This is a genomic window from Streptomyces sp. NPDC058373 (assembly GCF_042723275.1).
Taxonomy (GTDB): Bacteria; Actinomycetota; Actinomycetes; order Streptomycetales; family Streptomycetaceae; genus Streptomyces.
Window position 1 is genome coordinate 1 of record NZ_JBHXJE010000038.1, and the last position, 54,298, is coordinate 54,298.

53 protein-coding genes and 2 pseudogenes (1 of these 55 cut by a window edge) are annotated in these 54,298 nt (G+C 73.5%); 26 read left to right on the plus strand and 29 right to left on the minus strand.

Annotated elements, in window-relative coordinates:
• Nucleotides 1-39 precede the first annotated feature (39 nt).
• The 3 genes from mmsB to chvE are packed head-to-tail and all read right to left on the minus strand — an operon-like array spanning nt 40 to nt 4,009.
• Nucleotides 40-1,278 (minus strand): multiple monosaccharide ABC transporter permease, encoded by a 1,239-nt coding sequence (gene mmsB / locus ACFWMZ_RS20740; protein WP_383180404.1) that lies wholly within the window; start codon nt 1,276-1,278, stop codon nt 40-42.
• On the minus strand, nt 1,275-2,900 hold the full coding sequence (gene mmsA / locus ACFWMZ_RS20745) for a multiple monosaccharide ABC transporter ATP-binding protein (protein WP_383203287.1): 1,626 nt from the start codon (nt 2,898-2,900) through the stop codon (nt 1,275-1,277). Before mmsA ends, mmsB begins: the two co-directional genes overlap by 4 nt.
• A complete protein-coding gene (gene chvE, locus ACFWMZ_RS20750) occupies nt 2,897-4,009 on the minus strand; it encodes a multiple monosaccharide ABC transporter substrate-binding protein (protein ID WP_383180398.1) in 1,113 nt (370 codons plus the stop codon). The genes mmsA and chvE overlap by 4 nt, the downstream gene beginning before the upstream one ends.
• A 260-nt stretch (nt 4,010-4,269) precedes the next feature.
• On the opposite strand from chvE, the gene ACFWMZ_RS20755 reads away from it, so the two are divergent.
• The 4 genes from ACFWMZ_RS20755 (at nt 4,270) to araD (ending at nt 9,640) form a co-directional block, all read left to right on the plus strand.
• A complete protein-coding gene (locus tag ACFWMZ_RS20755; RefSeq protein WP_383180395.1) occupies nt 4,270-5,313 on the plus strand; it encodes a LacI family DNA-binding transcriptional regulator in 1,044 nt (347 codons plus the stop codon).
• Nucleotides 5,314-5,588: 275 nt separating this feature from the next.
• Nucleotides 5,589-7,307, plus strand: coding sequence for a ribulokinase (araB, locus tag ACFWMZ_RS20760; protein WP_383180392.1), 1,719 nt, complete (start codon nt 5,589-5,591; stop codon nt 7,305-7,307).
• Nucleotides 7,308-7,367: 60 nt separating this feature from the next.
• Entirely contained in the window at nt 7,368-8,876 is a 1,509-nt protein-coding gene (gene araA, locus ACFWMZ_RS20765) for an L-arabinose isomerase (RefSeq protein ID WP_383203290.1), read from the plus strand.
• A gap of 35 nt (nt 8,877-8,911) precedes the next feature.
• Nucleotides 8,912-9,640 (plus strand): L-ribulose-5-phosphate 4-epimerase AraD, encoded by a 729-nt coding sequence (gene araD, locus ACFWMZ_RS20770; protein ID WP_383203293.1) that lies wholly within the window; start codon nt 8,912-8,914, stop codon nt 9,638-9,640.
• A gap of 62 nt (nt 9,641-9,702) precedes the next feature.
• On the opposite strand, the gene ACFWMZ_RS20775 is transcribed toward araD, so the two are convergent.
• On the minus strand, nt 9,703-11,532 hold the full coding sequence (locus ACFWMZ_RS20775) for a bifunctional metallophosphatase/5'-nucleotidase (protein ID WP_383203296.1): 1,830 nt from the start codon (nt 11,530-11,532) through the stop codon (nt 9,703-9,705).
• Between the two features lie 175 nt (nt 11,533-11,707).
• Between ACFWMZ_RS20775 and mshD the strand changes: the two genes are divergently transcribed.
• The gene (gene mshD, locus ACFWMZ_RS20780) at nt 11,708-12,631 is read left to right on the plus strand and encodes a mycothiol synthase (RefSeq protein WP_383203299.1); all 924 of its coding nucleotides are present in this window, start codon (nt 11,708-11,710) and stop codon (nt 12,629-12,631) included.
• A gap of 75 nt (nt 12,632-12,706) precedes the next feature.
• On the opposite strand, the gene ACFWMZ_RS20785 is transcribed toward mshD, so the two are convergent.
• Nucleotides 12,707-12,922, minus strand: a complete 216-nt coding sequence (locus ACFWMZ_RS20785) for a DUF397 domain-containing protein (protein ID WP_383203302.1) — start codon at nt 12,920-12,922, stop codon at nt 12,707-12,709.
• A 285-nt stretch (nt 12,923-13,207) separates the two neighbouring features.
• On the opposite strand from ACFWMZ_RS20785, the gene ACFWMZ_RS20790 reads away from it, so the two are divergent.
• The 5 genes from ACFWMZ_RS20790 to ACFWMZ_RS20810 all read left to right on the plus strand — a co-directional run bounded on the left by ACFWMZ_RS20790 (nt 13,208) and on the right by ACFWMZ_RS20810 (nt 18,859).
• Nucleotides 13,208-13,768: a DUF2243 domain-containing protein gene (locus ACFWMZ_RS20790; RefSeq protein ID WP_383203305.1), complete on the plus strand. Its 561-nt coding sequence runs from the start codon at nt 13,208-13,210 to the stop codon at nt 13,766-13,768.
• A complete protein-coding gene (locus ACFWMZ_RS20795) occupies nt 13,765-14,646 on the plus strand; it encodes a cytochrome c oxidase assembly protein (RefSeq protein WP_383203308.1) in 882 nt (293 codons plus the stop codon). The genes ACFWMZ_RS20790 and ACFWMZ_RS20795 overlap by 4 nt, the downstream gene beginning before the upstream one ends.
• Nucleotides 14,647-15,105: 459 nt before the next feature.
• The gene (locus ACFWMZ_RS20800) at nt 15,106-17,346 is read left to right on the plus strand and encodes an RNA degradosome polyphosphate kinase (protein WP_383180365.1); all 2,241 of its coding nucleotides are present in this window, start codon (nt 15,106-15,108) and stop codon (nt 17,344-17,346) included.
• On the plus strand, nt 17,330-18,370 hold the full coding sequence (locus ACFWMZ_RS20805) for a CHAD domain-containing protein (RefSeq protein WP_383203311.1): 1,041 nt from the start codon (nt 17,330-17,332) through the stop codon (nt 18,368-18,370). The genes ACFWMZ_RS20800 and ACFWMZ_RS20805 overlap by 17 nt, the downstream gene beginning before the upstream one ends.
• Nucleotides 18,371-18,430: 60 nt before the next feature.
• On the plus strand, nt 18,431-18,859 hold the full coding sequence (locus ACFWMZ_RS20810; RefSeq protein WP_383203314.1) for a DUF1992 domain-containing protein: 429 nt from the start codon (nt 18,431-18,433) through the stop codon (nt 18,857-18,859).
• Between the two features lie 90 nt (nt 18,860-18,949).
• Here the strand turns inward: ACFWMZ_RS20810 and ACFWMZ_RS20815 are convergent, their stop codons facing one another.
• The 4 genes from ACFWMZ_RS20815 to ACFWMZ_RS20830 all read right to left on the minus strand — a co-directional run bounded on the left by ACFWMZ_RS20815 (nt 18,950) and on the right by ACFWMZ_RS20830 (nt 22,079).
• Nucleotides 18,950-19,648, minus strand: a complete 699-nt coding sequence (locus ACFWMZ_RS20815; RefSeq protein WP_383180356.1) for a type 1 glutamine amidotransferase domain-containing protein — start codon at nt 19,646-19,648, stop codon at nt 18,950-18,952.
• Nucleotides 19,649-20,185: 537 nt separating this feature from the next.
• A complete protein-coding gene (locus ACFWMZ_RS20820; protein WP_383180351.1) occupies nt 20,186-20,554 on the minus strand; it encodes a hypothetical protein in 369 nt (122 codons plus the stop codon).
• An 87-nt stretch (nt 20,555-20,641) separates the two neighbouring features.
• The gene (locus ACFWMZ_RS20825; protein ID WP_383203317.1) at nt 20,642-21,484 is read right to left on the minus strand and encodes an alpha/beta fold hydrolase; all 843 of its coding nucleotides are present in this window, start codon (nt 21,482-21,484) and stop codon (nt 20,642-20,644) included.
• Nucleotides 21,485-21,599: 115 nt separating this feature from the next.
• Nucleotides 21,600-22,079 carry a nuclear transport factor 2 family protein gene (locus tag ACFWMZ_RS20830; RefSeq protein ID WP_383203320.1) on the minus strand — a complete coding sequence of 160 codons (480 nt, stop codon included), beginning with the start codon at nt 22,077-22,079 and terminating at the stop codon, nt 21,600-21,602.
• 99 nt (nt 22,080-22,178) lie between these two features.
• On the opposite strand from ACFWMZ_RS20830, the gene ACFWMZ_RS20835 reads away from it, so the two are divergent.
• Nucleotides 22,179-22,646 carry a pyridoxamine 5'-phosphate oxidase family protein gene (locus ACFWMZ_RS20835; protein ID WP_383203323.1) on the plus strand — a complete coding sequence of 156 codons (468 nt, stop codon included), beginning with the start codon at nt 22,179-22,181 and terminating at the stop codon, nt 22,644-22,646.
• Here the strand turns inward: ACFWMZ_RS20835 and ACFWMZ_RS20840 are convergent.
• Both ACFWMZ_RS20840 and ACFWMZ_RS20845 read right to left on the minus strand, forming a co-directional pair.
• Complete coding sequence (locus ACFWMZ_RS20840; protein WP_383203364.1) at nt 22,636-23,610, minus strand: phosphotransferase family protein; 975 nt, start codon at nt 23,608-23,610, stop codon at nt 22,636-22,638. The genes ACFWMZ_RS20835 and ACFWMZ_RS20840 overlap by 11 nt on opposite strands.
• 114 nt (nt 23,611-23,724) lie before the next feature.
• Nucleotides 23,725-24,338, minus strand: a pseudogene (locus ACFWMZ_RS20845) (pyridoxal-phosphate dependent enzyme); the annotation flags it as partial.
• A gap of 132 nt (nt 24,339-24,470) precedes the next feature.
• Between ACFWMZ_RS20845 and ACFWMZ_RS20850 the strand changes: the two are divergent.
• The 4 genes from ACFWMZ_RS20850 to ACFWMZ_RS20865 all read left to right on the plus strand — a co-directional run bounded on the left by ACFWMZ_RS20850 (nt 24,471) and on the right by ACFWMZ_RS20865 (nt 26,823).
• Nucleotides 24,471-24,890 carry a RidA family protein gene (locus ACFWMZ_RS20850; protein WP_383180339.1) on the plus strand — a complete coding sequence of 140 codons (420 nt, stop codon included), beginning with the start codon at nt 24,471-24,473 and terminating at the stop codon, nt 24,888-24,890.
• A gap of 70 nt (nt 24,891-24,960) precedes the next feature.
• The gene (locus ACFWMZ_RS20855) at nt 24,961-25,515 is read left to right on the plus strand and encodes a GNAT family N-acetyltransferase (protein ID WP_383180336.1); all 555 of its coding nucleotides are present in this window, start codon (nt 24,961-24,963) and stop codon (nt 25,513-25,515) included.
• A gap of 285 nt (nt 25,516-25,800) precedes the next feature.
• The gene (locus ACFWMZ_RS20860) at nt 25,801-26,028 is read left to right on the plus strand and encodes a hypothetical protein (protein WP_383180333.1); all 228 of its coding nucleotides are present in this window, start codon (nt 25,801-25,803) and stop codon (nt 26,026-26,028) included.
• Nucleotides 26,029-26,280: 252 nt separating this feature from the next.
• Complete coding sequence (locus ACFWMZ_RS20865; RefSeq protein ID WP_383180330.1) at nt 26,281-26,823, plus strand: AAA family ATPase; 543 nt, start codon at nt 26,281-26,283, stop codon at nt 26,821-26,823.
• Here the strand turns inward: ACFWMZ_RS20865 and ACFWMZ_RS20870 are convergent, their stop codons facing one another.
• The 3 genes from ACFWMZ_RS20870 to ACFWMZ_RS20880 form a co-directional block, all read right to left on the minus strand.
• Nucleotides 26,824-27,633, minus strand: coding sequence for a hypothetical protein (locus ACFWMZ_RS20870; protein ID WP_383180327.1), 810 nt, complete (start codon nt 27,631-27,633; stop codon nt 26,824-26,826). It abuts the gene before it with no gap.
• Nucleotides 27,634-27,740: 107 nt separating this feature from the next.
• The gene (locus tag ACFWMZ_RS20875; protein WP_383203326.1) at nt 27,741-27,947 is read right to left on the minus strand and encodes a DUF397 domain-containing protein; all 207 of its coding nucleotides are present in this window, start codon (nt 27,945-27,947) and stop codon (nt 27,741-27,743) included.
• Complete coding sequence (locus ACFWMZ_RS20880; protein ID WP_383203329.1) at nt 27,944-28,771, minus strand: helix-turn-helix domain-containing protein; 828 nt, start codon at nt 28,769-28,771, stop codon at nt 27,944-27,946. Before ACFWMZ_RS20880 ends, ACFWMZ_RS20875 begins: the two co-directional genes overlap by 4 nt.
• Nucleotides 28,772-28,893: 122 nt before the next feature.
• Between ACFWMZ_RS20880 and ACFWMZ_RS20885 the strand changes: the two genes are divergently transcribed.
• The 4 genes from ACFWMZ_RS20885 to ACFWMZ_RS20900 all read left to right on the plus strand — a co-directional run bounded on the left by ACFWMZ_RS20885 (nt 28,894) and on the right by ACFWMZ_RS20900 (nt 33,975).
• Complete coding sequence (locus tag ACFWMZ_RS20885; protein ID WP_383203331.1) at nt 28,894-29,493, plus strand: hypothetical protein; 600 nt, start codon at nt 28,894-28,896, stop codon at nt 29,491-29,493.
• A 459-nt stretch (nt 29,494-29,952) separates the two neighbouring features.
• Nucleotides 29,953-31,053, plus strand: a complete 1,101-nt coding sequence (locus tag ACFWMZ_RS20890; protein ID WP_383203334.1) for a zinc-binding dehydrogenase — start codon at nt 29,953-29,955, stop codon at nt 31,051-31,053.
• 174 nt (nt 31,054-31,227) lie between these two features.
• Nucleotides 31,228-33,024 carry a prolyl oligopeptidase family serine peptidase gene (locus ACFWMZ_RS20895; protein WP_383203367.1) on the plus strand — a complete coding sequence of 599 codons (1,797 nt, stop codon included), beginning with the start codon at nt 31,228-31,230 and terminating at the stop codon, nt 33,022-33,024.
• 72 nt (nt 33,025-33,096) lie between these two features.
• Nucleotides 33,097-33,975, plus strand: a complete 879-nt coding sequence (locus ACFWMZ_RS20900) for an SURF1 family protein (RefSeq protein WP_383203337.1) — start codon at nt 33,097-33,099, stop codon at nt 33,973-33,975.
• 88 nt (nt 33,976-34,063) lie between these two features.
• Here ACFWMZ_RS20900 and ACFWMZ_RS20905 read toward each other — a convergent pair whose 3' ends face one another.
• From ACFWMZ_RS20905 to ACFWMZ_RS20935, 7 genes are all read right to left on the minus strand, one after another.
• The gene (locus tag ACFWMZ_RS20905; RefSeq protein WP_383203341.1) at nt 34,064-35,449 is read right to left on the minus strand and encodes a hypothetical protein; all 1,386 of its coding nucleotides are present in this window, start codon (nt 35,447-35,449) and stop codon (nt 34,064-34,066) included.
• Between the two features lie 119 nt (nt 35,450-35,568).
• Nucleotides 35,569-36,162, minus strand: coding sequence for a SigE family RNA polymerase sigma factor (locus tag ACFWMZ_RS20910; RefSeq protein ID WP_383180418.1), 594 nt, complete (start codon nt 36,160-36,162; stop codon nt 35,569-35,571).
• 627 nt (nt 36,163-36,789) lie between these two features.
• Complete coding sequence (locus ACFWMZ_RS20915) at nt 36,790-37,881, minus strand: aspartate-semialdehyde dehydrogenase (RefSeq protein ID WP_383180310.1); 1,092 nt, start codon at nt 37,879-37,881, stop codon at nt 36,790-36,792.
• Nucleotides 37,878-39,149: an aspartate kinase gene (locus tag ACFWMZ_RS20920; protein WP_383180307.1), complete on the minus strand. Its 1,272-nt coding sequence runs from the start codon at nt 39,147-39,149 to the stop codon at nt 37,878-37,880. The genes ACFWMZ_RS20915 and ACFWMZ_RS20920 overlap by 4 nt, the downstream gene beginning before the upstream one ends.
• Before the next feature lie 458 nt (nt 39,150-39,607).
• A complete protein-coding gene (locus ACFWMZ_RS20925; protein WP_383203344.1) occupies nt 39,608-40,267 on the minus strand; it encodes a DUF5063 domain-containing protein in 660 nt (219 codons plus the stop codon).
• Nucleotides 40,260-40,859, minus strand: coding sequence for a recombination mediator RecR (recR, locus tag ACFWMZ_RS20930; RefSeq protein WP_383180301.1), 600 nt, complete (start codon nt 40,857-40,859; stop codon nt 40,260-40,262). Before recR ends, ACFWMZ_RS20925 begins: the two co-directional genes overlap by 8 nt.
• A 245-nt stretch (nt 40,860-41,104) precedes the next feature.
• Nucleotides 41,105-41,440, minus strand: a complete 336-nt coding sequence (locus tag ACFWMZ_RS20935; protein WP_383180298.1) for a YbaB/EbfC family nucleoid-associated protein — start codon at nt 41,438-41,440, stop codon at nt 41,105-41,107.
• 423 nt (nt 41,441-41,863) lie between these two features.
• On the opposite strand from ACFWMZ_RS20935, the gene ACFWMZ_RS20940 reads away from it, so the two are divergent.
• The gene (locus ACFWMZ_RS20940; protein ID WP_383180295.1) at nt 41,864-42,610 is read left to right on the plus strand and encodes an SLATT domain-containing protein; all 747 of its coding nucleotides are present in this window, start codon (nt 41,864-41,866) and stop codon (nt 42,608-42,610) included.
• A 76-nt stretch (nt 42,611-42,686) separates the two neighbouring features.
• Here the strand turns inward: ACFWMZ_RS20940 and ACFWMZ_RS20945 are convergent, their stop codons facing one another.
• The 4 genes from ACFWMZ_RS20945 to ACFWMZ_RS20960 all read right to left on the minus strand — a co-directional run bounded on the left by ACFWMZ_RS20945 (nt 42,687) and on the right by ACFWMZ_RS20960 (nt 46,325).
• On the minus strand, nt 42,687-43,337 hold the full coding sequence (locus ACFWMZ_RS20945) for a hypothetical protein (protein WP_383180292.1): 651 nt from the start codon (nt 43,335-43,337) through the stop codon (nt 42,687-42,689).
• Nucleotides 43,338-43,608: 271 nt separating this feature from the next.
• Nucleotides 43,609-44,304 (minus strand): GntR family transcriptional regulator, encoded by a 696-nt coding sequence (locus ACFWMZ_RS20950; RefSeq protein ID WP_383180289.1) that lies wholly within the window; start codon nt 44,302-44,304, stop codon nt 43,609-43,611.
• A 319-nt stretch (nt 44,305-44,623) separates the two neighbouring features.
• Nucleotides 44,624-46,018: an aspartate aminotransferase family protein gene (locus ACFWMZ_RS20955; protein WP_383180286.1), complete on the minus strand. Its 1,395-nt coding sequence runs from the start codon at nt 46,016-46,018 to the stop codon at nt 44,624-44,626.
• 148 nt (nt 46,019-46,166) lie between these two features.
• Complete coding sequence (locus ACFWMZ_RS20960) at nt 46,167-46,325, minus strand: hypothetical protein (protein WP_383180283.1); 159 nt, start codon at nt 46,323-46,325, stop codon at nt 46,167-46,169.
• Between the two features lie 194 nt (nt 46,326-46,519).
• Here ACFWMZ_RS20960 and ACFWMZ_RS20965 point away from each other — a divergent pair, with 194 nt between their 5' ends.
• Complete coding sequence (locus ACFWMZ_RS20965) at nt 46,520-48,532, plus strand: serine/threonine-protein kinase (protein WP_383203346.1); 2,013 nt, start codon at nt 46,520-46,522, stop codon at nt 48,530-48,532.
• On the opposite strand, the gene ACFWMZ_RS20970 is transcribed toward ACFWMZ_RS20965, so the two are convergent.
• From ACFWMZ_RS20970 to ACFWMZ_RS20980, 3 genes are read right to left on the minus strand one after another with little or no spacing between them, the layout of a single operon-like run.
• On the minus strand, nt 48,533-48,871 hold the full coding sequence (locus ACFWMZ_RS20970; protein ID WP_383180275.1) for a hypothetical protein: 339 nt from the start codon (nt 48,869-48,871) through the stop codon (nt 48,533-48,535).
• Between the two features lie 45 nt (nt 48,872-48,916).
• A complete protein-coding gene (locus ACFWMZ_RS20975) occupies nt 48,917-49,867 on the minus strand; it encodes an MvdC/MvdD family ATP grasp protein (protein WP_383203349.1) in 951 nt (316 codons plus the stop codon).
• A 3-nt stretch (nt 49,868-49,870) separates the two neighbouring features.
• Complete coding sequence (locus ACFWMZ_RS20980) at nt 49,871-50,059, minus strand: hypothetical protein (RefSeq protein WP_383180416.1); 189 nt, start codon at nt 50,057-50,059, stop codon at nt 49,871-49,873.
• Nucleotides 50,060-50,252: 193 nt separating this feature from the next.
• On the opposite strand from ACFWMZ_RS20980, the gene ACFWMZ_RS20985 reads away from it, so the two are divergent.
• The 3 genes from ACFWMZ_RS20985 to ACFWMZ_RS20995 all read left to right on the plus strand — a co-directional run bounded on the left by ACFWMZ_RS20985 (nt 50,253) and on the right by ACFWMZ_RS20995 (nt 52,081).
• Entirely contained in the window at nt 50,253-51,194 is a 942-nt protein-coding gene (locus ACFWMZ_RS20985; RefSeq protein WP_383180269.1) for a helix-turn-helix domain-containing protein, read from the plus strand.
• Entirely contained in the window at nt 51,169-51,273 is a 105-nt protein-coding gene (locus ACFWMZ_RS20990) for a DUF397 domain-containing protein (RefSeq protein ID WP_383180413.1), read from the plus strand. Before ACFWMZ_RS20985 ends, ACFWMZ_RS20990 begins: the two co-directional genes overlap by 26 nt.
• Nucleotides 51,274-51,391: 118 nt before the next feature.
• Nucleotides 51,392-52,081 (plus strand): hypothetical protein, encoded by a 690-nt coding sequence (locus ACFWMZ_RS20995; protein WP_383180267.1) that lies wholly within the window; start codon nt 51,392-51,394, stop codon nt 52,079-52,081.
• Between the two features lie 164 nt (nt 52,082-52,245).
• Here ACFWMZ_RS20995 and ACFWMZ_RS21000 read toward each other — a convergent pair whose 3' ends face one another.
• Complete coding sequence (locus ACFWMZ_RS21000) at nt 52,246-52,848, minus strand: DUF6328 family protein (RefSeq protein WP_383203370.1); 603 nt, start codon at nt 52,846-52,848, stop codon at nt 52,246-52,248.
• A 204-nt stretch (nt 52,849-53,052) separates the two neighbouring features.
• On the opposite strand from ACFWMZ_RS21000, the gene ACFWMZ_RS21005 reads away from it, so the two are divergent.
• Together ACFWMZ_RS21005 and ACFWMZ_RS21010 are read left to right on the plus strand one after the other, a co-directional pair.
• Nucleotides 53,053-53,964 (plus strand): oxidoreductase, encoded by a 912-nt coding sequence (locus ACFWMZ_RS21005; RefSeq protein WP_383203352.1) that lies wholly within the window; start codon nt 53,053-53,055, stop codon nt 53,962-53,964.
• Nucleotides 53,948-54,298, plus strand: a pseudogene (locus tag ACFWMZ_RS21010) (helix-turn-helix domain-containing protein) (its annotated part continues 171 nt past the right edge of the window); the annotation flags it as partial. The gene ACFWMZ_RS21005 and the pseudogene ACFWMZ_RS21010, both read left to right, overlap by 17 nt.

Consider the following 54,298-nt stretch of genomic DNA (forward strand, 5'->3'; position numbering starts at 1 on the left):
CGGCGGGACCGCGCGCCGGAGCCACGGTAAGCGGGCCGGTCAGCCGCCCGCCCGGCGCTTGTTCCAGACGTCGAAGCCGACGGCGGCCAGCAGCACCAGGCCCTTGATGACCTGCTGCCAGTCGGTGCCGACGCCGACGAGGTTCATGCCGTTGTTGAGGACGCCGAGGACCAGGCCGCCGATGATGGCGCCGAGGACGGTGCCGACGCCGCCGCTCATCGAGGCGCCGCCGATAAACGCGGCGGCGATCGCCTCCAGTTCGAAGTTGATGCCCGCCTTCGGGGAGGCGGCGTTGAACCGGGCGGCGAAGACGAGGCCCGCGAGGGCGGCGAGGACGCCCATGTTGAGGAAGACGGCGAAGGTGACCCGCTTGTCCTTGACGCCGGAGAGCTTGGCGGCGCCGAGGTTGCCGCCGATCGCGTAGACGTGGCGGCCCGCCACCGCGTTGCGCATCACGTAGCCGAAGCCGACGAGGAGGGCGGCGAGGATCAGCAGGACCACGGGGGCGCCCTTGTAGCTGGCGAGCAGCAGGGTGGCGACGAGGATGACCGCGACCAGGGCGGCCAGTTTGAGGGCGAAGAGGGTCGGCGGGACCTCCTGGAGGGAGAACTCCCGCTGGCGGCGCCGGTCGCGGACCTCCTGGACCACGACGAAGGCGATCAGCACGAGGCCGAGCAGGAGCGTCAGGTTGTGGTAGTTGGTGGCCGGGCCGACCTCGGGCAGGAAGCCGTTGGCCGCCTTCTGGAGCCCGGACGGGAACGGGCCCATGGTCTGCCCGTCGAGGAAGATCTCCGTCAGCCCCCGGAAGAGCAGCATCCCGGCCAGCGTCACGATGAACGACGGAATGCCGATGTACGCGATGAAGAAGCCCTGCAGGGCTCCCGCGGCCGCGCCCATCAGCAGCGTGATCGCGACCGCGACCGGCCACGGGATCTGCTGCTGCACCATGAGGACCGCCGCGACGGCGCCGACCAGCGCCGTCAGCGAGCCGACCGAGAGGTCGATGTGGCCCGCGATGATGACGATCATCATGCCGATGGCGAGGATCAGGATGTAGCTGTTCTGGAGGACCAGGTTGGAGACGTTGCGCGGCAGCAGGAGGTCGCCGCCGGTCCAGATCTGGAAGAGGACGACGATCAGCCCGAGCGCGAACAGCATGCCGTACTGGCGGGAGTTCTGCCGGACGGCGTCCAGGAGCATCCGGCCCAGGCCCCGGCCCGCTCCGCGCCCCGGGGCACCCGCCGGCGCCTCGGGCTTGGTGGTCACTTCGCTGCTCATCGGTGGTGCCCTTCACTGGGATCGGTGCCGGAGGCGGCGGCGGGGGCGGACGGGTCGCGCGTCATGTGGCGCATGAGGACTTCCTGGGAGGCGTCGGCGCGGTCCACCTCGCCGGTGAGCCGGCCGGCGGCCATGGTGTAGACCCGGTCGCACATGCCGAGGAGTTCGGGCAGCTCGGAGGAGATCATCAGGATCGCCTTGCCCTCGGCCGCGAGCCGGTCGATCACCCCGTAGATCTCGAACTTGGCGCCGACGTCGACGCCGCGGGTGGGCTCGTCGAGGATCAGCACGTCGGGTCCGGCGAGGATCCACTTGCTCAGCACGATCTTCTGCTGGTTGCCGCCGGAGAGGCGGCCCACCTGTTCGAGGACGTCCGGGGTCTTGATGTTCATGACCCGCCGGTACTCCTCGGCGACCTGGCGTTCGCGGTGCGCGTCCACGACGCCGCCCCGGGCGAGCCGCCGCAGCGAACTGAGCGAGATGTTGCGGGCGACGGTGTCGCCGAGGTCGAGGCCGTACCGCTTGCGGTCCTCGGTGACGTAGGCGAGGCCGCGGCCGACCGCCTCCGGCACCGTCCGGGTGCGGATCTCGCGGCCGTCCTTCAGGACGGCGCCGCGCTCGTACCGGCCGTAACTGCGGCCGAAGACGCTCATCGCCAGTTCGGTGCGGCCCGCGCCCATCAGACCGGCGAGACCGACGATCTCGCCGCGGCGGACCGAGAGGGAGACGCCGTCGACGACCCGTCGGTGGTGGTCGACGGGATGGCGGACGGTCCAGTCGCGGATCTCCAGCGCCGGTTCGCCGTCGCGCGGCCCCTCGTACGGGGTGCGTTCGGGGAAGCGGCTGCCGAGGTCGCGGCCGACCATGCCGCGGATGACGCGTTCCTCGGTGGTCTCCGGGGCGTGCACGTCGAGGGTCTCCACGGAGCGGCCGTCGCGCAGGACCGTCACCGAGTCGGCGACCTCGGATATCTCGTTGAGCTTGTGCGAGATGATGATCGAGGTGATGCCCTGCTCCTGCAACTCCTCCATCAGCCGCAGTAGTTGAGCGCTGTCCTCGTCGTTGAGCGCCGCCGTCGGCTCGTCCAGGATCAGCAGCCGGACATCCTTCGCCAGCGCCTTGGCGATCTCCACCAGCTGCTGCTTGCCGACGCCGATGTCGCTCACCCTGGTCCGCGGGTGCTCGTCCAGGCCGACCCGCCGCAGCAGGCGGGCGGCCCCGCTGAGCGCCTTGTCCCAGTCGACCACCCCGCGCCGGGAGGGCTCGTTGCCGAGGAAGATGTTCTCGGCGATCGACAGGTGCGGGACGAGGGCCAGCTCCTGGTGGATGATGACGATCCCGCGCCGCTCGCTGGCCCGGATGTCCTTGAACCGGCACTCCTCGCCCTCGAAGAGCACCTCGCCCTCGTAGCTCCCGTACGGGTGCACGCCGGAGAGGACCTTCATCAGGGTGGACTTGCCCGCGCCGTTCTCCCCGCACAGGGCGTGGATCTCGCCGCGCCGGACGGAGAGCGTGACGTCGGCGAGGGCGGTGACGCCGGTGAAGCGCTTCACGATGGAACGCATCTCCAGGAGCGTCCCGGGACCGGCCCCTGTGCCGGGCCCCGCCGGGTCGGCGGTCATCGCAGGTCCTTGGCTTCGAGGTAGCCCGAGTCGACCAGGACCTCCTGGTAGTTGGACTTGTCGACGCTGACCGGCTCCAGGAGGTGGGCCGGGACGACCTTCTCGCCGTTGTCGTACGTCTTGTCGTCGTTGATCTCCGGCTTGCCGCCGTCGAGCAGGGCGCCGACCATCTCGGCCGCCACCTTGGCCAGTTCGCGGGTGTCCTTGTACACGGTCTGGGTCTGCTCACCGGCGATGATCGACTTCACCGAGGAGACCTCCGCGTCCTGCCCGGTGACGACGGGCAGCGGCTTCGCCTTGGACCCGTAGTCGTCCGACTTCAGCGCGGAGAGGATGCCGATGGAGATGCCGTCGTACGGCGAGAGCACCGCGTCCACCCGCTCCTTGGAGTAGGCCGAGGTCAGCAGGTCGTCCATCCGCTTCTGGGCGGTGCCGCCGTCCCAGCGCAACGTGGTGATCTGGTTGAGCCTGGTCTGCTTGGAGCGGACGACCAGCTGCTTCTTGTCGAAGTACGGCTTGAGGACCTCCATCGCGCCGTTGAAGAAGTAGCGGGTGTTGTTGTCGTCGTTGGACCCGGCGAACAGCTCGATGTTGTACGGGCCCTTCTCCCCGCCCTTCTCGTCCAGCCCCAGCTTCTCCACCAGGTACTCGCCCTGGAGGCGGCCGACCTTCTCGTTGTCGAAGGAGGCGTAGTAGTCGACGTGCGGGGAGCCGAGGATGAGGCGGTCGTAGGAGATGACGGGGATGTCGGCGTCGGCCGCCTGCTGGAGGACGTTGGAGAGCGCCTCGCCGTTGATGGCGGCGACGACCAGGGCGTCCACGCCCTGCGTGATCATGTTCTCGATCTGGGCGACCTGCTGGTCGGGGTCGTCCTCGCCGTACTGGAGGGTGGTGCGGTAGCCCGCCTTCTCCAGGATCTTGGTCATGTTCCGGCCGTCGGCGATCCAGCGCTCGGACGACTTGGTGGGCATGGCCACCCCGATGGTCTGCTCGTTCTTCCCCTTCCCCTCCTTGCTGCCGCCCGTACTGTCCTGGCCGCACGCGGTCAGGAGGAGGGCGCAGCAGGCGGTCGCCGCTGCGGCGGTGGTGGCGGCTCGGGCCTTCGTCATGGTTCTCCCTGGCAATCCCGTGATCGGGTCGGTGGGCGGGGATGCGGGCGCGGGCACGCCGGGACCGCCGCGCACGCCGGGTCTGCACCGGGACGTCGTCATTCCCGGCAGGGCACGATTGTTAGCGCTCACACAGTGGTGATACAAGATGGGGGATAGGCTTTTTCGGCATTGGCACAGAGTCGCGGTCCGGCGGGTTCCCGCGCGATCCGGCGCGAATTCGACAGGATCCGAGAGATCCGACGAGAGGGGAGGCCCGCGTGGCCCGGTCCGCGGAAGTCTCCCGTCCCCCGACCATGGCCGACGTGGCCCGCGAGGCGGGGGTCTCGCACCAGACGGTCTCCCGGGTCCTCAGCGGCCACCCGCACGTACGCCCCGCCACCCGCGCACAGGTCACCGCGGTTGTGGACCGCCTCGGCTACCGCCGCAACCCGGCCGCCCGCGCCCTGGTCACCCGCCGCACCCGCACCCTGGGCGTGATCGCGGTCAACACCACGCTCTACGGGCCCGCCAGCACCATGGCCGGGCTCCACGAGGCCGCCCGCGACGAGGGCTACCTCGTCTCCACGGTGACCCTGCGCGGCGACGGCGGGCAGGGCCTCAAGGACGCCGTCGACCACCTCTCCTCCTGGGGCGTGGAGGGCGTCGTCGCCCTCACCCCGCAGCGGACCACGGGCCGGGCGCTGGCCCGCCTGGACGCGCCGTTCCCCGTGGTCAGCGTCGAGGGCGGCGACCAGCTCGGCCTGCCGGCCGTCTCGCTCGACCAGGAGCGGGGCGCCCGCATGGTCACCGAACACCTGCTGGCCGCCGGGCACTCCACCGTCTGGCACGTGGCGGGACCCGACGGCTGGTCGGAGAGCGAGGCCCGCACCGCCGGGTGGCGCGCGGTGCTGCGCGAACGCGGCATCGAGCCGCCGCCCGCGCTCCAGGGCGACTGGAGCCCGCTCTCCGGCTACCGGGCCGGGCAGGAGTTGGCCGGGCACGTCCTCTCCGGCCAGGGGCCGGGGGTCACCGCGGTCTTCGTCGCCAACGACCAGATGGCGCTCGGGGTGCTGCGGGCGCTGCGGGAGGCCGGGGTGCGGACGCCGGAGCGGGTCGCCGTCGCCGGGTTCGACGACATTCCCGAGGCGGAGTTCTTCCCGCCGCCGCTGACCACTGTGCGGCAGGACTTCGCCTCCATCGGGAGGCGGAGCATCCGGCTGCTGATCGACCACATCGAGGGGCGCGGGGCGGGGGCCGAGCATCTGCTCGTCGCCCCGCAGCTCATCGTGCGGGCCAGCAGCAGGGGGGGCGGCGAGGTCTGACCTCGGGGCCGGTCGGGCTGGGGGTGTCCTTGGGCGCCGGACGGGCTGGGCTTGTCCTTGGGTGCCGGCACGCGTCGGCTGGGGTGTCCTCAAGCGCCGGACGGGCTGGGGATGCCTTTGAGTGCCGGCACGCCACAGCTGGGGTGCCCTCAAACGCCGGACGGGCTGGAGGGCGAAAGGTTGCCGCACCCCCTTGCCGCCTCGACATGTGAGCGCTAACAATCGTGCCGGTACGAACGCCGTTGCCCTCGCGACATTCCCAGGAGGCCGTCACCGTGAGCACACCCGTGCCTGTCGACGCGTCCGGTCAGCACCCTCCCGACGCCTGTACGGTCGGCGTCGACTTCGGGACCCTCTCCGGGCGGGCCGTGGTCGTCCGGGTGCGGGACGGGGCGGAGCTGGGGACGGCCGTGCACGAGTACCGGCACGGGGTGATCGACCGGCGGCTGCCCGCGGGCGGGGCCGAGCTCCCGCCGGACTGGGCGCTGCAGCACCCCGAGGACTGGCGGGACGTCCTGCGTACCGCCGTGCCCGAAGCCGTCGCCGCGGCCGGGGTCGACCCGGGCCACGTCATCGGCGTGGGAACGGACTTCACGGCCTGCACGGTGCTGCCGGCCACCGGCGACGGCACCCCGCTCGCCCTGCTGCCCGCGTGGGCGGGACGGCCGCACGCGTGGCCCAAGCTCTGGAAGCACCACGCCGCCCAGGACCAGGCGGACCGGCTCAACGCACTCGCCCATGAGCGGGGCGAGCCGTGGATCGCGCGGTACGGGGGGCGGATCTCGGCCGAGTGGCAGTACGCGAAGGCGCTCCAGGTGCTGGAGGAGGACCCGGAGGTCTACGCGGCCTGCGCGCGGTGGATCGAGGCGGCCGACTGGATCGTCTGGCAGCTGACCGGCGCCGAGTCGCGCAACGCCTGCACCGCCGGGTACAAGGGCATCCACCAGGACGGCAGCTACCCCGCCGCCGACTTCCTCGCCGGGCTGCACCCGGACTTCGCCGACTTCCCCGCCACCCGGCTCGCCCACCCGCTCTCCGCGCTGGGCGGCCACGCGGGCGGCCTGACCGCCGAGGCCGCCGCCTGGACGGGGCTGCCCGAGGGCACCGCGGTCGCCGTCGGGAACGTCGACGCCCATGTCACCGCCCCCGCCGCCGGTGCCGTGGAGAACGGCCGCCTGCTCGCCATCATGGGCACCTCGACCTGCCATGTCCTCAGCGGCCCGGCACTGGCGGAGGTGCCGGGGATCTGCGGCGTGGTCGACGGCGGCATCGTCGCGGGCGCGTACGGCTACGAGGCCGGGCAGAGCGCCGTCGGCGACATCTTCGCCTGGTGGCTGCGGCAGGGGCTGCCGGACGAGTACCGGGCGGAGGCCGAGGCGGCCGGGGAGGACGCGCACGCGTACCTGACCCGTCTGGCGGCCGGCCAGCCGGTCGGCGCCCACGGGCTGGTGGCCCTGGACTGGATGAACGGCAACCGCTCCACCCTGGTCGACCACCACCTCTCCGGCGTCCTCGCGGGCCTGACCCTGGACACCCGCCCCGAGGACGTCTACCGGGCGCTGCTGGAGGCGACCGCGTACGGCACCCGGGTCATCGTGGAGGCGTTCGAGAAGGGCGGTGTCCCGGTCGAGGAGTTCATCGTGGCGGGCGGGCTGAAGAAGAACCCCCTGCTCATGCAGGTCCACGCCGACGTGCTGCGCCGCCCCGTCTCGCTCGCCGGATCCGACCAGGGCCCGGCGCTGGGCTCCGCCATCCACGCCGCCGTCGCCGCCGGGGCCCACCCGGACGTCCGCGCGGCCGCCGCCGCCATGGGCAGCGTCCAGCGGGACGCCTACCTGCCCGACCCGGGCCGGGCCGACGCCTACGACGCGCTCTTCGCCGAGTACCGCGCCCTCCACGACCACTTCGGGACCGGTCCGGACCTCCTCCTGCACCGTCTGCGCCGCGTCCGCAACGCCGCGCGCACCGCCCCCCGCCCCGGCTCCACCGCCTGAGCCACCGGCACGCGCCCGCCCCGCCACCGTCCCGCCCGCCCGCCCGAGGAGCACACCGTCATGACGCCCGCACCGCCCGCGCCCGAGATCTGGTTCCTCACCGGCAGCCAGGCCCTCTACGGCGAGGAGACCCTCGCCCAGGTCACCGCGCAGTCCCGCGAGATCTGCTCGACCCTCGCCGAGCGCACCTCGCTCCCCGCCCGCCTGGTCTGGAAGCCGGTCCTCGCCGACGCCGCCGCCATCCGCCGGATCTGCCTGGACGCGGAGGCCGACGACCGGTGCGCGGGGCTGATCGCCTGGATGCACACCTTCTCCCCGGCCAAGATGTGGATCTCCGGCCTCGACGCCCTGCGCAAGCCCCTGCTCCACCTGCACACCCAGGCCAACCAGACGCTCCCCTGGGCCACCATCGACATGGACTTCATGAACCTCAACCAGGCCGCCCACGGCGACCGGGAGTTCGGGCACGTGCAGACCCGGCTCGGGGTCGCCCGGAAGACCGTCGCCGGGCACGTCCTGGACCCGGTCGTAGGCGCCCGCGTCGAGTCCTGGGCCCGCGCGGCGGCCGGCCGCGCCGAACTGGCGACGCTGCGGCTGGCCCGGTTCGGCGACAACATGCGGGACGTCGCGGTGACCGAGGGCGACAAGGTCGAGGCGCAGCGCCGGTTCGGCGTCTCGGTCAACACCTACGCCGTCAACGACCTGGCCGCCGCCGTCGACGGAGCCGACGAGGCCGCCGTCGACCTGCTCACCGAGGAGTACGGCGACCTCTACACCCTCGCCGACGACCTGCGCCCGGGCGCGCCCCGCCACGACGCCCTGCGGTACGCGGCCCGGATCGAGGCGGGGCTGCGCGCCTTCCTCACCGAGGGCGGCTTCCGCGCCTTCACCACCAACTTCGAGGACCTGGGCGGACTGCGCCAGCTCCCGGGCCTCGCCGTGCAGCGGCTGATGGCCGACGGCTACGGCTTCGGCGGCGAGGGCGACTGGAAGACCTCGGTGCTGCTGCGCACCCTGAAGGTGATGGGCGAGGGGCTGCCGGGCGGCACCTCCTTCATGGAGGACTACACCTACGACCTGACGCCGGGCCGCGAACTCATCCTCGGCGCGCACATGCTGGAGGTCTGCCCCTCGCTCACCGCCGCCCGGCCGTCCTGCGAGATCCATCCGCTGAGCATCGGCGGCCGGGAGGACCCGGTCCGGCTGGTCTTCGACGCGGACCCCGGCGCCGCCCTCGTCGTCGGCCTCGCCGACCTGGGCGACCGCTTCCGCCTGGTCGCCAACGAGATCGAGGTGGTCGCCCCGCCCGAGCCGCTGCCCGCGCTCCCGGTGGCCCGCGCCGTCTGGCGCCCCGCCCCGGATCTGCGGACCTCCACCGAGGCGTGGCTGACGGCGGGCGCCCCGCACCACACCGTGCTCACCACCGCGCTCGGCGCCGAGGCCGTCGAGGACCTGGCCGAGATGGTGCGGACGGAGTTGGCGGTCATCGACGCCGGCACCCGTATCCGCACGTTCGTCCGCGAACTGCGCTGGAACCAGGCGTACCACCGCCTGGCGCTCCCGCTGTGACGGCCACTGCCCCGCCTCCCGGACGGAGTCCCCGTATGAGCACGCCCCGCCGGTCCGTCTCCGCCGCGCTCCGCCGCGAGGTGCACCGGGCCAACCTGCGCATCCCCGCCACCGGCCTGGCCACCCTCACCTGGGGCAACGTCAGCGGCGTCGACCGTGAGGCGGGCGTCTTCGTGATCAAGCCGTCGGGGGTGCCGTACGAGCGGCTGACCGAGGACGACCTGGTCGTGGTGGCGCTGGAGGACGGCCGGGTCGTGGAGGGTGAGCTGCGCCCGTCCACCGACACCGAGACGCATCGCTGCCTCTACCGGGCCTTCCCGTCGGTCGGCGGCGTCACCCACACCCACTCGACGCACGCGGTGGCCTTCGCCCAGGCCAGGCGCCCGGTACCGGTGCTCGGCACCACCCACGCCGACACCTTCGACGGGCCGGTCCCGGTGACGGAGGTGCTGACGCCGGAGCAGTGCGCCCGCGACTACGAGTTCCACACCGGGCAGGTGGTGGTGGACCTGCTCGGCGGGGACGACGCCCGCGCCCAGGAGGTGCCGGGCGCCCTCGTCGCCCACCACGGGCCGTTCACCTGGGGCGCCACCGCCACGGCCTCGCTGGAGCACGCCGTGGTCCTGGAGGCGGTCGCCGAGATGGCGCTGCACACCCTGGCGCTGGGCCGCGCCGAGCCCCCGCAGCACCTCCTCGACCGGCACTACACGCGCAAGCACGGGCCGGGCGCGTACTACGGGAACCCGGGGCCGGGCGCGGCCTGAGCGGACATGGACGAGGGGCGCCCCCGGCCCTGCCGGGGGCGCCCCTCACTCGCTCACGGGCCTTACTCCACGACCGTGATCCGGTCCGCCTTCGGCGGGTCCAGGGGGTTGTCGGCCGAGGTGGTGGCCGTCAGATAGTCGTTGAAGGCGGCCAGGTCGTCGCTGCCGACGAGGGGGTCGGTGCCCTCGCCGAGGGCCGCGAAGCCGTCGCCGCCGCCCGCGAGGAAGGAGTTCATCGCGACGCGGTAGGAGGCGGCCGGGTCGATCGGCTCGCCGTTCAGGCGGATGGTGTCCGCGACGACGCGGTCGGCGCCCGCCTTGGTGAGGTCGAGGGTGTAGGTCAGCCCCTCCGACACCTGGAGGATCTTCGGGGAGGCCTCGTTGCCGCCGCTGACCTGCTGCTGCAGCGCGGTGACGAGCTGTTCGCCGGTGAGCGTGACGAGGTTGACGGTGTTGCTGAACGGCTGGACGGTGAACGCCTCGCCGTAGGTCACCACCCCGTCGCCCTCGTCGCCGGAGGCCGCGTACACCAGGTCGGAGCGGACGCCTCCGGGGTTCATCAGCGCGAGGACCGCCGTGTCGTCCAGGGACTGGGCGTGGGCCAGCTGGGCGTCGGCGATGACGTCGCCGAGCGGCGACTCGGGGGTGGTGGCGCCCCGGCCGGGGAGGTCGCCGGAGATGTGGCCGACGGGCTGGGCGGCGATGGGCGCGGCCAGCTCGTTCCAGTCGGAGATCAGCCGGGTGATGTCCTTCGCCTTCGGCTGGGTCCGGGTGACGACGTGGTTGGCCGAGGAGACGCTGGTGCGGACGATGTCCCTGGTCTTCCGGTCGTACGTCAGCGTGGTGTCGGTGTAGAGCTTGCCGAAGGACGAGGCCGAGGTGACCGTGCGCGGCTTGCCCGCCGGGTCCGGGATGGTGCAGGCGTACGCCTCGTGGGTGTGGCCGGTGACCAGGGCGTCGACCTTCGGGGTGATGCCCTTGGCGATGTCGACGATCGGGCCGGAGACGCCGTCGCCCGCGCCCGGCGAGTCGCAGTCGTAGTTGTACGAGGTGGAGGCGGGGGCGCCGCCCTCGTGGATCAGCGCGACGATCGACTTGACGCCCTTGCGGTCGAGTTCGCGGGCGTACTTGTTGACGGTCTCGATCTCGTCGTGGAACCTCAGCCCCTTGACGCCCTCGGCCGAGACGATGTCCGGCGTGCCCTCCAGGGTGACGCCGATGAAGCCGATCTCGACGCCGTTCTTCTTCCACACCGTGTACGGCTTGAGGATCGGCTTGCCGGTCTTCTCGTCCGTGACGTTGGCGGCGAGGTAGGGGAAGTCGGCGCCCTCGAACTTGCGGCCGTCGGTGTAGCAGCCGTCCTCGGGGTGGCAGCCGCCCTTCTGGAGGCGGTCCAGCTCGGCGCGGCCCTCGTCGAACTCGTGGTTGCCGACGCCCGTGACGTCGAGCTTCATCTTGTTGAGCGCCTCGACGGTGGGCTCGTCGTGGAAGAGCCCCGAGAGCAGCGGGCTGGCGCCGACCATGTCACCGGCGGCGGCGGTGACGCTGTACGGGTTGCCCTTGCGCGCGGTGCGCAGCGAGGTGGCCAGGTACTCGGCGCCGCCCGCGTCGATCGCCTTGGTCGAGCCGTCCGGCTGGGTCTCGGTGACCTGGCCGGAGGAGCCGGCCGGGGGTTCGAGGTTGCCGTGCAGGTCGTTGAAGGAGAGGAGCTGTACGTCGACGGTGCGGCCGTGGCCGTGGCCCGGCTCGCCGTGGTCGTGGCCGCCGCCGTGGCCGGGCTTCCCGTGGGCCCCGGCCGGCATCGCGGCGACCAGCGCGCCGACAGCGGCCAGCGAGACGGTACCGGTCACCAGGCGCCAGGTGCGGCGTCTCGTGCGGGGTGTGGCTGACATGCGTCCCCCTGAGGGAGTGGACTCGGATACGAGGCGCAGCCTAGGGTCAACGCGCGTAGCGCGACAGGGGGTTGCGGTTACGGCCAGGTTGCCGTCGGGCGGCGCGCCACCCCGGGCGCCCGTTACGCCCCCGATTGCAGCGGCCCCGGGCCCTGCCCGCCGTACCCTCGTGACCATGACCAGCGACGCTCCGGCCTCCGTGCCGTCCCGCCAGATCCACACCGCCGCCGAGCTCACCGAGGACCAGGCCGCCTCGGTGCGGGCCCTGCTGGCCGACGCGGCCGCCGAGGACGGGCAGCAGGCCGTCTCCGAGCAGGGCCGCCTCCAGCTGCGCGGCGGCCGCCGCGAGGGCGTACGCCACCTGCTGCTGACCGCCGACGGGCAGCTCGCCGGGTACGCCCAGCTGGAGGGCGCCGATCCGGTGGAGCCGCCCGCCGGTGAGCTGGTCGTGCACCCCGCGCACCGGAACCGGGGCCACGGCCGGGCGCTCGGCACCGCCCTGCTGGAGGCGGCCGGCGGCCCGCTGCGGATCTGGGCGCACGGCGGGCACCCCGCCGCCCGGCACCTGGCGATCGTGCTGGGGCTGAGCCTCTTCCGCGAGCTGCGCCAGATGCGCCGCCCGCTCTCGGTGCCGCCGCTGCACGAGTCGGCGTACCCGGAGGGCGTCACCGTCCGCACCTTCGTCCCGGGCGAGGACGACGCGGCCTGGCTCGCCGTCAACTCGGCCGCCTTCGCCCACCACCCGGAGCAGGGCTCCCTCACCCAGCGCGACCTGGACGACCGGCTGGCCGAGCCGTGGTTCGACCCGAAGGGCTTCTTCCTCGCGGAGCGCGACGGCGAGCTGGTCGGCTTCCACTGGACCAAGGTCCACGCCGAGGAGCAGCTGGGCGAGGTCTACGTGGTCGGTGTCGCCCCCGGCGCCCAGGGCGGCGGCCTCGGCAAGGCCCTCACCACGACGGGCCTCGCCCACCTGGCCTCCGAGGGCCTGCCGACGGCGATGCTCTACGTCGACGCGGACAACGAGGCGGCGGTGAGCGTCTATGAGCGGCTCGGGTTCACGACGTACGAGACGGACCTGATGTACCGCACGGAGAGCTGAGCCCGGGGCGCTTCCGTGTACGGGGGCCCCGCCACGCTCCGGACCGGAGACGAGGCGGGGCTTTTCCGCACCGCGTCAGCCACAGGCCTTCGCGAGCGACACCAGCCCGGCGAAACCCTCGGCGGTGAGGGTCAGGTGCGGGCCGTGCGGGGCCTTGCTGTCGCGGACCAGGACCTCGCCGGTGAGGGTGGCGGGCTGCGGGGCCCACTCGACGCATTCGGCACCCTGGCCATCGCTGTAGCTGCTCTTCACCCAGGTGAGGGAAGGCGGGGTCTTATTAGTCGCGGTCATCTCCATACTCTTCCAGGTACTTACCGAACATGGCCAGGCTCTCCCGGCTGTCGAGCGCCTTCGATCGGGCGATGTCCAAAAGCCTCGTCAGCTCCAGCACCTCAGCCGGGGTGTCCACCGCCGCCCCGGAGGCAAGCTCTCGACGTAGGCGAACGACACGCCGTCGCGAAGGGTGAGCAGGCTCGGGCGCCGGAGGAGGGAATCCGGCCGCCACCCCGTGACTAACCTCCGGTGCGCGGGAACACGTCCCCCATCGCGGCACCGACCGGAGGGGACGGCCAGACCATGGCGAGCACAGCGGCTCACGCGCGGGCGGGGTCGGAGACGGAACCGAGGAGCATCCGGCTGCCGGGCATCCTCCTCGGGGTGGGCCTCGGCGGCTTCGTCGACGGCATCCTGCTCCACCAGCTCCTCCAGTGGCACCACATGCTGACCAGCACCGACACCGCGCGGATCGGCGTGAAGTACTACCCGGCGGACACCGTCTCGGGCCTGGAGATGAACACTGTCTGGGACGGCGTCTTCCACACCGTCTGCTGGCTGGCCGTCCTCTCCGGCCTCGCCGTCCTCTACGCCCGGGTCACCCACGACCGGCGACGCGTCTGGACCTCGCGGGTGCTGTGGGGCTGGGTGCTGGTGGGCTGGGGACTCTTCAACCTGGTCGAGGGTGTCGTCGACCACCAGATCCTCGGCATCCACCATGTCCGCGGCGGCCCCCACGAGTTCTGGTGGGACATGGGCTTCCTCGCCCTCGGCGCCCTGCTGGTCGCCGTCGGCCTCCTCCTCCGGCGCGGCGGCCGCCCCCTCGACCCCGGTACGGGCGATCCCGGCCCGCAGGCGCGATGAGCGGCGACGCACACCACCCGCACCCGCCGGGCCCCGCGGCCGACCCGGGCCTCTGGGACCTCCTGGCCCCCGCCCTGGCGCCCGTCCTCGCCGCCACCCTGCTCGGCGCGGCCTACCTCCGCCTCGCCCGCCGGGCCCGCCTCCGCAATCCGGTCCTCGGCTGGTCCCGGTGGCGTACGGCGGCCTTCCTCGCCGGGCTCGCCGTCCTGGTCCTGGCGCTCGTCCCGCCCCTGGCGCCGTTCGCGCACGGCGACTTCCGGGGGCACATGGCGCAGCACCTGCTCATCGGCATGTACGCCCCGCTGGGCCTGGTCCTCGCCGCCCCCGTCACCCTGCTGCTGCGCACCCTCCCCCCGGCGCGGGCCCGCACCCTCGCCACGCTCCTGCACACCTTCCCGGCCCGGGTACTCAGCCACCCGCTGGTCGCGCTGGTCCTGTCCACCGGCACTCTGGCACTGCTGTACTTCACACCGCTGTACACCGCCCTCGCCGCCGCCCCGGGCGCCCACTGGCTCCTCCACGCCCACTTCCTGCTCTCCGGCTGCCTCTTCGCGCACGCCGTCGCGGGCCCCGACCCCGCTCCGTCCCGGCCCGGCGTCCCGGCCCGCCTCGTCGTCCTCGGCGTCGCCATCACCGCGCACGCCACCCTCTCCCAGCTCATGTACGGCGGGTTCCTCGTCCAGGTCCCCGTCCCCGCCGGGCAACTACAGGGCGGAGCGGAACTGATGTACTACGGCGGCGACCTGGCCGAACTACTCCTCGCCGCCGCCCTGGTCACCACCTGGCGCCCAGCCAAACCCCACCCCGGCCGACGCTTGAGGCCAATCGGTGACCGGCCCCGTCGAACGGCGCCAAACCCCACCCCGGCCGACGCTTGAGGCCAATCGGTGACGGGCGGCGTCGAACGGCGCCAAACCCCAGCCCGGCCGGCGTTTGAGGCCAATCGGTGACCGGCACGGAATCGCCGCGCCGCAGCAGCACTCAGCCCGGCCGGCGCTTGAGGCCATCAGTGACCGCCACGGTCGAGCGGCGCCCAGCCAAAAGAACAGCCCGGCCGGCGCTTGAGGCCATCGTGGACCGGCACGGTCGAGACGTAGCCAAGGCCCAAAGCCCCCCGGCCGAGGGCACCCCGGGTCACCCAGTCGGGTGAAGGGGGCCCGTAAGGCAACCCCCCGCTGTCCGCCAGGACACATCCCCGTAACCCCTGATTCAGCAACCCTTGCCACGCTCGCGGAATGCAGCCCGCAGCGCCCGAACCCGAGCGGAAGCCGCCCCTCGCGCTGGCTCCGGCCCTTTCCGACGCGCCCCCGACCCCGGCGACCGGGAAGAATGGGGCCATGCTGCGTACTCCAGGAGAGACCCCTGACCCGCAGGAGCTGGGCGCCCCGGCGCCCCAGCCCTCGCTCGGCTCGCTCGCCGCACACCGGCCGCACGCCGTCGCCGCCACCGTCTCCGACCTGGAACCCGACCTCGACTCCGACCCGGACGACTACGCGGGGGACGACGAGGCGGAGCTGCCCGAGGGCCGGTTCCTGGACCGGGAACGCAGCTGGCTCGCCTTCAACGAGCGGGTGCTGGAGCTGGCCGAGGACCCGTACACGCCGCTGCTGGAGCGCGCCAACTTCCTGGCGATCTTCGCCTCCAACCTGGACGAGTTCTTCATGGTCCGGGTCGCCGGGCTGAAGCGCCGCATCGCGACCGGGGTCGCCACCAAGTCCGCCTCCGGCCTCCAGCCGCGCGAGGTGCTGGAGATGATCTGGGCCCGCTCTCGCGAGCTGATGGCGCGTCATGCCGCCTGCTATCAGCAGGACATCGCGCCCGCCCTGGCCGACGAGGGCATCCACCTGGTGCGCTGGGCCGAGCTGACCGAGAAGGAGCAGGCCCGCCTCTTCACCCTCTTCCGGCAGCAGATCTTCCCCGTGCTGACCCCGCTCGCCGTCGACCCGGCCCACCCCTTCCCGTACATCTCGGGGCTCTCCCTCAACCTCGCCGTGGTCGTCCGCAACCCGGTCAGCGGCCACCGGCACTTCGCCCGGGTGAAGGTGCCGCCGCTCCTCTCCCGTTTCCTGGAGGCGTCGCCCGAGCGGTACGTGCCCATCGAGGACGTCATCGCGGCCCACCTGGAGGAGCTGTTCCCCGGCATGGAGGTGCTCGCGCACCACATGTTCCGCCTCACCCGCAACGAGGACCTGGAGGTCGAGGAGGACGAGGCGGAGAACCTCATCCAGGCGCTGGAGAAGGAACTGATGCGCCGCCGCTTCGGCCCGCCGGTGCGGCTGGAGGTCGAGGAGTCCATCGACCCGTACGTGCTCGACCTGCTGGTCCGCGAGCTGAAGATCAGCGACGCCGAGGTGTACCCGCTGCCCGGGCCGCTCGACCTCACCGGCCTCTTCGCCATCGCCGGGCTGGACCGGCCGGAGCTGAAGTACAAGAAGTTCGTGGCGCGCACCCACCGCGACCTCGCCGAGGTCGAGTCGGCCTCCGCGCCGGACATCTTCGCCGCCGTCCGCGAGCGGGACGTGCTGCTGCACCACCCGTACGACTCGTTCTCCACCTCCGTGCAGGCGTTCCTGGAGCAGGCCGCGGCCGACCCGGACGTGCTCGCCATCAAGCAGACCCTCTACCGGACGTCGGGCGACTCGCCCATAGTCGACGCCCTCATCGACGCCGCCGAGTCCGGCAAGCAGGTCCTCGTCCTGGTCGAGATCAAGGCCCGCTTCGACGAGCAGGCCAACATCAAGTGGGCCCGCAAACTGGAGGAGTCGGGCTGCCACGTCGTCTACGGACTGGTCGGCCTGAAGACCCACTGCAAGCTGTCGCTGGTCGTCCGGCAGGAGGGCGAACTCCTGCGCCGCTACTCGCACGTCGGCACCGGCAACTACCACCCGAAGACCGCCCGGCTCTACGAGGACCTCGGCCTGCTCACCGCCGACCCGCAGGTCGGCGCGGACCTCTCCGACCTCTTCAACCGGCTCTCCGGCTACTCCCGCCGCGAGACCTACCGCCGCCTGCTGGTCGCCCCGCGCTCCCTGCGCGACGGCCTGGTCGCCCGCATCCACCAGGAGATCGAGCACCACCGCGCCGGACGCGAGGCCTACGTCCGCGTCAAGGTCAACTCGATGGTGGACGAGGCGGTCATCGACGCGCTGTACCGGGCGAGCATGGCCGGCGTCCCGGTCGACGTGTGGGTACGCGGTATCTGCGCGCTGCGCCCCGGCGTACCGGGCCTCTCCGAGAACATCCGGGTCCGCTCGGTCCTCGGCCGCTTCCTGGAGCACTCCCGCGTCTTCATCTTCGCGGGCGGCGACGAGCCCGAGGTCTGGTTCGGCAGCGCCGACATGATGCACCGCAACCTCGACCGCCGCATCGAGGCGCTGGTCCGCGTCACCGACCCGGCCCACCGCGCCACCCTGGACCGCCTGCTGGAGACCGGGGTCGCCGACACCACCACCTCCTGGCACCTCGACGCCGACGGCGAGTGGACCCGCCACAGCCTCGACGCCGACGGCAAGCCGCTCCGCCACGTACAGGAACTGCTCATCGACGCGCGGAGGCGCCGACGTGCCCCCACTCCCTGAGCCGGACCGCCTGCCCGAGCAGGCCCCGGCCCCCGGCCGGCCCGCCGGCGGCCCGGACCGGACCGCAGCACCCGCCCTGGACCGCCTGCCGGGCCCCGCGGCTCCGGTCGGCGAAGCCCTCCGCGCCGAGGCCGCCGCCTTCCTGCGGGCCCTGCGCCATCACACCGAGGCCGCCCAGGACCCGCAGGAGACCAGGGAGGCGGCCCGCGCCCTGGCCCGCTCCACGCGCCGCCTCGGCGCCACCCTGCACACCTTCCGCCCCCTGCTGGACCGGGAGTGGGCCGACCGGCTGCGGCCCGAGCTGACCTGGCTGACCGGCGTCCTCGCCGACGAGCACCTGGTGGCGGCCCGGCTGACCCGGCTGCTCGCTTCGCTGCACCGCCTCTCCGGCCCGGCCGCGCCCCGCCGGGGCGGCCCCGGCATCGGCGCCGCCAAGGCGGGCGCGCTGCTGGAGCGCCGCCTCACCCTGGCCCGGACCCGCGCCCACTCGGCGTGTCTGACGGCCTTCGCCTCGGCCCGGCTGCACGCCCTGGTCGACGAGGTCGCCCTGCTCTCCGGCGAGGTCCCGCTCGGCCCGGACGCCCCGGCCGGCGCCGACGCCCTCGCCGAGGGCGCCGCCCGCCGCCTCGCCGACGCCGTGGCCGCCCTGCCGCTGCACCGCGCGGGCCACCCGTACAACGCCGAGGCGCTGGCGCTGGCCGTACCGGCCCCCGACAGTCAGGACACCCCCTGGCACCAGGTCCGCCTGCTGCTGCGCCTGCACCGCTACGCCCAGGAGGTCGTCGCCCCCGACGCCGCTCCCGGCCCCCGCCTGGCCGCCGCCCGCCGAGCCCTCGACCGCCACCGCGACGCCTCGGAGGCCGCCCACGAGGCCGCCTCCGCCGCCGCCACCCCCCGTATCGCCCCCACCACGGCCTACGCCCTCGGCGTCCTCCACGCCGACCAGCGCCACGAGGTCGAAGCGGCCCGCTACGCCTTCCAGCGGGCCTGGGCGGGGGAGGTGGTGGGGGTGAAGGGTGAGTAGGGGCGGGGCTCAAGCGCCCGGGCCCTTGAGCCCCGCCCCGCCCCCTGCGACCCTGGAACCATGACAGAGCGGAAACCGCCGGACGTCTCGCACGAGGACTGGGTGGAGCACCAGATCCGGCAGGCCGAGCGGCGGGGGGAGTTCGCCGAGCTGCCCGGGCGGGGCAAGCCGCTGCCGGGGAACGAGACCGAGTACGACGCGCTGTGGTGGGTCAAGGCGAAGATGCGGCGGGAGGGGCTCGGGCAGGAGCGGGCCGACGCCTCGGGTTCGCTGGTGGCGGTGTGCCGCCGGGACGCCGAGGAACTGCCCGCCGTGCTGGCCCGGATCGACGACGAGGCGGAGGTGCGTCGCCGGGTCGCCGAGCTGAACAAGCGGATCACCGACCTGCACCTGATGCCGCCGCCCGGGCCGCCGCTGGGCATCCCCCGCTTCAAGGTGGACGAGGTGGTGCGCGAGTGGCGCCGGACGCGGGGCACCGGGCGCGGCTGACCGGCGCGTACGCCGCTCCCGCGCGCCCGAGGCCGGGGGCTCAGACGGGCTGCCCGGCCGGCGCCTGAGGCCGACAAGAGCGCGCCCCCGTCACCGCAGCGCCCGCACCACCGCCTCCGCGACCGGCGCCGCACTCGCCGGGTTCTGCCCGGTGATGAGCAGGCCGTCCTCGACCACGTACGGCTCGAAGGGCTTGTCGGCGACGGTGTAGGAGCCGGCCAGCTCCTTGAGCCGGTCCTCCAGGCTGAACGGCACGGCGTCGGCGCGCTGCGCCAACTCCTCCTCGCGCCAGGAGAACCCGGTGACATCCCGCCCCCGCACCAGCGGCTCTCCGCTGCCGAGTGTGACGTCCAGCAGCCCGCACGGCCCGTGGCAGACGGCCGAGACGACCCGCCCGCTGTCATGGAAGCGCGCGACCAGGTCCCCGAGCGCCTTGCTGCCCGGAAAGTCGAACATGGTGCCGTGGCCGCCGGTGAGGTAGATCGCGTCGTACTCCTCGGGCCGCACGTCGGCCACGGCGACGGTGTCCTCCAGCTTGTCCATGAACTCCCGGTCGGCGTAGCGCCGGTCGGTGCCCTGGTCGGCGAGGACGTCGTGCGCGAGGCTCTCCGGGTCGAGCGGGACGCGCCCGCCGTCGACGCCGGCGATGGTGAGGTCGAACCCGGCCGCCTCGGCGACGTCGTAGAAGTGCGTCAGCTCGCCGAGCCACAGCCCGGTGCGGTACCCGGCCTTCTCGTACTCGCCGGCGCTGGTGACGATGATCAGGATGCGGTTGGTCGGGGTGGCCATGGGGCCTCCTTCTCCGGTTCTCGCGGCACCGTTCGGCGCCGCACGGCATCGTTGGCCCACGTCAGGGCCTTCGGAGGCGCGTGCCCGGCGAGGCAGCCCCTATCCGGAGACGAGGCCGGACGTACGACATGACCGCGAACCGCCCCGAACCAGGACACACCTCCCCGACGACCGTAACGCCCTGCCCCGGGTACGCGCCCGCTCACGCCGCCGCTCACGCCACCGCACAGGCCGCCCGGGCGGCGCGGTCGGCGGCGGCCCGGTCGAGCGGGGCGCCGGTGTCGAGCGGGGCGTGGTCCAGCGGCGCGGTGACGGCGACGACGACCGCCCGTCGGTGCCCTCGGGCACTTCACCCCGCCCCTCGTCACCGCCCTCATCGCCGGAGCCGTCCTGCACGGCATGACCTCGCCATCGCCGCCAACGCCGCCCTGGTCCTGCTGGGCGTGGTGACCGTGGTGGCCTTCCCCCCGGGACCGGGCACGCGCGTGAGAAGCGAGCGTTCCTGGCGGGACTCGACGGCCGAGGGGCCCGGGACCCTCAGCCCCGGTCGGTGATCTCCGGCGCGTACACCGTGCCGAGCGGCTCCGGCCCCACGTACTGCTGGCAGTTGCAGGGGCGTTCCTCGTACTTCACGGGCTTGCGGTCGGCGTCCCACTCGACGGGGGCCTCGACGCGTTCGTGGCAGGTGCCCCGCTTGTCGTGTTTGGCGAGGTGGTGGGTGCAGCCGCAGATGGGCTCGGGCGGGCGGCTGGCCGCGTCCAGGGCCCGCCGGCGCTCGGTCTCGGCGCGCTGGAGCTCCAGCTTCCGGGTGTGCCGCGCCTTGAGCGCGCTCCGCACGCTCTCGCCGATCCAACTCCCGCCGCCCAGCAGCATGAACGCCAGGCCCCACCACATCCAGCCGCTCATCGAACGACTCCCCCCGTGTTGTTTCCCGCATGGTACGTCCGCGGGCCCGCCCCGCGAAGGAGTACGCGTCGCCGGTCCGGCCCCGGCTCAGGCGGCCGTGTCCGCCAGGAACTTCCGCAGACACCGGGTCAGTTCGGCGGGCTGGTCCTGCGGGAGGAGGGTGCGGCTGTCCGGGATCTCGACGTAGGAGGCCCGGGGCAGCAGCTCCGCCAGCCGCCGCCCGTGCGCCACCGGCATCACCTTGTCCTCGGCCGCCCAGGCCACCAGCGCCGGCCCATGGAACCCCCGCAACGCCTCGGCCCACCGCAGCAGTTCCTCGCGCGGCGGCACCCCCAGCAGATAGGCGCGCAGGTCGCGGCGGATCTCCGGGTCGGTCTGCGCGGGCCGCACCCAGCGGTCCATGACCCGCGCCGCAACGGGCCGCTTGCTCATCCACCCCCAGGTCATCGGCAGCCGCCGGGCCGGGCGGAACCGCAGCAGCCCGAAGGCGGCGGCGAGGCCGCCGGGGATGCGGGCGGCGGTGACGAGGTTCCGGCCGGGCAGGCCCGGCGGGTAGTTGTCGAAGGCCTCGCAGGAGGTGAGGACGAGCCGGCCGACCCGCTCGCCGAGCCCCAGGGCGAAGAGGGCCTGCGCGCCACCCCAGTCGTTGAGGACGAGGGTCACCTCCCGCAGCTCCAGCTTCTCCAGCACCTCGGCGACCAGCCGCGCCACCCCGGCCACCGACAGGTCGGCCCCCGCCCGCATCGGCCTGCGGTGCCCGCCGAGCGGCAGCACGGGCCGTACGCACCGGTACTCCTCGCGCAGCCCCGGCACCACCTCGTCCCAGAGGCTGGCGTCCATCGCGACGCCGTGCAGCAGGACGACGACCGGGCCGTCCCCACCCGTGTCCTCGTAGTCGACGACTCCGGCGGACAGCTCCAGCTGGGGCATGACGGCCTCCTGATCGCGGCCCGGCGCACGGCCGGGACGTGCGGCGGTGGGGGTGGAGCGGCTGACCCGCACGAGTTTTCCACCGCTTGTGGACGGCGGCCACGGGGCGCGCGGGTCAGCGCGGCGCCGGGGCGGCGAGGCGGTCGGTCGGTCCGGCGAAGGCGAGGAAGGTGGCCCGGCTGCGGAGCAGCCACTCCCCGTCGACCCGCCGGAAGGTGTCCTCGTAGTGCCCGACCTGGACGGGCGGGCGCGAGGGGACCGGGCCGCCGGTGTGCCCGTCGACCCGGTAGGTGGTGAAGTAGCTGGTCGCCGTCGCGGTGGTCGCGGAGGTGGGTGTCACCAGGATGTTGGTCGCCACGCGGCGGGACAGCCGGTCGTCCGGACGCCCGCCGAAGTACGCCCGCAGCGCCTTCCGCCCCTCGATCCGCCGCTCCCCCGCCGCCCACTCCCACACCCCGTCGTCGGTGAAGAGTTCCGCGACCTCACCCGGCTCCCCCAGGTCGAGCCGTCGCACGAACTCCACGATCAGCCGTTCACAGGCTCGCTCGGCCAGCAGGCGGCCAAGGTCTCCGAGAGGTTCCGTCTCCGTCTCCATGCCTCCTTCCTACGCCGCGGGCGGACGGCGCGGCGAGGGGTTTTCCCGCACCGCGCGTCAGCACGGAATCCCCTGCCGGACAAGGCGGTTGAGAGGTCCATGACTCTGAGACCCAGCCCCCGCCCCCTGCCGGACGACGCCCTCTCCGCACTCCTGGCCGGGCAGCGGTTCGGCACCCTCGCCACCAACAAGCGCAGTGGCCATCCGCACCTCACCACCATGGCCTACGCCTGGGACCCCGCCGCCCGCGTCCTGCGCTTCTCGACCACGGCCGACCGCGTCAAGGTCAGGCAGCTCCGGCGCGACCCGCGCGCCTCCCTCCATGTGCGGGGCGACGACGTGTGGTCGTTCGCCGTGGCTGAGGGCGAGGCGGAGATCTCCGAGGTGACGGCCGTGCCGGGTGACGCGGTCGGCCGCGAACTGCTCGCGGTGGTCCCTGAGTCGGCCCGGCCCCGGGCCGAGGCCGAGGAGGCCGCGTTCCTCGGCCAGTTGGTGGCCGAGCGCCGGGTGGTGCTCCGACTGCGGGTCTCCCGGCTGTACGGGACGGCCCTCGACGTCAACGCGTGACCGGGATCAGCACACTCTCCCCCGGCGCGGCACCCGCCAGAGCCAGCACGGCGTCGGCGTGTACGCGCACCTCGTCCCACCGGCGCCGGTACGCGCAGTAGGCGAGGGCGTCGAGGGCGATGTGGAGCAGGTACGCGTGGAGGCGTTCGCGCAGGTGGTCCGGGAGCGGGCCGGTGGCGTGCCAGTGGGCGAGCAGGGCGGCGTGCAGGTCGGCCGGGCGCCACGCCGGGTACCAGGGCCACCAGTGGAGGAGCCAGGCCGCGTCGTAGAGACGGTCGCCGTACAGGGCGTTGCCCCAGTCCAGCACGGCGGTGACGGCCCCGCCGTCGGCGAGGACGTTCCGGCTGAGCAGGTCGCCGTGGAGCAGCTGCCGCTCGCCGGGCAGGTACGGCGTGAGGCGGGCCAGCGCGGCGAGCCCGGCGTCGACCGGCCCGAGCCCCACCCCGCACTCCACGAGCGCCGCCCGCCAGCCCGGCACCCGGGCCGTCTCGGTGCCGATGGCGAGCAGGGCTTCGGGCCAAGTGGCGTGCGATGCCCGCCCGCCCGGGGCCCAGATGCCGTAGCCGGAGGTGCCGGTGAGGTCGACCCGGGCGGCGGCGTCGAGCGCGGTCAGCAGGCTCGGCAGGGCCCGCGCCACGTCGACGGCGGACAGGTCGTCCAGAGCGGTCCCGTGGGCGCGCACCGACAACGCGTACGCCCAGCCCTCGGCCGTCCCCCGGGCCAGTACGGCGGGCACCGGCAGCCCCGGCCCGGCAAGGCGGGCGACGGCCTCGTCCTTGGCGAAGTCCTCCCCGTGCGCCCCGATTCGCAGCACCGCCTCGACCCCGTCCAGCGTCAGCGCGAACGCCTGCGACCAGGCACCGGTCGCCAGGGGGCGCGGCTCGGTGGCGCGGTCGCCATAGGCGGTGCGGACCAGGCGGTGGGCCAGGTCGGGGAGGGGGAGGCTGGTGGGGTCGGCGGGCATTGGCGCAGAATACGCCGGGTCCGGCGGGGATTCCGGGGATTTCCTCCGCCGGGCAGCGGGCCGCTGCCGCGGAAGACCGGGGCGCGTCGCCCCGCCCCTCCAGACCTCGCCAGGCCTCGCCGCCCGGCGGGCGCCGAGCGAGTCGGCGGCGACCGAGTCCACCGTCACGTCGACCGGCTCGCCCGCGGCCAAGGCAGCGTGCAGGGCCCTGCTACCCACTGGCTCGACCGCGACGGTCCGCAGGCCGCGGTGGCGGGCGGCCGTCGCGACCCCGGCGAACAGCCCGCCCCCGCCGACGGCGACGACGACGAGGGTGTCCACCTCGGGGAGTCGGCCGCGGATCTCGTCCACCAGGGTCCCGGCCCCGGCCGCAATGAGCGGGTGATCGTAGGCGTGGCTGGGGAGCGCGCCGCTCTTAGCCACGTACGCCTCGCACGCGGGCGGCCCAGGCGCAGGCGCAGGCGAGCCCGGCGTTCCCGCCCGAGGCGATGGTGACGCCCGCCTCGGGCAGGGTCCCGGCCTCCCGGTGCGGGGCGATGAAGTTGGCGGCCCCCCGCACCTTGAAATTGCCGGTGTGCTAGGCGAATTCGAGGGCGGTGTGGACGCTTCCGGGGGTGCGCGCGCCCGCCCGTACCGAGGTCCAGCGGGGCGACGGCGACCGGTCGGACCTGTCCCGCGACGCGGTCGGCGGAGGCTTTGATGTCGGCAGGGATGAGGGCGTGGGCCACGGCGCGGCTCCGGGGTGCGGGGGCGGGCAGGGCGAACGGGCGGGGCGTCGTACGCGATGGTGCCGCGCGGGCCGCCGGGCCGGGATACGGGGCCCGACCGCCCGCGCCGCCCCCTTCCGGCACCATGCACTCATGAACGAGACGCACCGAAAGCCCGTACGTCAGCGAGTCGGTTCCAGTTCGCCGCTGGAGCCGCGCATCGGCTTCTCCCGGGCGGTCCGGGTCGGCGATCACGTCGCCGTCGCCGGGACGGCGCCGATCGGGGACGACGGTGCGACCGTCGGCCCCGCCGACGTCTACGCCCAGACCGTCCGCTGCCTCGACGTCACCGAGCAGGCCCTGAAGGAGGCAGGTGCCTCGCTCGCCGACGTCACACGGACCCGCATGATGCTGACCGACGTGACCCGCTGGGAGGAGGCCGCGCGGGCGCACGGCGAGCGCTTCACCACGATCCGGCCCGCCTGCACCTTCGTGGAGGTCTCCCGCTTCATCAACCCGGCATGGCTGGTCGAGGTGGAGATCGACGCGGTGCTGGGGGCCGACCCGAGCTGAGGTCGGCGGCGGGCTCCCGACGGCCCGCCGCCGCCCACCGCTGTCGGTGCCGGGTGCGACCATCCCCCGCATGCGCACCGGACCCCACGGACTCCACCTCCGCCAGCTCACCACCCCGGCGGAGGCCACCCCCGCCCTGCGGCAGGCGCTGACCGACTGCTGGATCGCGGTCACCAACGCGGGCGGAGCCGCCGGATTCCCCTTCCCGCCGGTCGACGCCCGCGACGTCGCCCCGGCGGTGGACGCGCTGGCCTCCGCCCTGGCCCCCGACACCAGCCGCCTGCTGACCGCCTCCCTCGACGGCGACGGCGAACTCGCCGGATGGCTGAACCTACGGCGCGACCCGGGCCGCCTCGTCGCCCACTGGGGCACACTCCACCACGTCCAGACCCGCCCGGACCTGCGAGGCCGCGGCATCGGCGCCGCCCTCGTGCGGTACGCCCGCGAGACCGCTCGTGAGGACCTGGGCCTCGAACAGCTCCACTTGGCGGCACGCGGCGGCGCCGGACTGGAGAAGTTCTACGGCCGCCTCGGTTGGCGCGAGTCCGGCCGCCGCCCCGGCGCCCTCCGCTTCGCTCCCGGGGACGACCGCGACGAGGTGCTGATGTTCCTAGCTCCGCTATGAGCCCCCCACACCGGGACAGAAGTGGATCTTTGTAAGGGCCACGTAACAGGGACCGGCCCTCCATTGATCGCCACCGGCCCCCGTGTTGTCCTGCTGGGGAGCCGAGGAGAAGCACCGGACGCGGACGCGTGGCCGATGAACGCAGCACTCGGTCGGCACTGGTTACGGGAACGGCGCTGGGCGGCGAGCCGACGAGGGCGCGCCGCTTCTGGTCCCCGTTCCGGAGCCGCAAAGAGCGCCGCCACCGCTCATGGGCAGGTGGCGGACCACACGGAGGAGAGACACATGCGCAGGAAGCTCGCGAAGGCAGCCGTCGTGGTGGCCGGAATCGCGGCCATCGCCGGAAGCACCACCGCGACCGCTCAGGCGGCCGAGGGAGCACCGATCAAGATGGCCAGCTTCGAGCTGTGTGCCCAGTGGGGCAAGGCCCTGAAGGACCAGGGCACGATCGTGGGTTACCACTGCGACAACATGAACCCCGAGGAGCAGTGGTACCTCACGCCCGTCTACTAGGAACTCCGGCCCCCGCCTGCGGAACGGACCGCACAGCCAGGCCGTGAAGGGCCGGACCCTCGCCGGGTCCGGCCCTTCGCCGTGGCTCAGGACGACCCACCCAGGGCAGGGGCTTCCGGCGGGGCACCGGGGTCCGCCCGCCGCGCCGGCACCGAGCAGTCCGCTTCCTCTGCGTTGCGGACCAATCAGTCGGGTGCCCACGCGCCGGCAAGTGGCTGCCGGGAGCGGAGGGTGACTCCTAGAATCGGCGCCGTGATCATCTGGCTGAATGGCACGTTCGGAGCAGGAAAGACCACCACCGCAGAGGAATTGACCTCCCACATACGCGAAGCGCGCATCCTCGACACCGAGAAGATCGGGGAGATGCTGTGGCACGTACTGGGGGTACCGGACGGCGACTTCCAGGACTTCCCGCCCTGGCGCGGCCTCGTCGTGGAGACCGCCCGCCAGGTCCTCGACCACGTCGGCGGCACCCTGGTCGTCACCCAGACGGTGCTGGTCGAGCAGTACTGGCAGGAGATCCGCACCGGCCTGGCCGAGGCGGGCGTCCCGGTGCGCCACTTCCTGCTCCACACCGACCAGGACACCCTGGTGCACCGCATCGAGGCCGACACCAAGCCGGACAGCGTGGCGGGCCGCCAGTGGCGCCTCGACCACCTCCCCCGCTACCAGCAGGCCCTCCCCTGGCTGCACAGGGAGGCCGAGGTCCTCGACACCACCGAACTGCCCCCCGGCCTCGTGGCGGAGGTCATCGCGTCCCGGGTGTGGCCGCACGGGGACGGGCTGTACCGGTAGTCAGCCCCGATCCGGCGTCCCGCTGAGGCGTCGCAGCCCGACCGCGAGCGTGCGGCAACTGCGGACGAAGTCCCGGGCCGCCTCGGGCGTCACCGAGTGCGGTTGGTCAACGGCCTTGTTCCGCAGTGCCCGCAGACCCTCGTGCACATCCGCCATCTCGGGCGAGGCGCCCAACGCGGCGAGCTGCCAGGCCACTTCATGGGCGTCGTGGACACCTGACGGGTCCGGGCGGGGGGTGAAGCCGTGGCTTTCGAGCGTGCTGACCTCGTACGTCAGCAGGGTCGTCCAGGCGGTGACCACCGCACCCACCGGCGAGACCTCGGCCATCTCCATCGCGTCCCCGAAGATCCCCCACCGGCGCGGTCGGGGGGCCACTCGCGGTGGGGGTTCGGGGCCACCGCCACCCGATGCCGCCCCCCACCCCGCGCCACCCCCGTGCTCGTAGGGGGCCGGGCGTTCGCCCCGGTTCGGGGGCAGATCGGGCTCCCGGTCCTCGTCAGGCTCCGGCTCCTCGTCGGGCTCCGGAGGCCACCCGAGCCAGTCCGTATCACCCACCGCGTGCCGCCCGCCGGGCCTGCGCGACGGGCCCTCGACACCGGGACCGCCGTCGGGCGAGGTGAGGTCGTCGGCCTCTTCCCGTACCGCGCGGGCCTCCGCCTCGAACTCCAACGCCCCGGCGGGGGTCTCCACCCGGACGAGCCGCTGAAAAGCCTCGCGGATCTGCGCCCGCAGCAGCCACACCAGCAGCAGCGTGACCACCGGCCACACCAAGGTGTCCACATACTTGAGCACCAACTCCGCGATCGCCACGGACCCATCCTGGTGGCGCTACGGGCCCGCGCTCAGCCGCCCCTGCGGATCGTGACGGGGCTGAGACGCTGGTGGGCCGGGCCTTGGCGGAAGGCCCGGCCCGGTTCTCAGACCTGTGCGGTCCGGGCGTACGTCACGAACGCGGCCCATGCCGGAGCGCTGACGGTAAACCCCGGCATAGACGTGTCCTTGCTGTCACGAACCGGGACTTCGCCGCAGGCGGCGGCGTGGGCGGCGGCCCATTCGACGCAGCCGCCACCGCCACCGTTGCTGTACGTCGACTTGGTCCAGCCAGGGTTCGGGAGAGTGTTCATTGGGGCAGTGCCTCCATCGCATCGTTCATGAACGCGGCCGTCTCGGCGGGTGACAGCGCGCATCCCCAGAGACGATCCCAACGGAGCATTCGCTGCTGCACCGCGGCGGGCGCCTCCAAGAGGGCTCCGCTGTCAATCGACTCCTCGTAGGCCATGGAGTTGCCTTCCGGCAGGGTGAAGAGAGCCAGCGAGCCGCCAAGCAAGCTGTGTTCACCGTAGCTGTACGGCAAGAGCTGAATGACGCATGTAGGAGTGTCCACCATGCCCACCAGGAACTCCAATTGCCTTTTCATCAACGCCGACCCGCCAATCGGACGCCTGATCGACCCCTCGTCCAGCAGCACTGAAAGGTGCGGCGGGTTCGGTCCGTAGAGCCGCGTCTGTCGTTGTTTACGGACGGCGAGCTGCTCCTCCTGCCAAGCGCGGTCGCCTGGGCGAGTCACTGCGAACAGGGCGAGGGCGTACTCGTCCGTCTGAAGCAGGCCCGGGACGAGAGTGCCCGCGTACTCCTTGATGGACACGGCCTGACCCTCGTACTCCATGCGGCGCTGGTACTGGTCCTGAATAGCCTCGCGGCACGCCAACGCGTACAGCTCCACGAACAGCTCCTCCGTCCCGAAGACGGCGTCCAGGAGCGCGGGCAGCTTCTCCGGCGCCAAGTACTCTCCCCGTTCGATCCGGGCCAGTTGGGCCTTGCTCAGCGGGACCTTGGTGGAGAGGACATCAAGGCTCCAGCCACGGGCTTCCCGCATCCGCCGGAGTCTCGCTCCGAACAACTGCTTGTTCGAACCAGCCGGGTCGAGCTTCTTCGCGCGCGTGCTCATCGGCATATGCCCCCTTTGTGTCATCGGGGAGTTGAACCAGGTCTCGCTAGCCAGCGTAGCCATCACTGAGTGAGTCTGAAGGCTCACGGAGAGAAACCACCCCCCTCTGAGCAGGTACCCCCATGTCTCTTGTCGTCTGGCACCCCCGCACCCGTCGTCAGCTCGTCCTGCTGGACGTCGAGGGTGCGCTGCGCAGGGTCGCGGCGGTGCCCCTCGGGGACGAGCAGTTCCTGCTTCCTGAGCGGGAGTTGCAGACCTACCCGGGTGCTTCCGACCCCCGGGCCGTCGCCGGGTGTGTGGCGCGGCTGGTGACGCCGGAGACGGTGCGGGAAGGGGATCTGGTGTCGGTCGCGGGGGACTACCGGCGGGTGCTGGCGCGGGGGCACACCAAGGCCGGGGGGCGGCGGCTGCTGCTGGAGGCGTACGGGCCGTGGGTGATGGCCTTCGACCGGGTGGCGTTCCGCCGGCCCGCCTCGCCCCAGCCCTGGAACCGGCCGAGCGCCGGGACGGCCGACTCTCCGTGTGTTCCGCCGTACGCGCACTGCGTCGTCTGTGAGGGAGAAGCCTTGTCCGCCTGGGTCCGCCATCTGGAGTGGAAGCGCGAGCAGATCCTCGCGCAGCACCGCGAGGGCATGCCCCTCACCCGCCTCTGCGAGGTCTACGAGGTCCCGCCGGACGTGCTGCGCGCCTGCCTCGCCCGGTGGGAGCCCGAGGCAGGGTGAGCGCGGCCGACGCGGCCTTCGGTCTCCCCGGCCCCTCGCGCGCCGAGCCGCGCGCATGGGGCGGGCCCACTCCTGGCCGGTGAGGGCAGCTGGTCACCGGCGGCTCGCTCCAGGACGGGCCGGACGTGCCCAGCGGGCCGCTGGGAGGCGGCGTCCTCGCAGCCCCGCGCACACGCGGCCCACGCGTCGGGCATCCACCACCGGGACGTGCAGCCGGCCGTCACCCTGCCGCGCACCGCGACCCGCCCGGTCCTCGCCGACTTCGGCATCGCCGCCCCGTGCGGGTGCTTTCCGGTACGCGCGCTCGGGGCGCGCCTCCGCGTCGAGGCGTGCGCCCCGCACGCCGGGGCGTGCACCTCATCATCTGCACGGACCCCCCGCCACGGCTGCGGAAGGGGGAATTCCGTCCCAGGGCCGCGAGTTGGCCCATCAACTGCTCGCCCCTCTCAGGAGCCACCGATGCCCGCTCAGCCCACCGCCGCTTCTCCGACCCCCTCCACCGCCGCCTCTCCGGTGCGGTCCGCCACCCCGGTTCCCTCGGCCACCACAGCCGTCGGCGCCCCCGTCCCCGTCCAGCTCTCCGCCGTCCACCAGATCCGGCGCCCGAGAGGCGCGCCGGTGCCGGAGGACTTCGCCTTCGTCACCGAGCCGATGCCCGAACTGCTGCCCGGGACGGCTCTGGTGGAGAACGCCTGGCTCTCGATCGACCCCTACATGCGGGAGAACATGGACGCCGAGTGGGAGCTGCACGCCCCGTTGGAGGGCCGCTCCCTCGGCCGGGTCCTCGCCTCCGCCGATCCCGCGCTGCCGGAGGGCGCACTCGTCTTCCACCGGGAGGGCTGGCGCACCCACGCGCGGGTCGCCGCCTCCGAGGTACGCGTACTCCCCGAGCTTCCGGGAGTCGCCCCGGAGAGCTTCCTCGGCATACTCGGCGGCACCGGGCTGACGGCGTACGTGGCGCTCACCCGGGTCGCCGCCCTCCAGCCGGGCGAAGACGTCTTCATCTCGGCGGCCGCCGGGGGCGTCGGCAGCGCGGCCGGGCAACTGGCCCGGCTGCTGGGCGCCGGGCGGATCGTCGGCAGCGCGGGCACCCGGGCCAAGGCCGACTGGCTGGTGGCGGAGCTGGGCTTCGACGCCGCCTTCGTCCACCGGGACGGCCCGGTGGACGAACAGCTCAAGGCGGCCGCGCCCGACGGCGTAGACGTCGTCGTGGACAACGTCGGCGGCGACCACCTGGAGGCCGCCATCGGCGCCCTGCGCGAGCGCGGCCGCATCGCCTGGGCCGGTGCCGTCTCCCAGTACAACGCCTCGGCACCCCCGGCCGCACCGCGCAACCTCTTCGACCTGGTGGAGAAGAGCGGACGCCTGGAAGGCTTCCTGGTCAGCAGGCACCGGGACGCCCAGCCCGAGCTGGAGGAGCTCCTCACCCCGCACCTGCGGCAGGGCACGGTCCGCGATCCGCTGACGGTCACCGAGGGGTTCGACCACGTGGTGGACGCCTTCCTCGGGATGCTGCGTGGCGCCAACACCGGCAAGGCGGTGGTGCGTCTCGCCGGGTGAGCCGAGCGTGGGCCGCGCGCAGCGTCGGAAGCGATCCGGCCCGTGGTCCGTCCCCATCCCTGGCCCAGGCCCCGTCCCCGGCTCCGGCTCCGTCAGGCCACGCCCCCACCCCCGACCCCGCTGCGCCACCCCCCACCCATCCGGTTACATGGAGCCATGAGTGACACCAATGCCATGCCTGACTGGGAGAAGCGGTTCCGTGCGCCGCGCGTCTCCCTGCCCGAGTGGGCCGAGGACGCCCCCGACCGCGCGCTGTTCGTCTCGAACGCGACCGGCACCTACGAGCTGTACGCCTGGGACCGGGCCACCGGTACCCAGCGGCAGGTGACCGACCGCCCCAACGGCACCACCGACGGCGTGCTGACGCCCGACGGTGAGGCGGTGTGGTGGTTCAGCGACACCGACGGCGACGAGTTCGGCGTGTGGATGCGCCAGCCGTTCGGCGGTGGCGAGGACGTTCCGGCGGTGCCGGGGCTGGAGCCGTCGTACCCGGCGGGGCTCGCGATCGGGCGGGACGCCCGGTCCACGGCCGTGGTCGGGCGTTCCACCGACGAGGACGGCTCGACGATCCACGTGGTGCGGGACGGCGCCGCGCCCGTCGTGGTCTACCGGCACCGGGAGTCGGCCGGTGTCGGCGACCTGTCGCGGGACGGCACGCTGCTGGCGATCGAGCACACCGAGCACGGTGACGCCATGCACTCGGCGCTGCGCGTGCTGCGGCTGGGCGGTGCGCCCGGCGAGCCGCTGGCCCCGGAGACCGTCGCGGAGCTGGACGACACCCGGGGCGGCGAGGAGGAGCTGGGCCTCGCGGTGATGGGGTTCGCGCCGGTCGAGGGCGACACCCGACTGCTCGTCGGCCATCAGCGGCGCGGCCGCTGGGAGCCGATGGTGTGGGACGTCGCGGACGGTTCGCAGACCGAGCTCGCCATCGAGCTGCCGGGCGACGTGTCGGCCGAGTGGTACCCGGACGGTTCCGGCCTGCTCGTCGCGCACAGCTTCGAGGCCCGCAGCGAGCTGTGGCGGTACGACCTGGCCGCCGGGACGCTGGCGCGCGTCGACACCCCGGCCGGTACGGTCTCCGGCGCCACCGCCCGCCCGGACGGCACCGTCGAGTACCTCTGGTCCTCGGCGGCCGTGCCGCCGCAGGTCCGCTCGACCACCGGCGACGTGGTGCTGGACGCGCCCGGCATGAAGGCGCCGGGTTCGGTGCCGGTGGTGGACGCGTGGGTGGACGGCCCCGGCGGCCGGGTGCACGCGCTGGTGCAGCGCCCCGAGGGCGAGGGCCCGTTCCCGACGGTGTTCGAGATCCACGGCGGTCCGACCTGGCACGACAGCGACGCCTTCGCGGCGGGCCCGGCGGCCTGGGTGGACCACGGGTACGCGGTGGTCCGGGTCAACTACCGCGGCTCGACCGGCTACGGCCGCGAGTGGACCGACGCGCTGAAGCACCGGGTCGGCCTGATCGAGCTGGAGGACATCGGCGCGGTCCGCGAGTGGGCGGTCTCCTCGGGCCTCGCCGACCCGCGCCGCGTGGTGCTCGCCGGCGGCTCCTGGGGCGGCTACCTGACCCTGCTCGGCCTCGGCACCCAGCCGGACGCCTGGGCGCTCGGCCTCGCCGCCGTCCCGGTCGCCGACTACGTGACCGCGTACCACGACGAGATGGAGGGGCTGAAGGCGATGGACCGCACCCTCCTCGGCGGCACCCCGGAGGAGGTCCCGGAGCGGTTCGCGGCCTCGTCGCCGCTGACCTACGTGGACGCGGTCACCGCCCCCGTCTACATCTCCGCCGGGGTCAACGACCCGCGCTGCCCGATCCAGCAGGTCGAGAACTACGTGGACCGGCTCGCCGCCCGCGACCACGCCCACGAGGTGTACCGGTACGACGCCGGGCACGGCTCGCTCGTGGTGGAGGAGCGGATCAAGCAGGTGCGGCTGGAGCTGGACTTCGCCGCGCGGTACCTGGGCGCGTGATCCGGTCTCCGCCGCGTCCCGGGCCGGGCCCCGGCGCGGGACGCGGCGGAACGCCCCCGTACCGTGGGGGGTGTGTACCGGTTCCTGCTGACCCCGCGCTGGTGGGGCATCAACCTGTTCGTGGTCCTGGCCATCCCCTTCTGCGTTCTCATGGGGTCGTGGCAGCTCGGCCGGTTCGAGGACCGGGCGCAGGCGCACAAGGAGGCCGAGGAGAAGCCCGTCGTCAGCACGGAGCCCCCGGCGCCCGTCGGTGAGCTCCTCCCCGTCGACAAGCTCACCTCCGGCCGGGTCGCCGAGGCCACCGGCACGTACGAGGACCAGTTCCTGGTGCCCGCCCGCAAGGTCGGCGACCGCGACGGCTTCTACGTGCTGACCCTGCTCCACCAGTCCGACGGCGCACCGGCGCTGCCGGTCGTCCGGGGCTGGCTGCCGGGCACCACCGATCCGGACGAGGCACCCGCGCCGCCGAAGGGCGAGGTCTCGCTGACCGGCGTCCTCCAGGCCCCCGAGCACACCGGCTCGCCCGGGGTGTACCAGGGCGGTGGCCTCCCCGCCGACCAGGTCGGCATGATCAGCGCGGCCTCCCTCGTCAACCTCGTGCCATACGGCGTCGCGGACGCCTGGGTCACCCTCACCGACGGCCAGCCGGGCAACGCGGGCCTGACCCCGGTGCCCCCGGCCGCCACCCCCGACAGCGGCCTGGACCTCAAGGCGTTCCAGAACCTCGGCTACACCGGTGAGTGGTTCGTCTTCGCCGGGTTCGTGGTCTTCATGTGGTTCCGGCTGCTGCGCCGGGACGCCGAGGTCGCCCGCGACGAGGCCCTCGGCATCGCCCCGGAGGGCCCGCCCCAGCCGGTCGCGGCCCCCGCGGCCGACGCCCCGGCGCCCGAGGCCGAGGCCGAGGACGCCGACGCCGACGCCGACGACCGGAAGCCCGCCCCGGCGCCGTAGCCGCGCCCTCCCCGTACGTACGACGATGCCCGCCCCCTGGTGAAGGGGGGCGGGCATCGTCGTACGCGTACCGCTCTGCCGTGGCCGGTCAGCCGGCCGGGAGGGCCGCCGTGTGGTAGACCGTGCCGGCGCAGGCGTCCGGGACGGTGGTACCGGTGCTGGGGGCGCCGGGGTCGGCGGTGTGGGTGACGCTGACGCTGCCGTCGGCCTTGCCGCCGTCGGAGCGCATCAGCTGCGGCTGGACGTCGGGGCCGGTGGAGCCCTGGTCGGTGCCGCCGCTGGAGCCTTCGTCGGGGGGCGTCGGGTCGGTCGGCGTGGTGCCGCCGTTCCCGCCGTCGCCGCCACCGCTGCCGGTGTTCGGACAGCTCTCGGAGGGGATCCAGGCGAACTTCACCTCGTACGCGGCGCCGGGCGCGAGGACCAGCTGCGAGGCGGGCGCGATGGGCGAGGGGAGGCCGGTGGCCGGGTCGCCCGGGGTGTGCGGCACGACGTTCACCCTGCTCGCGTCGGCGGCGCCGAGCGCGACCGCCGAGACGCCGCCGGAGCTCGCGACGGTGCAGCCGCGGTCGGAGACGTTGGTGACGCGGAAGGTGCCGTAGAGCGAGCCGTCGGCGCCGCGCGGCTGGGAGGTGGTGGAGGTGGAGCCGAGCTGGGTGGAGTCGCAGACCGGGGAGGCGGCGGCGCGGGCGTTGTCGGGGAGCGGGGAGCCGTCCGGGTGCTCGCCCGGCTCCGCGGACTCGCCGTCCTTCGCCCCCTCCTTCTCCTTCTCGGCGCCGGGGGCCTGGGCGCGGTCCTTGCCGGGGTCCGAGCCGGTGTCACCGCTCCCCCGTTCGCCCTCACCGCCGGTGCCCCCCTGCACGTCCTCCCCGTGCCCGGCGATGGAAGGGCGGGCGTCGGACGACGGCGCACTGGTCACATGGACCAGCGCCGGTACGGCCGTGCCCACGAAGAGCGCCGCCGCCGCCATGCCGACGACCGCCTGGCGCTTACGGGCCCGGCGGGCCGGGATCGCGCGGCGCAGATGGTCGAGGGTGGCGTCGGTGTCGGCCGGGCCGAGCCCGTCGGCGGCGCCGTGCAGGATGCGGCGGAGGTCGTCCTCCTCCAGCGGGGCCGGGCCGTCCAGTTCGGGGTCGAGCGGGTGCCTCGCGGGCGGCGGCCCGGGCGGTGGGGTCTCGCCGCGCAGCAGGCGGCGCAGGGCGTCCTCGTCGAACGAGGCCGTGAGCTCCGCTTGGGCCGCGGGGGCCTTCGGGGGGGCGGCCTCGGCCGCGGCGGGGTCCTCCTCGCCGTCGGCGGTTTTCGCTTCCTCAGCGGCGGTCTCGGGCTCTCCACCGTCGTGGAGCCGGTCACCGACGGCCTCAACCGCCGGCCCGGCTGAGGCAACCTCGCCCTGGGACCGGTCACCAACGGCCTCAACCGCCGGCCCGGCTGAAGGGTCCTCGGGCTGCTCGGCTCTCTGGCCGCCCTGCTCGTTCACCGCTGCGTTCCCAGTCCGCTTCTGTTCGTTCCGCTCGTGCCCGCCGTCGTGGCCATCGGCCCGGCCGGGCCCCTGAGGGTTCCGGTCGGCGCCGTCGCGCCGCTCGGGGCGGCCCGCGCTCACGACGTACTGCCCATCGCCACGCGGAGGGCCGCGATGCCGCGCGAGCCGTACGCCTTGACCGAGCCGACCGATATGCCGAGGGTCTCGGCGGCCTGGGCCTCGGTCATGTCGGCGAAGTACCGCAGGACGAGGACCTCACGCTGGCGGCGCTGGAGGCCGCGCATCGCCTTGATGAGTGCGTCCCGCTCCAGTTGGTCGTAGGCGCCTTCCTCGGCGCTGGCCATGTCGGGCATCGGCTTGGAGAGGAGCTTCAGGCCGAGAATACGGCGGCGCAGCGCGGACCGGGAGAGGTTCACGACGGTCTGCCGCAGGTAGGCGAGGGTCTTCTCGGGGTCGCGGACGCGTTTGCGCGCCGAGTGGACCCGGATGAAGGCCTCCTGGACGACGTCCTCACAGGAGGCGGTGTCGTCGAGGAGGAGCGCCGCGAGCCCGAGGAGCGAGCGGTAGTGGGCGCGATAGGTCTCGGTCAGGTGGTCGACGGTGGTCCCCGCCGTGGTCGTCGGCGCGCTCATCGTGACCTCGGCGCCGTCATGCGGGGCCGGAACACGGGCGGGCTGCCGGGTCGCCGGCGTGGGGGCGATCACCGGCATGCCGCCGGGGACACCGGCCGTCCGGGGACGCCGTGAGGGGCGCAGAGGGATGCCCCGCGCCTGTACCGCTGTGAAGTCCAGAACTTCTGCCACGTCTGTTGGACACGCTTCCCCCCGACAGGGTTGTACGCGGCACACATGGTTTCCGGCGTTGCGTCGAATACCCTCATGCGTAACCGATCTTCCCTTTGCCCCAGTTTTCGCGTCATTCCGGCGGTAGCGGACGACTCCGCCCACGGAATGACCCGGTCGGCCGGGGTTCCCCCCACCGGTTTTCCGGACCGAGAACGGTTACTGAAGACGCCTCGCGCCGCGCACCCGGTTGCGGGGCGCGGCGAAGGGTTTCCCCGAGGGCTGCCCGGTCACGGGACATGCCCGCGTCGGTGCAGCTCAGGGAGGCCACCACCTGATCGCGCACTCAATTTACACAGCGCCTACACAGACTTCGGCGTCCGAGAGGAGGAAATTTTCCCTCCCGGCAAAGTCCTGTCCGCATAACGGACAGGCGGCGACCGTTGAATCCCGAAAACCTTGCCTGAGTCCGCGAGATCCCTTTCGCGGCTTGTTTCCGGCTTACCGCACCCTCGCGCGCTCCGTACGCATTCCGGGCCGGCCCCGGCCGAAGGCCTACCAGCCCTCGCGCTCTTCGCGCCCTTCCCGCGCCACCATCTCCGCGAGCTGGGCCGTGTTGAGCGCGGCGCCCTTGCGGAGGTTGTCGCCGCAGACGAAGAGTTCCAGGGCGGTCGGGTCGTCCAGGGCGCGGCGGACCCGGCCGACCCAGGTCGGGTCGGTGCCGACCACGTCGGCGGGGGTGGGGAACTCCCCGGCGGCCGGGTCGTCGAAGAGGACGACCCCGGGCGCGGTGGCGATGATCTCGCGGGCCCGCTCGACGGTCACGTCCTGCTCGAAGCGGGCGTGGACGGTGAGCGAGTGCGTGGTGATCACCGGTACGCGGACGCAGGTGACGGCCACCCGCAGCTCCGGGAGGCCGAGGATCTTGCGGGACTCGTCGCGGACCTTCATCTCCTCCGAGGACCAGCCGCCCTCGCGCAGCTCGCCGACCCACGGCACGACATTGAGCGCGAGCGGTCCGGGGAAGGGCCCCATGTCGTCGCCGACGGCCCGCCGCACGTCGCCGGGACCGGTGCCCGGCTCCGCGACGCCCGGGCGCGGCCCCGTACCGGTGACGGCGGTCAGCTGGCGGCGCAGCGTGTCGACGCCGCCGCGTCCGGCGCCGCTGGCGGCCTGGTAGGAGGAGACGATCAGCTCGCGCAGGCCGAACTCGGCATGCAGGGCGCCCACCGCGACGATCATCGACAAGGTGGTGCAGTTGGGGCTGGCCACGAGGGACCGGGGCCGCGACCGCACGGCGTGCGGGTTGACCTCGGGGACGACCAGCGGCACGTCCGGGTCCATCCGGAAGGCGGCGGAGTTGTCGACGACGACCGCGCCCTTGGCGGCGGCGACGGGCGCCCACTCGGCAGCCACCTCGTCGGGGACGTCGAACATGGCGATGTCGACGCCCTCGAAGGCGTCCTCACCGATGGCGAGGACCTCGACCTCCTCACCCCGCACGGCCAGCTTGCGGCCGGCCGAGCGGGGTGAGGCGATCAGACGGATCTCGCCCCAGATGTCGGCGTGCTGCGACAGGATCTGGAGCATGACCTGGCCGACGGCTCCGGTCGCTCCGACGACCGCGAGAGTCGGCCGGGGCTTCATCGCCCGGTGCCCCCGTACACGACCGCCTCGTCCGAGTCGGAGTCGAGACCGAAGGCGGTGTGGACGGCGCGGACGGCGTCGTTGACGACGTCGGCGCGGGTGACGACCGAGATGCGGATCTCGGAGGTCGAGATGAGCTCGATGTTCACCGCGGCGTTGGAGAGCGCCTCGAAGAACGTGGCGGTGACGCCCGGGTTGGTCTTCATGCCGGCGCCGACGAGGGAGATCTTGCCGATCTGGTCGTCGTAGCGCAGGGAGTCGAAGCCGATGGAGCCCTTGGTGCGCTCCAGGGCGTCGATGGCCTTGCGGCCCTCGGCCTTGGGGAGCGTGAACGAGATGTCGGTCAGGCCGGTGGAGGCCGCCGACACGTTCTGCACGACCATGTCGATGTTGACCTCGGCGTCCGCGATCGTGCGGAAGATCGCCGCGGCCTCGCCCGGCTTGTCGGGCACGCCGACGACCGTGACCTTGGCCTCGGAGGTGTCGTGGGCGACACCCGAGATGATGGCCTGCTCCATCTTCTGGTCCCCTTGCGGTTCGTTGCTGACCCACGTGCCCTGGAGCCCCGAGAAGGAGGAGCGCACGTGGATCGGGATGTTGTAGCGGCGGGCGTACTCCACGCAGCGGTGGAGCAGCACCTTGGAGCCGGACGCGGCCAGCTCCAGCATGTCCTCGAAGGAGATCCAGTCGATCTTGCGGGCCTTCTTGACGACCCGCGGGTCGGCGGTGAAGACGCCGTCGACGTCGGTGTAGATCTCGCAGACGTCGGCGTCCAACGCCGCCGCCAGCGCCACGGCGGTCGTGTCCGACCCGCCGCGACCGAGGGTGGTGATGTCCTTCTTGTCCTGCGAGACGCCCTGGAAACCCGCGACGATGGCGATGTTGCCCTCGTCGACCGAGGTCCGGATGCGCCCCGGCGTGACATCGATGATCCGCGCTTTGTTGTGGACCGAGTCGGTGATGACACCGGCCTGGCTCCCCGTGAAGGACTGGGCCTCGTGGCCCAGGTTTTTGATCGCCATCGCCAGCAAGGCCATGGAGATCCGCTCCCCCGCCGTCAGCAGCATGTCGAACTCGCGGCCCGACGGGATGGGGGACACCTCCCCGGCGAGATCGATCAGCTCGTCCGTCGTGTCACCCATCGCCGACACCACGACGACCACTTGGTGGCCGTTCTTCTTGGCATCGACGATCCTCTTGGCGACACGCTTGATGCCCTCGGCATCGGCTACGGAGGAGCCGCCGTACTTCTGCACGACAAGGCCCACGTGCGCTCCTCGGTCAATCAGTTTCGGTCCGCGCCTCGGAGCGGTCGGCTCCGCCGCGGTCGGCTCATTTTACCGAGCCGGCCGGAAACACCCTGGTGGTATCACATCCCGAGATGTCCCGCTCGGGCAGCGATCACCGCCGGGGCGCCCCTCGGCCGCTCAGCCCGACCCCTTCCCAGGCCCTCACTGATCACTCCCGGTTGTGGGGGTGACCACAAAAGGTTTAGACCCCGCCGGGGGCGGGTCGTCCGCTTCCGCCCGCCTCCTACGCCTACCGCGCCGTCCTGGACCGCGTCGACCCGGCCTTCCGCTACGACCTCGAACTCCTCATGAAGATGCTGGACTTCGAACACGAGGAATGGGAGTACTCCACGAAGAAGGTCGACTGGTACACCCAGGACACCCTCTTCTTCTCCCTCACCTGAGCAGGCGGGAGGAGAGGCGGCCGGAGGCGGCCGTCAGCGCACCTGCCGCAGCCCCAGCGGGGCGGCGATCTCCTGGGCCATGACACGGCCGGCCTCCTCGTCCAGGGACTCGTCGGCGAGGTCCTGGTCGGTGTCGAGGCCGTCGAGGGCCGGGAGGGGCTGGTTGAGGCGGACGTGGACGACGAGGGACTGGAGGGCGCGCAGGGCGGCGGAGGCGGTGGTGCCCCAGTTGGAGAAGTAGGAGAACTGCCACCACCACAGCGCCTCGGCGGTGCGGCCCTCGCGGTAGTGGGCCATGCCGTGGCGCAGGTCGGCGACGATGTCGGCGAGGCCGTCGGAGATGCGGGCCGGGACGGGCGCGGTGCGCGGCTCGTAGGGGTCGAAGACCTCGGAGTAGACGTCGACCGGGGCGAGCAGGGTGGCGTACCGCTCGCGGAGCTCGTCCACGTCGGGCTCCGGGCCGAGGTCCGGCTCGTACCGCTCCTCGGGGAGGAAGTCCGCGTGCGCGCCGAGGCGGCCGCCGGCCAGCAGCAGCTGGGAGAGCTGGAGCAGCAGGAAGGGGACGGCGCTGTCCGGCTCGTCGCCCTTGGCGATCTCGGTGACGGCGACCAGGAAGGATTCGACCTGGTCGGCGATCTGGACGGCGAAGTCGTCGGGATCCTGCGTGGTGGAGTGGAGCGTGGCGTCAGACATCGAGGAGTCGTCTCCCTTCGAAGGCGCGGCCCAGAGTGACCTCGTCCGCGTATTCCAGGTCTCCGCCCACCGGCAGCCCGCTGGCGAGGCGGGTGACCTTCAGGCCCATGGGCTTGATCATGCGGGCGAGGTACGTCGCCGTGGCCTCGCCCTCCAGGTTGGGATCGGTGGCGAGGATCAGCTCGGTGACGGTGCCGTCGGCGAGGCGGGCGAGGAGTTCGCGGATGCGCAGGTCGTCCGGGCCGACGCCCTCGATGGGGCTGATCGCCCCGCCGAGCACGTGGTAGCGGCCCCGGAACTCCCGGGTCCGCTCGATCGCCACGACGTCCTTCGGCTCTTCGACCACGCAGATCACCGCCGCGTCCCGGCGCTGGTCGCGGCAGATGCCGCACTGCTCCTGCTGCGCGACGTTCCCGCAGACCGAGCAGAAGCGGACCTTGTCCTTCACTTCCAGCAGGGCGTGCGCGAGGCGCCGCACGTCGGTCGGCTCCGCCTGGAGGATGTGGAAAGCGATCCGCTGCGCGCTCTTGGGACCGACGCCGGGCAGCCTGCCCAGCTCGTCGATCAGCTCCTGGACCACGCCTTCGTACACGGAACGCCTTCCTTCGTGCTCCGCGGCGCCGCGCCCCTCGCCGGGGCCGGGCCGTCGCTTCGTACCGTAGCCGCCGCGGCGCCCGCCCATAAGGCGTGCGGCGGATTACGGAGGCGGATTCACCACGGGTGAACGCGCCGGGGGTCGTACTCGGATCAAGTGGTGCGGAACGGGACGCGGCGGACTCGGTCCGCGCCCCCTTCCGCGCCGGGGCCACGCGGGCCCCACCGCCGAAGCGGCCGGTGTCAGAACGGCAGGCCGGGCATGCCGCCGAGACCCTGGGCCAGCGGGCCGAGCTTGGCCTGCTGGAGCTGCTGGGCGTTCTCGTTGGCCGCCTGGACCGCCGCCACCACCAGGTCGGCGAGGGTCTCGGTGTCCTCCGGGTCGACGGCCTTCGGGTCGATGACCAGGCCGCGGAGTTCGCCGGAGCCGTTCACCGTGGCCTTGACGAGGCCGCCGCCCGCCGAACCGTCCACCTCGGTGCGGGCCAGTTCCTCCTGGGCCACCGCGAGGTCCTGCTGCATCTTCTGGGCCTGCTGGAGCAACTGCTGCATGTTGGGCTGGCCACCACCGGGGATCACGATCAGCTCCTGTGTCCTGAGGTCTGGGTCTGAGGGAGGGGTCGGGGTCGTGGCGGGAGTCGGCGCCCCGGGTGAGCCCGGGAGTTTTCCCGCCTGTCTTGAGCGTACGTGCTCGGCCCGGGCCTCGCTGAGGCACTCTTTCGGGTGACCGCCCCTGCACACCCCCTACCTGATCAGGGCCGTTTTCCCCGGCAGCCCGCACCCACACCGGCACGGCACCCGTCCCCCCGCGCGGTAGGAAGGAACCTTCCGTCCGGCTCGGGAACCACCCACCACCACCGGCCGTCACGGAAAGCACGCGAACGCGCACGCAACGTGCCCGCGGCTCAGTACCATCCCGTACGGCCGTCCGCCACGCCCCGCCGCCGCGCGCACGGTCCGCCGACGACGGCCCCGCACAGCGACGCCGAGAGGGAGTGCCTGGTGAGCCAGCCCAAGGAGCAGCCCGAGGGCCCGCCCGACGACGCCCGCCCCCGGGAACGCCGCCGCCCACGGCACCCCGCCGACCTCGCCGGACGCCCGTTCCCGCTGGGCGACTGGGGCCAGCCGGCCGAGCGCCTCACCGAGTTGTACGAGTGGGTCGAGGAGTCGGCCCTGTCGACCGCCGACTGGTACCTCGCCGACCGCGCCCGCAAGCGCCGCGGCGCCCGCCTGCTGCGCGCCGGGACGGCGCTGGGCGCGGCGACCGGGGCCGCCCTGCCCCTCCTCGACCTCACCGGTGCCCTGCCCGGTGCCTCGCCGTGGGCCTGCCTGGCGGTGCTGCTGGCGGCGGCCTGCGTGGCGCTCGACCGGTATCTCGGGCTGACCTCGGGGTGGATGCGGGACATGGCGACCGCGCAGGCGGTGCAGCAGCGGCTGCAGGCGCTCCAGTTCGACTGGGCGTCGGAGTGCGTGCGGGAGGTGCTGGGCCCCACCGACGGCACCGCCGCCGAGGCCGCGGACCGGTGCCTGGGTGTGCTGCGCCGCTTCTCGGACGACCTGAACGACCTGGTCAGGACCGAGACGGCGGACTGGATGGTGGAGTTCCGGACCGGCCCGGCGCCGCTCGCCGCCCGCGCCTCGGGCGGACTCCCGGCCCGGGCCGACCTGCCCGCGCAGGGGATCCGCCCGGCCCTGCTGCCGGGGACCCGGCCGAACATGCCGCGCCAGCGGCCACCGGACGCGCGCTGACCTCCTGCCCCGGACCGGCCGTCCGGCGCCGGGTCGGCCGGGCGCCCCGCGGGCGGAGCACCCCGGCCGGACCGGCTCAGCTGAAGACGATCATCGAGCCCTGTCCGAGGCTCTTGGTGACGGCCGCGTGCAGGCCGAGCCAGACGTGGCGTTCGCGGGCGAAGGGGCTGTCGTCCAGCGGGGCGGGCGCGGCGGGCTCCTCCAGTTCGGTGGGGCCCTGCGGCGGCGCCGGGGCGGCCGGGGGGTTGGCCGGATCGATGCCGATGGACGGGGCGACGTACTCCAGGTCCCGCAGCAGACCGTGCGAGGAGCCGAGCGGGCCGCCCCCGGCGAGCAGCTCGTCGTTGGCCAGCGGCTCGGGGAAGTCGACGGGGACGTAGGCGCCCGCGTGGTCGTAGTGCCAGACCAGGTGGGAGCGCTGCGCGGTCGCCTCGAACATCTCCAGCAACTGCTCGTAGTCACCGCCCAGTTCGTCGACCGGGGTCACCTCCAGGCCGCAGACCTGGAGCAGGTAGGCGCGGCGCAGGAAGTGCAGGGCCTCGTAGTCGAACCCGGCGGCGGGGGCGACGTCGCCGGAGAGGCCGGGCATGTAGGAGTAGACCGGCACGGAGGGCAGTCCGGCGGCGCCCAGCGCGGCGTCGTAGAGGGCGAGTTCCTCGGCGAACGGGTTGTCGGGGGCGTGGCACAGCACATCGACAAGGGGGACCAGCCACAGGTCACAGGCCAACAGAACTCTCCTCGGTCGCCGTTGGGATCACCACGGGAAGCGTAGTGGGGCGGGGCGGGGTCGCGGGGGTCGCGGGTGGGAGTGCGGGGGGGGCGCGGGCGGGGGGCCGGGACGGGGGCGGGCGTCGGCGCGGCTACGGGTGCCGTCCGGGAAGGGTACGGCGGAACCGGGCCGTCTGGGTCCGGACGGTACGGCCTTCGCGGCGGCGGGACCGGCGCCCGCGCCCGCGCGGCGCCCGGCCCCGCCCTCCGTATGCCCGCCGCGGTCGCGTTCAGCGGGCGTCGGGCCCGGCCAGTTCCTCGATGAGGGCGAGCGAATCGGCGTTGTAGGCCGCGATGATGGCCTGCGCCTCGGGGTAGCACTGGTGGGCGAGGGCGTCGATCAGGGCGCCGTGGCCGGTCCACAGGCGGCCGCGCAGATCGGCCTGGCGGCGCAGGTGGGGGACGGAGCAGACCCAGGACTGCAGGCGCAGGCGGTAGGCGAAGTCGGAGAGGTAGGGGTTGCCGAAGAGGGCGCAGAGTTCCTGCCAGAACCGCAGGTCGTAGCCGATGAGGACGTTGAGGTCCCCGGCGGAGGCGGCCCGGGCGGCCTCCTCGCCCCGGCGCCGCACGGCGAGGTAGCGGCCGGTCTCCCCGGCGGGGGTGTGGTGGCCGAGGCCGCTGAACATGGCGTCGGCGATCAGCCCCCGGGCCTCGATCATGGCCCGGTAGTCGGAGACCGAGAACTCGTGGACGCGGAAGCCCCGGTGCTGCACGGAGTCGAGGAGCCCTTGCGCGGAGAGGTCGACCAGCGCCTCGCGGACCGGGGTGGCGGAGACCCCGTACTGCTCGGCGATCTCCTTGACGGTGAACTCCTGGCCGGGGTGGAGCCGTCCGGCGAGGACCTCGTCACGCAGGGCACCGGCGAGCTGCTGGCGCAGCGTGGAGCGGGTGACGGCGTGGGCGCTGCTCTCGCGCGTCGCGCACATCTGCCTGTCCTTCCCGGTGACGGTCGCGCGGCCCGTTCCCGGACCGGTCCGATGCGGGTCCGCGCATCGGTATGAGCACGTCAGCCTACGCGCTGCGGGCACGGGGAGCGCCGCGCGTGCGGTGCGGGAGGGGCCGGCCGGGGCGGCGGACACCCTCGCACCGGCGACGGGCAGGCCCCCTGGCGCCTGAGCGATGTTTCACGTGAAACCACGGAGGGTGAGCGATGTTTCACGTGGAACATCGCTCACCCTCCGCGAAACGGCCTCGCCCGTCCGGAGCCGGACCGTCGAGCCGAGCGCCGTGGAGACGCGCAGACCGTCAGAGCGTGTGCTCGTCCGCGACCGCCAGCGCCTCGTCCAGGGCGGCGAAGCCCTCCTTCAGCTCCTCCTCCGTGACGTTGCACGGCGGGACCACGTGGGTCCGGTTCATGTTGATGAACGGCCAGAGCCCGCGCTTCTTGGCGGCGGCGCCGAAGGCGGCCATCGGCGCGTTGGCCTCACCAGTGGCGTTGTACGGCACCAGGGGCTCGCGCGTCTCACCGTCCTTGACCAGGTCGAGCGCCCAGAACATGCCGACACCCCGGACCTCGCCGACGCTCGGGTGGCGCTCCGCGAGGCGGCGCAGCTCCGGCTCGACCACCTCGGCACCGAGGCGGGCGGCGTTCTCGACGATGCCTTCCTCCTCCATGACGGTGAGCGTGGCGACGGCGGCGGCGCAGGCCAGCGGATGCCCGGAGTAGGTGAGGCCGCCCGGGTAGGGGCGCTTGGCGAAGGTCTCGGCGATCTTGCCGCTGATGGCGACGCCGCCGAGCGGCACGTACCCGGAGTTGACACCCTTGGCGAAGGTCAGCAGGTCGGGCACCACGTCGTAGTGGTCGGCGGCGAACCACTTGCCGGTGCGGCCGAACCCGGCCATGACCTCGTCCAGGATGAAGACGATCCCGTACCGGTCACAGATCTCGCGGACACCCTGGAGGTAGCCGGGCGGCGGCGTCATGATGCCCGCGGTGCCGGGGATGGTCTCCAGGATGATCGCGGCGATGGCCTGGGGGCCCTCGTAGGCGATGGTCGACTCCAGGTGCGCGAGGGCGCGCTCGCACTCCTGCGCCTGGTTCTCCGCGTAGAACGGAGTGCGGTAGAGGAACGGCGCCCAGAAGCGGACCACTCCCGCGCTGCCGTTGTCGGAGGCCCAGCGGCGCGGGTCGCCGGTGAGGTTGATCGCGGCGGCGGTGGAGCCGTGGTACGAGCGGTAGGCGCTCAGCACCTTGGTGCGGCCGGTGTGGACGCGGGCCATCCGCACGGCGTTCTCGACGGCCTCGGCTCCGCCGTTGGTGAAGAAGATCTTGTCGAGGTCGCCCGGGGTCCGCCCCGCGATCAGCCGGGCCGCCTCGGAGCGCGCCTCGATGGCGAAGGCCGGGGCGAAGGTGGTCAGTTCGGCGGCCTGCTCCTGGATGGCCGCGACCACCTTGGGGTGCTGGTAGCCGATGTTGGTGAAGACCAGGCCGCTGGAGAAGTCGAGGAAGCGGTTGCCTTCGTAGTCCCAGAAGTACGACCCCTGAGCGCCGGCCACGGCGAGCGGGTCGATCAGGTCCTGCGCGGACCAGGAGTGGAACACATGGGCCCGGTCGGCGGCCTTGACGGCGGCACCGGTCTGCGGGTCGGGCTCGGGGAGCCCCGGGAGGGGGGAGCCGTGCTGGCTGGGCTGAGGGGTCATGCCCACAGGCTAAGAGCGGGGAGCGCGGTCGGAGCAATGGGCGGTGTGTCTGGTGCCAGGAGAAGGGGGCGACAGGTTGTCGGGTGGTGCGGGCCGGGGTCGGCCGGGGCAGTGGTGCTCGCCCCGGCCCGCCCCGGCCGGCCGGGACTCAGCCGCGTGCCCGGGCCACCTTGAGCGCGGCCGTCGTCCGCGCCTCGTCGAAGGCGTCCGCCGGGTCCTGGCCCCCCTTGCGCCAGGGCTCGGCCCCGCACCAGGGCCCGATCGCGCGGAACACCGGCAGGGCGGACTCGTACATCTCGCACCGCATCAGGTGGTACGCGAGGAGGTGGCGCAGGCCGGGCGCTCCCCAGCGGAGCCCGCAGACCTGCCGCCCCGCCCCGGACGGCCGCCTTTCGTTCCGGTCCGGACACGAAGGGTGGCCGTCCGGGGCGCGGGCGTACGCTCCCCGACTATCCTCGCGACCAGTGGCTGACGCGTGTCACGGGGGAGGGCGGCGCCGCGATGGAACAACTCGGTCCTGGGGACCCGCAGCACATAGGGGCGTACCGCCTCCAGGCCCGCCTCGGCGCGGGCGGCATGGGCCAGGTCTACCTGGCCCGCTCGGAGCGCGGGCGCACCGTCGCGGTGAAACTGGTCCGCCGCGAACTGGCCGAACAGGCCGAGTTCCGCGACCGGTTCCGCAAGGAGGTCGCCGCCGCGCGGCGGGTCGGCGGCGCCTGGACGGCACCCGTCCTCGACGCCGACACCGAGGCCGAGGTGCCGTGGCTGGCCACCGGATACGTCGCCGGGCCCTCGCTCCAGTCGGTGGTCGCCTCGCACCACGGCCCGCTCCCCGAGCGCTCCGTCCGCATCCTGGCCGCGGGCCTCGCCCACGCCCTCAAGGACATCCACGCCGTGGGCCTCATCCACCGCGACCTCAAGCCGTCCAACGTCCTCGTCACCATCGACGGCCCGCGCGTCATCGACTTCGGCATCGCCCGCGCCCTGGAGACCACCGCCGACGCCGCCCTGACCCGCACCGGCGCCGTCGTCGGCTCGCCGGGCTTCATGGCGCCCGAGCAGGTGCGCGGCGACCGCGTCACCCCGGCCGCCGACATCTTCTGCCTCGGCTCGGTCCTCGCCTACGCGGCGACCGGCGCCCTCCCCTTCGGCACGGCCAACAGCGGCGTCCACGCCCTGATGTACCGCATCGCCCAGGAGCCGCCCGACCTCGAAGCGGTCCCCGAGAACCTCCAGGACCTCATCGGCGCCTGCCTCACCAAGGACCCCGAGGCACGCCCGGCCCTGGACCGCCTCCTCGCCCTGACCGGCGCCGACGACACCGTCAGCGACGGCAAGGCCCTCGACCCCTGGCTCCCCGGCGGCCTCGTCGCCCAACTGGGCCGCCACGCGGTCCGCCTGCTCGACCGCGAGGACCCGGAGGGGGCCGCCGCGGGCGGGGCGGGCGCGGCCGCCACCGCTGGAGCCGCCGGGGCGGACGCCGCCGGTACACCTGTGACGCCCGGTACGCCCGCGACGCCCGGTGCGCCCGCAACCTCGGGAACGCCCGCCGCCCCGGCGACGCCTCCCACGCCGGAAACCCCGGCCGGCCCCGCCGCCGCCCAGCCACCGGCCGGCACGCCGAGTACCCCCGCTCCTCCCGCCCCCGGCACCCCCGGCGCGCCCCCGCCCGGCGGCGTCAACCACCTCCCCACGGTCATCGTCGGCACGACCCCACCGCCCCCGCCGCAGCCCACCGCCCAGCCGCAGGCATCCCAGCCCCACGCCCAGCCCGCCCCGCCGCAGGCGGCCCCCGCTCCCCCGGCGCACGCCTACGGCCACCCGCACCCGGCGTACGGCTACCCGCAGTCCCACCAGCACCCGGGGCTGGCCCCGACTCCGCCGTACGGCCCGGCCCCGCTCCCCGCGCCCGTACCCGCTCCGGCGCGTGACCGGAGTCCGACGGTCCTGCTCCTGGTCGTGGCCCTGATCGTCGCCCTCGGCGCGGGCGCCGGTGTCTACGCCTTCCTCCGCGAGGACGGCGGCGACGACCTGGCGGGCGATCCGAAGCGGCCCTCCCCCACCGCCTCCGCCGACCCCGGCGGCTCCGGGGCCCCGGGCGCCCCGACGCCGGTGGAGCAGTCGCCTTCCGCCGACCCGGGCGACGACGAGGGCGACGGGGACACCATTCCCGCCTCCTTCCTGGGCACCTGGACCACCACCATCGGCACCTCCGACGACCGCCGGCTCACCCTCCAGCAGGGCGAGGTCGGCGACACCGTCCTCTCGCTCACCGCGACCGGCCCCCTCAAGGGCAGCGCCAGCTCCTACCGCTGCGTCTTCCAGGCCGGCCTGAGCGCGGAGCCGGGCTCCCGCGGCCCGCTGCGGATCGGCCCGTCCCGGGTCGTGGTCGGCGAGCCGATGACCTCGTGCAGCGCGGGCGAGTCCACCACCCTCACCCTGCACGGCGACGGCCGCATGACCCGTGTCAACGACGCGACGGGCGAGGCCCTCACCTACACGAAGGTGGGCTGATCAGGCGGGCTCCCCGGCGCGGCCGGCCTTGCGGTAGCTCCACCCGGTGTTCAGGCAGGCTTCCGCCAGCGGCTCGAAGAACCCCTCGGGCAGGCCCAGTTCGACGGCCAGGTCGTCCCAGCGGTGCTCGACCACGTACTCCTTGCAGCGGTCGCAGGCGAACCACTGCTGCGATTCGTGACGGAGCTTCTGCTTGGTGCCCTGCTCGTCGGTGACCCGCCAGAAGTGGACGGACTTGACCGGGAACATGAGGGCGAGGGGGCGGGACGAGTCCCAGCACAGGGTGCAGTCGCGGGGCGTCCACGTCCGCTCGGGGGACAGGTCGTCGAAGTAACCCATGGGCGCAGGGTACTCGCGGTCGTCGGGCAGTCGTCCCGCCATCACTCACTCCCGTCGGATTGCCAGCCAGGCGGCTATCGCCTCCGCCATGGGCATACCCGTCTCGATCTCGGCGAAGAGGAACTGACCGCCCGCGTTGGCCTCCAGGAACCACGGGGTGCCGTCCGAGTCGATCGCGAAGTCCATTGCTGCGTAAGCGAGTTGGGCCGCGTCCAGATATCTGCGTACGGCCGCGCGCAGCGCTCCGTCCACTTCGCCCGCCACCCATTCGCTGGCGTCCGCGGGAAGGAAACGCCAGTCGAGGGTGGCGGTGCGCGGGGTGACGTACGCCGGGAAGAGGCGGTCGCCGACGACGGTCAGCCGCAGGTCCGTCCGCTTGGGAACGCGCTGCTGGAGGCAGGTGGCGCAGGCCGCGACGGAGGTGAAGTCGGCGTCCGGCGGGACGGCCGCCGTGGGCAGGGTGAGCGGCGGATTCAGCGGGTGACGGCCGGACACCGACTTGACGACGAGGCCGGTCCCGACGTCCGCGTACGCCTTCTGGAAGCGGGTCGCCTCGTCGGCCTCGGTGGTGACGAGGGTCTCCGGCACGCGGAGTCCGGCGCGGGCGGCGGTGGCCAGTTGCCAGAGTTTGTGGCGGGAGCGCTCCAAGGCGTCGAGGTCGTTCATCCAGCGCGCGCCGGTGGCGCGCAGGGCGCCGTAGAGAGCGCGTGCGCACTCCAGGGCAACCCATTCGCGCTGTCCCGAGGTGACGTGGCGGCCCGGGGCGCCGGGGCGGCGCACCCAGACCGAGCGGATGTCGGCGAGCGCGACGCGCCCGGTGGGGGTGGACAGGTGGCCGGTGACCTCGCCGTCCGCCGTGACGCGGACGGCGAGGTCGATCCTGCCGGGGAAGTCCTCCGGGTCGAGCCGGAGGACCGGGACGCCGCGGCGCCGCAACTGGAGCACGACCGCGTCGGCGGTGACGTCCTCCTCGCAGGTCAGAACGAGGACCGTCATCGCTCAGTCGTCCCAGTGGGTCTTGCTCCCGGCCGTGGACGCGGTGCTGCCGAGCCGCGCGAGGAGCGCGGCGTCCTCGGCCGCGTACCCGCCGCCGGCGAGGAGATTGACCTGCTGGGCCTCGTCGAAGGCGTAGGGCGCCACCGGCTCGCCGGCCTGCGGGCGGGCGTACTGGAGGGCGAAGGGCGTCATCGTCATCGTGCACTCTCCTCGGCGTCTGGCCTCTGTCGGGTCACGGGCGGGGGTGTGCGGGTGGCGCCGCGGACGCGTGTCCAAGCGCCCGCCGACCGGACTTCCGGTCAAGAGAACTTGTGCCCAGAGCGTGGCGAAAGTAGGGACAATCCGGTAATCAATCGCGTTCCTGATTACCCAGACCGGGGGGCAGATGCCAGCGCCGAAGTCCGTGGACCCCACCGCCTCGCTCGCCGCCCTCCTCGGCGCGCGCATCCGCAAGCTGCGGAGAGCGAAGGGCTGGACCCAGACGGAGCTGGCCGCCAAGGGCGCGACCTCGCAGGGCCGCCTCGCCCAGATGGAACTCGGCCGCGAGACCCCCAGCCAGACGGTCTGCCAACTCCTCGACCAGGCACTCGACGCCGACGGCGAACTCCTCGCACTCTGGGCCCACATCGAGCGCACCCCGTACCCCGACTGGTCGCGGGCCTTCATGCGCTACGAACTGCGTGCGACCCGGATGCGCAAGTACATGGCCGCCACCGTCCCGGGCCTCCTGCAGACCGAGAGTTACGTCCGCACCCTGCTGACCGCGGCCCGCCCCAGCGTGGGCGGCGCCCTGGAGAGCCTGGTGCGCGCACGGCTGGAGCGGCGGCTGCTGCTCACCGGGGAGTCGCCGCCGTACTTCTGGGCGATCCTCGACGAGGCCGTGCTGCGCAGGCCGATCGGGCCGCCGGAGGTGATGCGGGAGCAGTTGACCTACCTGCTCCACATGCAGGAGACCGAAAGGGTGTCGCTCCAGGTGCTGCCCTTCTCCGCGGGCGTGCACCCGGCGCTCGGCGGCTCGGTCACCGTCCTGAGCTTCGACCGCCGCCCCGACGTGGCCTACCTGGAGAGTTCCCACTCCGGCGAGCTGGTCGACGACCCTGAGGCGGCCGCGGGCTACGGGCTAGCATTCGATCAGCTTCACGCCCAGGCGCTCTCACCCCATGCGTCCGCAGCCATGATCCGCAACGTGTTGGAGGGCTCCTACGGTGTCACTCGCGTCTCCCGACGGCGTCGCCGGTCCGTGGCGCAAGAGCAGCTACAGCAACACGCAGGGTGGGGACTGCGTCGAGGTCCGCGACGACCTGCCCGGCCTGGTCCCGATACGTGACAGCAAGGACCCGGGGCGGGGCACGGTGCGCGTCTCGGACCGCGCCTGGCGGGTTTTCCTGGGCGTGACCAGGACGTAGCGCGCCGTCCGCCCGGACCCCGGGGACCGGATGAGGGACGGCCGCGTGCGAGGGTGGGTGCGGGGCGGGAAGACTCGCTCGCGGACGGCGGCGCACGGCGGGTGAGGGGGAGTCGGTTATGACGGAGCAGCGGCCTGACGGCCTGTCCGCACCCACCTCGCGCCGCTCCCAGCGCCGTCGCACGGTCGCCGAGCTACGGGCTCAGGGACGCGCCGGGCCCGAACTCCGGGACGTCCTCCCGGGCTTCGCCGGCATGGTCCTCGTCACCGCCGGCCCGGTCGTGGGCCTCGCCTGGCTGTACGGCACCCACGGCCTCGGCGCCCTGCTGCTGGGCGCCGTCCTGCTCGCGGCCGTCACCGCGGTGGGGGTCCCCTGGCGGCGCGCGGTGGTCCGCCGACGCGGCGGCCGCTACACCCCGGCCGAACTGGCGGTCCTGGACGACCACAGCCTGGCGGTGGCCGCCGAGCGCATGCTGCGGCGCGACGGCTGGCACGTCCTGCCCATGCCGGACGACGGCCGTCCCCGCCTGTACGCCCGCGACCGCCGCGACCGGCGCCTCGACGTATCGTTTCGCCCGGTCGAGGAGGGCCCCGCCGCCGAGGAGCCCCCCGGCGGCCCCGCCACCCTGCGCGAGCCGGGCGGCCCCGCCGACGACCGGGTCATCCGCGTGGTCGTCAGCCGGGGCACCTACAGCCCCGAGGAAGTGCAGTGGGCCTCCCGGCCGGGCGGGGACCACCTGGTCGACGGGCGGCAGTTGCAGCAGTGGGCGTCCGGGGCGTCCCTGGACGCGCTGGGGCTGCTGGGCTGAGGACGGGCCCGGGAGCGGGCACGCGGCGACGCCGCTCCTACCTCGAACCGGCTCCGCGCCCCCTCGATGTGCCCGAGGTACCGCCGCGTCCACCCGCGCACCCGGTGGGTCGTCTCGCGCAGGGCCGGTCCCGGTTCGGTGAGGCGGTAGTCGACACCGGCCGATCAGTCCGTGGTCGGATCCGCTGTCCGCCCCTCCCCCCGCCGCCCGGCCCGCCGCCGGATCACCAACGGCAGGACGTACCAGCACAGTCCGAACCACAGCATCACGCCGCCCACCAGCACCTCCGCGAGCAGCGAGGGCACCGCGACCCGCAGTATCAGCAGCAGGGCGCCGCAGATGGTCAGGGCCAGCAGGACCATGCCGCAGGCCATGAGGCGGCCGGCGGCGTCGACGATCTCATCCTTCATGCGGAGGCCGGAGAGGAAGCGGTGGATGGAGACGGGGGCGATGAGGGAGGCGGTCGCGGAGGCGGCGAGGACCACGGTCACGACGTAGATGACGTGGTCGAGGACGTCGAGGTCGCGGAAGAGGGAGGTGAAGGCGACGCTCAGCAGGAAGCCGAAGAGGATCGACACGCCGGTCTGGGCGACCCGGGTCTCCTGCAGGACCTCGTTCCACTTGCGGTTGACCCGTTCGCGGGCGGATTCCGGCCGCTCCTCCGGCCGCTCCTCCGCCTTCTGCTCCGCTGCGGCGCCGTGGCCGCAGGCGCAGGAGGGGCAGGGGGCGGGCCCGTCCGGGCGGGTGGATGAGTCGATCATGGTCATGGCGGCGCCCTCCGTCGTCAGGTACGTCCGCTTGCCCCCTTTTCGGAGGAACATGCAGGTGGGGTGGGGTGGTGGCCAGAAGTCGGCCGGCGTGCTCCCCTCCCGGTCCCGGTCCCGCGCACCCTGGGAACTTCCTTCCCTGGTTACGCCCCGCCGCCGAGCCCAGCATGAACGGGACCCGTCCCCACCCCTTCCGGAGTCCCCATGCACACCTGGTTCATCACCGGCGCCTCCCGCGGCTTCGGCCTGGAGATCGCGCGGCAGGCCCTGCTGCGCGGCGACGCCGTCGTCGCCACCGCCCGTAAGCCCGAGGCCGTGGAGGCGGCCCTGCCCCACCGCCCCGACCGCCTGCTCGCCCTGCCACTCGACGTCACCGACGAGGAGGCGGCCCGGACCGCTGTAACCGCCGCTGTCGACGCCTTCGGCCGGATCGACGTGCTGGTCAACAACGCGGGGCGCGGGCTCCTCGGCGCGGTCGAGGAGTCGTCGGACGCCGCCGTCCGGTCCCTGTACGACACCAACGTCTTCGGGCTGCTCAACGTCAGCCGCGCCGTCCTCCCGGTGATGCGGCGGCAGCGGTCCGGCCGTGTCCTCAATCTCAGTTCGCTCGGCGGCTTCGCCAGTTCCAGCGGGTTCGGGATCTACTGCTCGACCAAGTTCGCGGTGGAGGGGATCTCCGAGGCGATGCGGGAGGAGCTGGCGCCGCTCGGCGTCCACGTGACCCTCGTCGAACCGGGGTACTTCCGCACCGACTTCCTCGACGCGGGCAGCCTGCGCACCGAGGACCGGCTCATCGCCGACTACGCCCCGACCGCCGGAGCCGTCCGCCAGGCCGTGCCGGGGATGAACCACGCCCAGCCCGGTGACCCGGTCAAGGGCGCGGCCGCCGTGCTGACCCTCGCCGACGCCGAGGCCCCGCCGCTGCGGGCGCAGCTCGGCAGCGACTGCCTGGCCGAGCTGGAGCGGAAGCTGGCGTCCGTGCGGCAGGAGGCCGAGGCGTGGCGGGAGCTGGCCCTGTCGACCGACCACGACGAGGCCGGGAACTGGCCCGCCGGGCCCTCCCCTGTCCCGTCCGCAGCCACCGCCTGGGCTCCCGCCCATGACCGAACTGGGTGATTTCCTCCGTGCCTGCCGGGACGGCCTCCCTCCGGCGGAGGCCGGGATCCCGGTGTACGGGCGGCGCCGGGTGCCGGGGCTCAGGCGCGAGGAGGTCGCCGACCTGGCCGGGGTCAGCGTGGACTACGTGGTGCGGCTGGAGCAGGGCCGGGTGGCGGGCGCGTCGCGGGCGGTGCTGGTGGCGCTGGCGCACGCGCTGCGGCTGCGGCCCGACGAGGAGGCGTACCTGCTGCGGAGTGTGACGACCGCCGGGACGGGCCGTGCGGCGGGCGAGGCCCCCGTGCGGCCCGTCTCCCCGGCGACCCGCCTGCTCCTCGACAGCGTGGCGGGCGTC

Coding starts and splice junctions, on each gene's coding strand:
- ACFWMZ_RS21005 (WP_383203352.1), top strand. CDS start 53,053: ATGCACACCTGGTTCATCACCGGCGCCTCCCGCGGCTTCGGCCTGGAG.
- ACFWMZ_RS20860 (WP_383180333.1), top strand. CDS start 25,801: ATGCGCAGGAAGCTCGCGAAGGCAGCCGTCGTGGTGGCCGGAATCGCG.
- ACFWMZ_RS20960 (WP_383180283.1), bottom strand. CDS start 46,325: ATGCGGTGCGAGATGTACGAGTCCGCCCTGCCGGTGTTCCGCGCGATC.
- ACFWMZ_RS20885 (WP_383203331.1), top strand. CDS start 28,894: ATGTCTCTTGTCGTCTGGCACCCCCGCACCCGTCGTCAGCTCGTCCTG.
- ACFWMZ_RS20995 (WP_383180267.1), top strand. CDS start 51,392: ATGACGGAGCAGCGGCCTGACGGCCTGTCCGCACCCACCTCGCGCCGC.
- ACFWMZ_RS20950 (WP_383180289.1), bottom strand. CDS start 44,304: ATGTGCGCGACGCGCGAGAGCAGCGCCCACGCCGTCACCCGCTCCACG.
- ACFWMZ_RS20880 (WP_383203329.1), bottom strand. CDS start 28,771: ATGAGCACGCGCGCGAAGAAGCTCGACCCGGCTGGTTCGAACAAGCAG.
- ACFWMZ_RS20815 (WP_383180356.1), bottom strand. CDS start 19,648: ATGGCCACCCCGACCAACCGCATCCTGATCATCGTCACCAGCGCCGGC.
- ACFWMZ_RS20775 (WP_383203296.1), bottom strand. CDS start 11,532: ATGTCAGCCACACCCCGCACGAGACGCCGCACCTGGCGCCTGGTGACC.
- ACFWMZ_RS20985 (WP_383180269.1), top strand. CDS start 50,253: ATGCCAGCGCCGAAGTCCGTGGACCCCACCGCCTCGCTCGCCGCCCTC.
- mmsA (WP_383203287.1), bottom strand. CDS start 2,900: ATGACCGCCGACCCGGCGGGGCCCGGCACAGGGGCCGGTCCCGGGACG.
- chvE (WP_383180398.1), bottom strand. CDS start 4,009: ATGACGAAGGCCCGAGCCGCCACCACCGCCGCAGCGGCGACCGCCTGC.
- araD (WP_383203293.1), top strand. CDS start 8,912: ATGAGCACGCCCCGCCGGTCCGTCTCCGCCGCGCTCCGCCGCGAGGTG.
- ACFWMZ_RS21000 (WP_383203370.1), bottom strand. CDS start 52,848: ATGACCATGATCGACTCATCCACCCGCCCGGACGGGCCCGCCCCCTGC.
- ACFWMZ_RS20925 (WP_383203344.1), bottom strand. CDS start 40,267: ATGTCTGACGCCACGCTCCACTCCACCACGCAGGATCCCGACGACTTC.
- mmsB (WP_383180404.1), bottom strand. CDS start 1,278: ATGAGCAGCGAAGTGACCACCAAGCCCGAGGCGCCGGCGGGTGCCCCG.
- ACFWMZ_RS20855 (WP_383180336.1), top strand. CDS start 24,961: ATGCGCACCGGACCCCACGGACTCCACCTCCGCCAGCTCACCACCCCG.
- ACFWMZ_RS20875 (WP_383203326.1), bottom strand. CDS start 27,947: ATGAACACTCTCCCGAACCCTGGCTGGACCAAGTCGACGTACAGCAAC.
- ACFWMZ_RS20965 (WP_383203346.1), top strand. CDS start 46,520: ATGGAACAACTCGGTCCTGGGGACCCGCAGCACATAGGGGCGTACCGC.
- araA (WP_383203290.1), top strand. CDS start 7,368: ATGACGCCCGCACCGCCCGCGCCCGAGATCTGGTTCCTCACCGGCAGC.
- ACFWMZ_RS20800 (WP_383180365.1), top strand. CDS start 15,106: ATGCTGCGTACTCCAGGAGAGACCCCTGACCCGCAGGAGCTGGGCGCC.
- ACFWMZ_RS20975 (WP_383203349.1), bottom strand. CDS start 49,867: ATGACGGTCCTCGTTCTGACCTGCGAGGAGGACGTCACCGCCGACGCG.
- ACFWMZ_RS20825 (WP_383203317.1), bottom strand. CDS start 21,484: ATGCCCCAGCTGGAGCTGTCCGCCGGAGTCGTCGACTACGAGGACACG.
- ACFWMZ_RS20785 (WP_383203302.1), bottom strand. CDS start 12,922: ATGACCGCGACTAATAAGACCCCGCCTTCCCTCACCTGGGTGAAGAGC.
- ACFWMZ_RS20910 (WP_383180418.1), bottom strand. CDS start 36,162: ATGCCGGTGATCGCCCCCACGCCGGCGACCCGGCAGCCCGCCCGTGTT.
- ACFWMZ_RS20810 (WP_383203314.1), top strand. CDS start 18,431: ATGACAGAGCGGAAACCGCCGGACGTCTCGCACGAGGACTGGGTGGAG.
- ACFWMZ_RS20850 (WP_383180339.1), top strand. CDS start 24,471: ATGAACGAGACGCACCGAAAGCCCGTACGTCAGCGAGTCGGTTCCAGT.
- ACFWMZ_RS20790 (WP_383203305.1), top strand. CDS start 13,208: ATGGCGAGCACAGCGGCTCACGCGCGGGCGGGGTCGGAGACGGAACCG.
- ACFWMZ_RS20830 (WP_383203320.1), bottom strand. CDS start 22,079: ATGGAGACGGAGACGGAACCTCTCGGAGACCTTGGCCGCCTGCTGGCC.
- ACFWMZ_RS20820 (WP_383180351.1), bottom strand. CDS start 20,554: ATGAGCGGCTGGATGTGGTGGGGCCTGGCGTTCATGCTGCTGGGCGGC.
- ACFWMZ_RS20795 (WP_383203308.1), top strand. CDS start 13,765: ATGAGCGGCGACGCACACCACCCGCACCCGCCGGGCCCCGCGGCCGAC.
- ACFWMZ_RS20955 (WP_383180286.1), bottom strand. CDS start 46,018: ATGACCCCTCAGCCCAGCCAGCACGGCTCCCCCCTCCCGGGGCTCCCC.
- ACFWMZ_RS20835 (WP_383203323.1), top strand. CDS start 22,179: ATGACTCTGAGACCCAGCCCCCGCCCCCTGCCGGACGACGCCCTCTCC.
- ACFWMZ_RS20980 (WP_383180416.1), bottom strand. CDS start 50,059: ATGACGCCCTTCGCCCTCCAGTACGCCCGCCCGCAGGCCGGCGAGCCG.
- ACFWMZ_RS20890 (WP_383203334.1), top strand. CDS start 29,953: ATGCCCGCTCAGCCCACCGCCGCTTCTCCGACCCCCTCCACCGCCGCC.
- mshD (WP_383203299.1), top strand. CDS start 11,708: ATGACCAGCGACGCTCCGGCCTCCGTGCCGTCCCGCCAGATCCACACC.
- ACFWMZ_RS20915 (WP_383180310.1), bottom strand. CDS start 37,881: ATGAAGCCCCGGCCGACTCTCGCGGTCGTCGGAGCGACCGGAGCCGTC.
- ACFWMZ_RS20970 (WP_383180275.1), bottom strand. CDS start 48,871: ATGGGTTACTTCGACGACCTGTCCCCCGAGCGGACGTGGACGCCCCGC.
- ACFWMZ_RS20840 (WP_383203364.1), bottom strand. CDS start 23,610: ATGCCCGCCGACCCCACCAGCCTCCCCCTCCCCGACCTGGCCCACCGC.
- ACFWMZ_RS20895 (WP_383203367.1), top strand. CDS start 31,228: ATGCCTGACTGGGAGAAGCGGTTCCGTGCGCCGCGCGTCTCCCTGCCC.